Raw genomic sequence first — 53332 nt, 5'->3', positions numbered from 1 at the left:
CAGGCGGCGCACGATCGCGAGCCCGAGCCCGAGCCCCTTGTCACGCGCGCGCTCGGGATTGCCGAGCTGGACGAACTCCTGAAAGATCGCTTGCTGGGATTCGGCGGGAATGCCGGGACCGTTGTCGCGCACCTCCACCCGCAGCGTGTCGCCCCGGCTGCGGCATGCGACCAGGATGCTTCCATCCCGGGTGTGGCGAACGGCGTTGCCGACCAGGTTGCCGACGATGCGTTCGAACAGCATCGGATCGCTGCGCACGTGCGCGGGGATCGTGCGCAGCCGCAAGCGGATGCCGCGCCCGTGGGCGGCAGGCATCTGTTCGTCGCGGATGCGTTCGAGGATGGGAACGGGGTCGAAGCTGCGGATGGCTGGAACGAGCACGCCGGCGTCCAGGCGCGAGATGTCGAGCAGGCTGTCGAGCAATTGCTCCATCGCATCGGCCGAGGCCGCGATGCGGTCGACGATCTGCCGGCTGCGCGCATCGAGCGCCTGTTGCGACAGTTCCGAGATGAAGAGGCCGAGCGCGTGCATCGGCTGGCGCAGATCGTGGCTCGCGGCGGCGAGAAAGTGGGATTTCGACGCGTTGGCGTGCTCGGCCTCGGCCGTGCGGGCGCGCAGTTCGGCGGTGGCCTCGTCGATCTGGCGACGCATGTGGTCGTGCGCGTGTTCGAGGCGCTCGGCCATTTCGTTGACGCCCTGCGCCAGGCGCTGCAGGCTGCCACCGCCGCGCTGCTCCGCGCGCTCGTGCAGCTTGCCGTGGCCGATGCGCAGCACGACGTCCGCCACCGCGCGTATCGGCCCGCTGACGCCACGGCTCAGACGCGCGGCCAGCAGCAGGCTGCCGAACAGCACGACCAGCATCGAGCCGATGCCGGCCAGCAGCAGTTGCGCACGGCGTTGGCTGAGGCGTTCGAGCGAGAGGTCGAGCACCACGGCGCCCTGCGGATGCGGCGGGTCGATGCGCGCGGTGCCGCTCGAAACGAGCGGGAATCCGTCGTCGATCTCGATCGGCATCGGCCGGATCGGCTCGACGAGCCGCAGCATGGTGCCGTCGTGCAGCAGCGTGGCGCTCGAGGCGAGGGGCAGCATCGACGCGGGGCCTGGCAAGGGTGCCGGCGGCGGGCCGCCGGGCCTTCTGCTCGCGGCCAGAAGCTGGCCGTCGCGGTCGAGGATGCGTACCGCCAGAACGTCGTCTTCTCCGGTTGCGGATGACGCGACCTGGTGCAGCGCGCCGGTGTTGCCCGCGAATACCGCCTGCTCGCTCGCGGCCGCTAACTGGCGAGCGAACGCGCGGCCGCGCGCGCTGAGCGCTTCGTCGAGGTCCGAGAGCCGCAGGCCGGTGAACACCGTGGTCATGATCGCGGCGAGGACGAGCATGGGCAGCACTGCCGCCAGCATGACGCGCGCGCGGATACCCCAGCCCGAGATCATGGCGCGGCGCCTTCCTGGCGGCGCAGTTCGCGCGCCAGCGCATCGGCCGACGGCAGGCTGAGGCCCAGTGCGCGCGCGACCCTGTCATTGACGCCGACCTCGAAGCGCTTCGGGCCGCTCACCGGCGAAGGCGGGGAGCCTGCCAGCATGCCGCGCACCGCATCGGCCGCATCCTCGCCGATCTGGGCCGGGGTGGAGTAGAGGCCGAGCAGCGCTCCGGCGCGGACGTAGGCGTCGGAGAAGCCGAGTACCGGCGAGCGGCGGCGAAAGGTCGCGAGCAGGATGTTCTGCACCGTGTAGCGATTGAACACGACAGGGTCGGGTGTGGCGATGAGTACGCCCGGCCTCGAGAGGACGTGCTCCAGGGCCGGAAACAGTTCGTCGTCGTTGGCGAGATGTGCGTGCATGACCTCGAAGTTTGCGCTTTTTGCCGCGCGCTGCAGATTTTCCACCGTGGTCTTGCTGGCCGGGCTCGAGATCAGGGCGATGTTGCGCGTTGCGGGCAAGGCCAGGCCAAGCAGGGCGATGAGCCTGGGCGCCGGCTGGTCGAGCACGATCGCGGCGGCCGGCCCGCCACGCTGCGTGGGGAGCGTTTCGAGCGCGGCGGCGGGCAGCATGGCGTGCACCATCGGTGTCGAGGTGGGAAAGCCGGCGGCAAGCGACGCTGCCTCGCGCCCCAGGGTGACGATCGCGGCGGCCTGCCCGGCGCGCTGCAGGTTTTCGCGGGTGGCCGGAAGGATCTCGATCTCCACTTCCGGAATCGAATCCGCGAGCGCATCGCGCATCGCCGCCATGGCCTGCGCCTGCACGCCGTCGCCGCTGCGGCCGAGGATGAGCACCCGTGGTGCGGCGTTCGTGAGGACGGACACCGCGAGCAGCGTCCCGAGCACGAGGCCGCGCAGCAGGCCGCGGATGGCACGGCCCCCCGTCATCGGCCGTGCTCCGCGGCAGGCGCGGATCCATGGCGGCGCGTATGCGAAGTGGGAAGGAACCGGAGAGCGGAGCATGGCGGGAAACGGCAGATCATTGCGGACGGGCTGGCGTATGGGCGATTGTCTCCGCTTTCCCCCGGACGGGGTGAAAGCGGTGCCAGGCCACGTGCTATGCTTCACACGGCATAAGACATCGAGGCGGCACTCCGGGTGGAACGGCATGTAAGCAGGATACTCATCGTGGAAGACCATGCCCTCGTCCGCGAAGCCATGGCGCAAAGCCTGGCGCGGCTGCAGCCGGGGCTGGAATGCGTCGAGGCGAGCAGTGCCGACCAGGCGCTGGCCTGCCTCGATGCCGATGGCGACATCGATCTGGCGGTGATCGATCTCATGCTGCCCGACATGAATGGCTTTTCACTGCTGGCCGTGCTGGCGAAGCGCTTTCCCGAGGTGCCGGCGGTCGTGGTGTCCGCGATCGATGACGAGGTTTCGGTGCGGCGCGCGATCAAGGCGGGCGCGTCGGGCTATGTCTCGAAGTCCAGTTCCAGCGAGGTCTTGCTGCAGGCCGTGAGAGGCGTGCTCGACGGCGGGGTGCATCTGCCCGACGACAAGTCGGCCACGCAGCCGGCAAGACGCGCCAGGATGCCGGCGAGCGAGCGCTATGGGTTGACGGCCGCGCAGGGGCGCGTGCTCGAACTGCTCGCGGCGGGCAAGACCAACCGGGAGATCGCCGACCTGCTCGGCGTTTCGGAGGGGACGGTCAAGGTGCACATGACCGCGATCTTCCGTGCGCTCGACGTGTCGAGCCGGGCCCAGGCCCTGGTCGTCATGTCGCGCTGCGGCGTGCGCCTCTGAGCGCGTCCGGCCGTGCTTCGGCTGCGTGCCGCCGGGCCTCAGTGGGAGCGCCGCGCCGCGCTGGCCAGGCGCAGGGGCATCTCGGTCGCGGGCAGCGGTTCGACGTCGTCGAGGTGCTCGTCGTCGAGGCTCGTCTCGGCAAAATCGATCTCGAGCACCTGCAGCACCTGGCGCGCGACTGCGCGGCAGGCGTTCGCCAGTGGCGTCGGCAGTTGTTCCGGGATCTGCTTCTGCAGCAGCAGTTTCGATGACGACAGCGCATTGACCGGGCGCAGGATGCGGTGGCGGTGGGCGCCCATCAACTGCGCCACCGTGCGGTCGGCCGCGTCGCGCTGCCAGGCGTTGGTCGGCCATTGGGACGGGACTGCATAGGCGCGCGGAAACATTTCGAGGTCGCGCACCACGGTGCGGATGTCTTCGTGCGATTCGCGGAAGGGCAGCAGCACGATGTCCGACAGCGCATAGAGCTTGCGGTCCATCTCGGTGCGGTTGCCGCCGCCGTCGATGACGCCGATCCAGTTGTCGAGCGCGCGCAGTTTGTCGACGACCTTGGTCAGCGCGTCGCGCGTGCGGGCGTCGGCCGTGACGTAGCGCCGGCCGGCCGGCGACAGGGGCTCGCGCGAGGTGTCGGTGAGCACGCAGGCGGCGCGCTGGCCGAGCAACCCCAGGCCTTGGCACAGCATGTGCGACAGCGTGGTCTTGCCGGTGCCGCCCTTGTTGCCGATCACGCAGATGATTTCAGCCATGAATCCATCCATCCTTTGCTTGCGGCCACGGTCGACCGCATGACCGGGATTATCCCGGGGCGGCGTTCCGCGCAAGCGGTGGAAAAGCAAGGCTTCGACCCGCTATTTCCATCTATCGGCGCCTGCCGCCATGCGTGCCCATCCGATAGACATGAAGCCGTGTCCCGCGCCGGTCGGCGACCTCGACGATCCGTTCCGGTTCGGCGCCGGGCACCACGAAGCCGTTGCTGACGAGCAGGCTGCCCGGCTTCATCTCGGCGCAGGCCTTGGCCCAGACAGCGGCCATCGGGACCGGCGACAGGAAGGCATACACCACATCGTAGTCCGACCACGAGGGAGCGAAAAGGTCGCCGCGCCGCCATTCGATGTTGGGGAAGCGCACCGCGAGCAGGCGGCCGAGCAGCCAGGGGGCGGGCGCCAGCTCGATTCCGGTGAAGCGGCAGTCCGTGCGCATGCGGGCGAGCGGGCGCAGCAGCGAACCCGTGCCCGCGCCGATGTCGAGCACGCATGCCGGCGCGGCGGGCAGCAGGCGGCCGACGGCCGCGGCGGTGGCGCGATTGCTGAGGTAGAGCGGGACCTGGGTGCGGAAGCTGGTCCAGTAGACGAGCAGCAGCAGGACGAAGCCGGCGAGATACCAGCCCGGATGCAGGCCGAGCGCCCGGCTCAGGCCGTGGGCAAGCACTGCGAGGGGCAGGAAGCCGAGATGGATCGCGAGCCACCAGCGCTCGCTGCGCAGCACCAGGGCGCTGGCGGCGGCGAGGCCCGCCTGCGATGCGACCAGCGGCCACAGCCCGCCGAGCGCGCCGGAACTGGCGAGGGCGAAAGCCCCCGCCGTTCCCATGAGCTGGGCGAGCAGGGCTTTGAGGGCTGGCGGCATCGGGTGGCCTGGTGAGTGCGACCCCCCGGATATTAGCTGCCCGGCTGCCCTGGCGGCGACGAGGCTGCTGCGTTTTTCATGCCGCGACCTTGCGCGGCGGCATGCCGGCGGGCTCGCGTGGCGGGGGACTTGCAGGCGCGGCACGCCACTGCGCGAGCAGTTCGCCGCGCTGTTTGGCCGCCCATGCCATGTTCCTCGCCTTGACGTGGCCGAAGCCGCGGATGCGCTCGGGCAACGCCGCGATCTGGATGGCCAGCGGCAGGCGGTCGAAACTCAGGGTGCAGAGCAGTTCGTCGACATCGGTTTCGAATTGCGCGATCAGCGCCCGCTCGGCACGGCGCTCCGCCGTATAGCCGAAGGGGTCCCAGCGCGTGCCGCGCAATCCCTTGAACCGTGCCAGTTGGCGGAAGATCCGCAGCATTCCCGGGCCGAAGCTGCGCTTGGCGCGACGGCCGGTGACGGGGTCGGGGCGTGCCAGCAAGGGGACGGCGAGGTGGAAGCGGACCGTGTAGTCGCCTTCGAACGTCGACTCCAGTTGCCGCCAGAAGGCGGGGTCGGTGTAGAGGCGGGCGACTTCGTATTCGTCCTTATAGGCAAGCAGTCTGGCGTAGCTGCGTGCGACGGCTTCGGCCAGCCGGGTGCTGCCGGCACCGACGCGGTGCGTCTCGGCTTCGCGCACGCGCTGAACCAGGCTGCGGTAGCGGTCGGCGTAGGCTGCGTCCTGGTAGTCCGCCAGCATTGCGGCACGGCGCTCGACCAAGGCGTCGAGCCCGGGCGCCGGGACGCTGGCCGGTGTCCCGGCGGGGGCGAGGAAGCGTTCCACTGCCGCGAGGTCGTGCGCTGCCCGCCGTCCCCACAGGAAGGCGCGCTTGTTCATGTCGATCGCCGCGCCGTTGAGCTCGATGGCCTGCATCAAGGCGCTTTCGGAGACCGGAATCAGCCCGCGCTGCCAGGCAAAGCCGAGCAGCAGGGGATTGACCGCGATGCCTTCGCCGAGCAAGGCCTGCGCCAGGCGCTGCGCATCGATGAAGTCGCTGTCCGGCGAGGTGGCGCCGCGCACGGTGGCGATCATCCGCTCCTGCGGGAAGCGCCAATCCGGATCGTGCGCGAATGCGGCGGTGGGAGTCTCGGCCGTGTTGATGACGGCGCGGCTGCGGCCGGCCGCCATCTTGGCGAGGGCCTCGACGCTCGCGCTGACGATGAGATCGCCGCCGATCACCGCGTCGGCTTCGCCGGCCGCGATCCGGACCGCGTGCAGCGCATCGGGCCGATCGGCGATGCGGATGTGGCTGAAGACCGAGCCGCCCTTCTGGGCAAGCCCGGTCATGTCGAGCACGGTGACGCCCTTGCCGTCGAGGTGGGCCGCCATGCCGATGAGCGCACCGATGGTGACGACGCCGGTGCCGCCCACGCCGGTGACGAGGATGCCGAAGGGCGTGGCCGTCGACGGGACGTGCGGTGCGGGCGGGGGCGGGAGGCGGGATTCGTCGCCGGCGAGGGCCTGGCCCTTGCGCAGGCCGCCGCCTTCGATGGTGACGAAGCTGGGGCAGAAGCCCTTCAGACAGGCGTAGTCCTTGTTGCACGAGGACTGGTCGATGCGGCGCTTGCGGCCCAGATCGGTCTCGACCGGCAGGATCGACATGCAGTTGGATTGCTCGCCGCAGTCGCCGCAGCCTTCGCACACGGCTTCGTTGATGAACACGCGCCGTGCCGGGTCGGGGTAGGTGCCGCGCTTGCGGCGGCGGCGCTTCTCGGCGGCGCAGGTCTGGTCGTAGATCAGCGCCGTGACGCCGCCCGATGCGCGCAGCTCGCGCTGGACGGCATCGAGTTCGTCGCGGTGGCGGATCGGCACGTGGGGAAGGTCGGCCGGCCCGTAGGCGCGTTCGGTGCCGTCGGTGACGACGACGATGTTATGCACGCCTTCGGCCTGCAGCTGGCGCACGATGGTGGGCACGTCGAGCGGACCGTCATGGGGCTGGCCGCCCGTCATCGCGACGGCGTCGTTGTAGAGGATCTTGTAGGTGATGTTCACCCGCGCGGCGACCGACTGGCGAATCGCCATCAGGCCGGAATGGAAGTAGGTGCCGTCGCCGAGGTTGGCGAAGACGTGCCGCTCGTCGGTGAATGGAGCCTGTCCGACCCAGGGCACGCCTTCTCCCCCCATGTGGGTGAAGGTGGCCGTGCGGCGCTCGGGCATCCAGGTGACCATGTAGTGGCAGCCGATGCCGGCCAGCGCACGACTGCCTTCGGGAACGTGGGTCGAGGTGTTGTGCGGGCAGCCGGAGCAGAACGTGGGGATGCGGTCGGCGTCGAAGCTGCGCTGCGACAGGGCGCGCTCCTTGGCCTGGAGGAAGGCGACGCGGGCCTCGATGCGCTCCGAGGTGACGAAGCGGCCGATGCGCAGCGCGATGGCGCGCGCGATCATCGCCGGCGTCAGCTCGCCCGCGGCGGGCAGCAGCCAGTCGCCGTGGTCTATCGTGCCGTCTGCGCGTAGGACGTGCGCCCATTCCCCCTTTTCGTCGAACTTGCCGACGACGCGGGGGCGCACGTCCTCGCGCCAGTTGTAGAGCTCTTCCTTGAGCTGGTATTCGAGCAACTGGCGCTTTTCCTCCACCACCAGGATCTCGTCCAGCCCTTCGGCAAAGCTGCGCACGCCGTCGGCCTCGAGCGGCCACACCATGCCGACCTTGTAGACGCGGAGCCCGATCTGCGCGGCCAGCGCGGCGTCGATGCCGAGGTCGTCGAGTGCCTGGCGCACGTCCAGATAGCTCTTGCCGCTGGTGATGATGCCGAGCCGCGGGGCGGGGGAGTCGATGACGATCTGGTTGAGGTGGTTGGCGCGGGCATACGCGAGCGCGGCATAGAGCTTGTAGTGCAACAGGCGCTTCTCCTGCACCAGCGGCGGGTCGGGCCAGCGCAGGTTGAGGCCGTCGGCCGGCAGCGCGAAATCGGTCGGCATCGCCACCCGCACGCGTTGCGGATCGACGTCCACCGAAGCGGAGGTCTCGACCGTGTCGGCGAGCGCCTTGAACGCGACCCAGCATCCCGAGTAGCGCGATAGCGCGTAGCCATGCACGCCGAAGTCGATGTACTGCTGCACGCCCGCGGGCGCAAGCACCGGCATCATCATCGATTTGAAGAAGTGGTCGGTCTGGTGCGGCAGCGTCGAGGACTTTGCCGCGTGGTCGTCGCCCGCGACCACCAGCACGCCGCCGAAGCGCGCGCTGCCGGCGGCATTGGCGTGGCGGAACACGTCTCCGCAGCGATCCACGCCAGGCCCTTTCCCATACCACATCGCGAACACGCCGTCGTGGCGCGCGCCCGGTGACAACTGTACCTGCTGGCTACCCCACACCGCGGTTGCCGCGAGGTCCTCGTTGACGCCGGGCTGGAAGACGATGCCGCGTTCCTCGAGGTGCCGTCGCGCCTTCCACAGCGTCTGATCGAGGCCGCCCAGCGGCGAGCCGCGATAGCCCGAGACGAAGCCGGCGGTGTCGAGGCCGGCAGCCTCGTCGCGGGACTTCTGGATCATCAGCAGGCGGACCAGCGCCTGGTAGCCGGTGAGATAGACGCGGCCGCTTGCGGCGGTGTACTTGTCGTCCAGGCTGGGCGCCTTCGGGCGCGGATCGCGTTCGGCCATGGTACGGTCTCCTTCCACAAAAAAGGTCTTTTTGTGTCCCGTTGGCACGCCTTGTGGGCGCTCCGTGGATGATGCCGTCGGGTCAGCCTAGTCCCCTCCGCCGGAGGGCGGCAATCCTTGGATACCCTAATGGTGCGGAGGTTGCGGGCTGCGCACGGCCTTCGATGACTGGGTGGCGTTTTTCACCTGCTGGGACGAGGAGGGCACCATGGCTACGATCACGCACGAGCCGGTCGAGCAGGCGGTGGACGAACTCACGCGCCTGTCCGGCGACGAGGAAAGCCGGCGCGCCGCCTCCGTGCGCGAACGCGCGCTGATCAACGGACGCAGCGAGTTGAATGCGGCCGAGCGCAGGGGCAGACAGGCGGCCCACACCGAGGCGGCGCTGAAGATGATCGAAGCAAAGCGCTTCAACGATGCCACCGTCGCGGAGCTTTCCGGATTGAGCGAAGAGGAAGTGCGCCGGCTGCGCGCCCAGGACTGAGGGCGCAGCAGGCTCGGGGCGAACGGAGCCAAAGCGCTACGGCTGCGACAGATCGATCCTCACCACCGGCTCCAGCGGTGCACGTTGGCCTGCCATGCGGGGACATGGGGGAGGTCCAATGAAAAAGGCGGGGCAGCCAAAAGCATGCCCCGCCTCGGACCTTGCGCTGAAAAGCCTTCAGCCCGTCTCGCCAAGGAGGAAGCGCGCCCTACGGCCCGGCTACCCTGCGGGGGCTGAGGTTTGACGGTCGGTCAGAAGTCGTATCTAGCTCCTAAAGTAAGGTTACGTGGCTGGCCGTAGAAGCTGAAGCCAGTTTGCCCCAGGCCTGTGTAATATTTCTTGTCGAACAGATTGCTGATATTCAGCATTGCCGAAAGATGCTGATTGATTCTGTAGCGGGCCATCAAGTCAACCACCACATAATCATCCTGCCTGGTCTTGCTGGAAAGGGATGCATAGTCTGCAGAGGTCTTCGATATCCAACGCGCGCCGCCGCCTATTGTGAGCCCTTGAAAATTGCCTGAGAAACTGTAGGTATTCCACAGTTTCACGGTGTCCAGCGGATGCTCTGGCAACCGCCGAGCGCCAGCGGCATCCTCCGATTTCGTGTGGCTGTAGCTGCCGCTGACGTTCCAGCCCGGCAGCACTTCACCGGCAAGTTCAATGTCGATGCCCTCGGTTTTCACACCATCAACGGCACGGTAATAAGCTCTGCCTGAATCATCGCGGCCGGCGAACTCCGTGGCGTTGTCTGCTTTTGATTGATAAATCGCCACGTTGGCATTCAGGCGGCCATCATAGAACTCACCTTTCCAGCCGGCTTCATAGTTCGAGCCGACCTGCGGATCGATGATCTTGTGATTGATATCAACAACGGTGTTGGGCATGAAAATATCGGTATAGCTGATATAAACCGACTGTTCCGGTGTCAGGTCATACACCAGCCCGGCATAAGGGGTGACTTCGCCAGATTTTTGATAGCCGCTTTTGGAACCATTCCAGGCGCTGTAATATATGTAGTCGGAAACACGTGCACCCAGTAAGACGTGCAGTTTATCGACAGGGTTCAGGCGCAGGACTCCGTAATAGCCGCGTTGGATGTTATAAAAGTCCTGAATACTGGGTGTTGGTTTTTTGGTAAGTGATGGTGATAGTTCCTGTATGTCGGACAGGGTGCCAGTTGTATAGATGGCGCTGTAAGGTGATACCCAGTTGGACTTGTAGCGACTAAACTCATAGCCAACAATTGCCTGATGTTCCCTGCCGAACAACGAGAATGGGCCTTGCAGGTTGATGGCGGCGGATTTCTGGTTTATTGGGTTTGTTAATTTGCCGACTATGGCTATATCCATCTGACCTGTTTCTCTATCCATGGCTGAGCCTGTATAATTTTCCATAAATGTACTGCCACTAAATTTTCGATCCGCATCCATATAGTTTCCGCTCACGACCAGCTTCCAGTCGTTTGCCAGTGCCTGATCGATGTTGAAGAAGTAGTTGGTTGTTTCGAATTTCTCATTTTGATGCTTGGAGACAGCTGTGGTCGAGCGGGGGAAATTAGTTTGTCCTCCATCGGTGTAAATCGCTGGTACATCAGCCCCGCCATTTACTTCATATCTCTGATAGTCGATGCCGAGTCTAAGAGTCGTACTATTGGTGATATCCGCTTCTGCCACACCGTAGAGAACGTCCCGCTTCTGGCTGTAATAGTCAGTAAAGCTATTGTTATCCTGTTTGGCCCCAATCAGGCGCCCTCTCAGCCTGCCGCCTTCTACCAATGGGCCTGAGACATCCACCGAACCACGATAATCATCCCAACGGCCGATGCTGCCCGTCAGGCTGGCCTGGAATTCCTTGGTCGGCCGTTTGCGCACCATATTGACCATGCCGCTTGGATAGCCAGCGCCAGTCATCAGCCCCGTGGCGCCACGCACGATTTCCACCTTGTCGTAGATCGACATGTCGGCAAGGTTCTGCGACATGTTTTGCGTCTGGCTCTCCACATGAGTGGTTAGTCCGTCATATTGGAATTTGTTGATTTCACGACCGCGCGAATAGATATTGAAACGCTCTCCTACATCTCGGGATATGGTGACGCCCGGGGTTTGCTCCAGCACTTTGGTAATGTTGGTCAGCTCCTGATCGTCCATGCGCTGACGGGTGACAACGCTGATCGATTGCGGCGTTTCGCGGATCGACAGATTCATCTTGGTGGCGGTGCTGGTGACGCCGGTGGTGTAGCTGCCGGTGTTTTCGGTGATGGCGCTGCGCTCGGGGCGGGCGATTACGGAAACGGGCGCCAGAACCGCCTCGCCTGAAACGGGCAGGCGCCGCAGTGTCAGCGCGCCGCTGGCGGTGGGCGTCAGCCCCAGGCCGCTGCCTTGCAGGGCCGCGCGCGCGGCCTGCGCGGCGTTGTAGTGGCCTTGCACCGCGGGGGCGGTCAGGCCGCGCACCAGTTCGGCGTCGATGGAAAGCGCCAGCCCGCCTTCGCTGGCGATGCGCGCCAGGGTGCTGCCGAGCGGCTGGGCGGGCAGGCTCCATTGCCGGGGCGTTTGTACCTGGGCGCTTGGGTTCTGCTGGGCGTGTGCCGGGACGAACGAAAGGCCGAGCGCGAGGGCCAGCAGGGTGGGGCGCAGCGGGATGGACAGGCGGCGTGCCGGAGCGGGGCAAGGGGACATCGTGAAATCCTCAGGACGGTGGATGAAAAATCGACTGCTCCGAGGTATGTGTGACGATGCGCGCAAAGCGCCAAAGGTTTTCGCAGCTTTTTTGCGCCGTGGCTTTGCCGCCGTGCGGGCGACGGTGTGGCGCTCAGGCGGGCTGCGCTTCGATGCGCACCAGCCAGCCGCCGCCGTGGGTGGCGATGGTGATGGGCAGGGTCTGAGCCAGCGAGGCCAGCGCCTGATCGGTGTCGTCGAGGGAATAGGTGCCGAACACGCGCAGGTGGGCGGCGCCGGGCGCAAGGCGGATGAAGCCGTGGCGGTAGGGGCGGAGCTGTTCGATGACCTCGACCAGTGGGGCGTCGTGTACTTCGAGCAGGCCGCGTTCCCAAGCGCTGGCGGAGAGGGCGGGGGCGGCGGCCGGAGTGATGATGCCCGCCGCATCTATCCAGGCAGCCTGGCCCTGGGCAAGGGTTGCGGGAGAGCCCCGCGGGGTGCGGAGTTCGACGTGGTGGCGGAGCACGCTGACGAAACTGCGCCCGTCCTGCTGGTGCACCAGAAAGCGGGTGCCCAGCGCACGCACGCTGCCGTTGCGGGTATGGACGATGAATGGCCGCGCGGCGGCCTGGGGCGGGCCGCCCGCCACGTCGGCAATCAGCGCGCCCTGGCGCAGGTGGATGTGGCGCGCATCGGCGCGGTAGTCGATGTCGGCCGCGCTGCGGGCGTTGAGGGTCAGTACGCTGCCGTCTTCCAGGGTGTGCCGGCGGCGTTCGGCGGTGGCGGTGCGCAGGTCGGCGGTCAGGCTGGTCAGCGGGGTGTGGCGCTGGGCGAGCAGGGCGGTGCCCGCGCCGATTCCGGCGATGGCCAGGCCGCCCCGGAGCAGGCGGCGGCGCTGTTTGCCCTTTGTTTCGGCACTGTTCAGGGCGTGGGCGATGGTGTCCGCCTGGCCGGGGTTCCGGCGGTTGAACTGGCGCACGCCGCCGAAGGCGGTATCCAGGCTGCCGGTGAGCCGTGCCCAGTCTTCATGGTGGCGGGGGTCGGCGGCAAGCCAGCGCTGGAAAGCTTGCTGTTCTTCGGCGCTGACTTCGCCGGAGTGGAGGATGACGAGCCAGTCGATGGCGCTGTCGGCCGTGGCGGGCGGCGTCATGGCGCATCCGCCGCGGTCTTGCGCGGCCGGCCGGGCCGGGGCGGCCCCGGCGGAGCCTGGCCCGGGGTGGCCTGACTGGCCAGCATCAGGGCGCACTGGCGGAAGCCCTGCGCCATGTAGTGCCGCACGCTGGCGGTGGAGACACCGAGGCGCTGGGCGATTTCGGCGTAGCCGAGACCGTCGATCTGGCTGTACAGGAAGGCGCGCCGGGCGTTTTCGCTCAGGCCGTCCAGTGCCTGGGCGATGCCGTGCAGGCTTTGCAGCGCCATGAGCAGTTCTTCCGGCGATGGGGCTTCGGTCTCGGGCTGCCGGGCGAGATGGTCGAGGTAGGTTTGTTCGAGGTCGCGGCGCTGCCAGAGCTGGAAGAGCAGGCGCTTGGCCACGGTGGTGAGGAAGGCCCGTGGTTCGCGCAGGGTGTGCAGGTCGTGGCGGTGCATGATCTGCATGAAGGTGTCGGCGGCGAGATCCTCGGCATCCGCGGCGTTGGACAGCCTGCGCCGCAGGCGGGCTCTCAGCCACGGTTCATGCTGCAGGTAGAGCGCTTCCAGGGCGAAATACGTCGCGGCGGGAGGTTTCGCCATGGCGGGATGGGAGTGAGTGACGGGGCCAGCGTCGGATTTTAGGTGATAATGAGTTTTAGTATCAATAACGGCTGTAAGCCGCCAAGCAGATACGAGGGGGCCTGCGGCGGCCTCGATGGCCCTTCTTCCCGGTTTGCCGGCGGGCGCCAAAAAGTGTTTGACACCGATAAACCGGTCGCCTATAGTGCGTGGCTCTCGCGTGGAGGGATACCCAAGCGGTCAACGGGATCAGACTGTAAATCTGACGGCTCAGCCTTCGAAGGTTCGAATCCTTCTCCCTCCACCAGCAATACATGGCGTCGAGCGGCGGATTGATCGCGCTTGGCGTGGTGGTTGAAGTGAATCGGCTGCGAGTTTTCTGCAGTGGCGGCGCGGGTGTAGCTCAATGGTAGAGCAGAAGCCTTCCAAGCTTATGACGAGGGTTCGATTCCCTTCACCCGCTCCAGATGTGCTGTTTTCGGAGCCCTTGTAGCTCAGTGGTAGAGCACTCCCTTGGTAAGGGAGAGGCCACGTGTTCAATCCACGTCAAGGGCACCACTCATTTTCTGCCTGGCCTGGCGCGGCGGCCAATAGATCGGGGTTCCGGTCGGGATTGGGCGCCGCTCTGGTTTTTCTGGTTCTGATTTTAAGGATAGCGATATGGCTAAGGGTAAGTTTGAGCGGACGAAGCCGCACGTCAACGTTGGTACGATCGGTCACGTTGACCACGGCAAGACCACGCTGACGGCCGCGATTACGACGGTGCTGACGAAGAAGTTCGGTGGCGAGGCGAAGGCGTACGACCAGATCGACGCGGCGCCGGAAGAGAAGGCGCGCGGGATCACGATCAACACGGCGCACGTGGAGTACGAGACGGAGTCGCGCCACTACGCGCACGTTGACTGCCCGGGCCACGCGGACTATGTGAAGAACATGATTACCGGTGCGGCGCAGATGGACGGCGCGATCCTGGTGTGCTCGGCCGCTGACGGCCCGATGCCGCAGACGCGCGAGCACATCCTGCTGGCGCGCCAGGTGGGCGTGCCGTACATCATCGTCTTCCTGAACAAGTGCGACATGGTCGACGACGAAGAGCTGCTCGAGCTGGTCGAGATGGAAGTGCGCGAGCTGCTGTCGAAGTACGACTTCCCGGGCGACGACGTGCCGATCATCAAGGGTTCGGCGCTGAAGGCGCTGGAAGGCGATCAGTCCGACATCGGCGAGCCGGCGATCTTCCGCCTGGCCGAAGCGCTGGACAGCTACATTCCGACGCCGGAGCGTGCGATCGACCGTCCGTTCCTGCTGCCGATCGAAGACGTGTTCTCGATCTCGGGCCGCGGCACCGTGGTGACGGGCCGTGTCGAGCGCGGGGTCGTCAAGGTTGGCGAGGAAATCGAGATCGTCGGTATCAAGGCGACGGTCAAGACCATCTGCACGGGCGTGGAAATGTTCCGCAAGCTGCTGGACCAAGGTCAAGCGGGCGACAACGTGGGTGTGCTGCTGCGCGGCACCAAGCGTGAAGACGTCGAGCGTGGCCAGGTTCTGGCCAAGCCGGGTTCGATCACGCCGCACACGCACTTCACGGGTGAAGTGTATGTGCTGTCGAAGGAAGAGGGCGGTCGTCACACGCCGTTCTTCAACAACTACCGTCCGCAGTTCTATTTCCGTACCACGGACGTGACGGGCTCGATCGAGCTGCCGGAAGGCACGGAGATGGTGATGCCGGGCGACAACGTGTCGATCACGGTGAAGCTGATCGCGCCGATCGCGATGGAAGAAGGTCTGCGTTTCGCGATCCGCGAAGGTGGTCGTACCGTCGGTGCCGGCGTCGTTGCCAAGATCATCGAGTAAGACTCTGTACAGACGGAGCCCTTCGGGGGCTCCGTCCCCCGCTCTTTTCGCTCTTTAGGAAATGTCATGCAAAACCAGAAAATCCGTATCCGCCTGAAAGCTTTCGACTACCGCCTGATCGATCAGTCGGCGCTCGAAATCGTCGAAACCGCGAAGCGCACGGGCGCTGTCGTCCGTGGGCCGGTTCCGCTGCCGACCCGCATCGAACGTTTCGATCTGCTGCGTTCGCCGCACGTGAACAAGGCCTCGCGCGATCAGATGGAAATCCGCACGCATCAGCGTCTGATGGACATCATCGATCCGACCGACAAGACCGTCGATGCGCTGATGAAGCTGGATCTTCCGGCGGGTGTGGATGTCGAGATCAAGCTCCAGTAAGTAATCCCTGCTTGCGGAAGTTTGGAATAGGCCGGTATAATCCGGCCTTTGTGCCTTTTGGCGCATTAATTGTGACCCCCGGTCAATCGCAACCGGGATTCAGGAGAAAAATATGAGTCTAGGCCTTGTTGGACGCAAGGTCGGCATGACTCGCATTTTCGCCGAGGATGGCAGGTCCATCCCGGTGACGGTGCTTGACGTGTCGGATAATCGTGTGTCCCAGATCAAGACGTCTGAAGTCGACGGCTATGCCGCGGTTCAGGTTGCTTATGGCAAGCGTCGCGCCAGCCGGATCACCAAGCCGGTTGCGGGGCATCTGGCCAAGGCGGGTGTAGAGCCCTGCCGTGGCATGAAAGAATTCCGTGTCGCTGAAGATCAGTTGGCGGGCTTCAATGCCGGCGACGTGATCAGTGTCGACCTGTTCCAGGTGGGCCAGAAGGTCGATGTGACCGGTGTGACGATCGGTAAGGGTTTTTCCGGTCCGATCAAGCGTCACAACTTCTCGTCCAACCGTGCTTCCCACGGTAACTCCATCTCGCACAATTCGCCGGGCTCGATCGGTATGGCGCAGGATCCGGGTCGTGTCTTCCCGGGTAAGCGCATGGCCGGTCAGTACGGCAATGTTCAGCGTACGACTCAGGGTCTGGAAGTCGTTCGCGTGGATGTCGAGCGCCAGTTGTTGCTGGTGAAGGGTGCGGTGCCGGGCTCGAAGGGTGGCGACGTTGTCGTCTGCCCGGCGGTCAAGGCATAAGGAGCGCGGAATGGAACTGAAACTCTTGAATGATCAGGGTCAGACCGCGTCGACGCTGCAGGCGTCGGATGTGCTGTTCGGCCGTGACTACAACGAAGCGCTGGTGCACCAGGTCGTGACGGCCTATCTCGCCAATGCGCGTTCGGGCAATCGTAAGCAGAAAGGTCGTTCCGAGATCGCCAAGTCGACCCGCAAGCCTTTCCGCCAGAAGGGTACGGGCAACGCCCGCGCCGGTATGGCGTCGAGCCCGCTGTGGCGCGGGGGCGGCAAGATCTTCCCGAATACGCCGGACGAGAACTTCAGCCAGAAGGTCAACCGCAAGATGTACCGTGCGGGCGTAGCCGCGATCCTGTCGCAGTTGGCGCGTGAAGACCGCCTGGCTGTGGTTGACAGCTTCAGTGTCGAGGCGCCGAAGACGCGTCTGCTGTCGCAGAAACTGAAGGGTATGGGCCTGGATTCCGTCCTGGTCATTACCGACGAAATCGACGAGAACCTGTTCCTGTCTTCGCGCAACCTGCACCAGGTTCTGGTGCTGTCGGTCAGCGAAGCGGATCCGGTGTCGCTGGTGCGCTTCCCGAAGGTGCTGGTCACCAAGGGTGCGCTGGCGAAGATGGAGGAGGCGTGGCAATGAGCGCGATCAGTCAGGAACGTCTGCTGCAGGTGCTGCTCGCCCCGCAGATCTCCGAAAAGGCGACTTTCGTCGCCGACAAGAACGAGCAGGTGGTATTCAAGGTTGCTTCCGATGCCACCAAGCCTGAAGTGAAGGCGGCTGTCGAGGCGCTGTTCAAGGTCGAGGTCAAGTCGGTTCAGGTTCTGAACGTCAAGGGCAAGGCCAAGCGTTTCGGCAAGACCATGGGGCGCCGCAAAGACTGGAAGAAGGCTTTTGTTTGCTTGAAGCCTGGCCAGGAAATCAATTTTGCGGCCGGGGAGTAATAGATCATGGCAATCGTAAAACTCAAGCCTACCTCGGCCGGCCGCCGTGCCCAGGTCAAGGTGGTCAATCCTGATCTGCACAAGGGCCGCCCGCTTGCTTCCCTGGTGGAGAAGCAGAGCAAGAATGCCGGCCGCAACAACAATGGCCGCATCACCGTTCGCCACCAAGGCGGCGGTCACAAGCAGCACTACCGCTTCGTCGATTTCCGCCGCAACAAGGACGGTATCCCCGCGAAGGTCGAGCGCATCGAATATGACCCGAACCGTTCGGCTCATATCGCATTGCTGTGCTACGCAGATGGCGAGCGCCGCTACATCATCGCGCCGCGCGGCGTCGAGGTCGGCCAGCAACTGATCAGCGGTGTCGAAGCTCCGATCAAGCCGGGCAACGCCCTGCCGATCCGCAACATTCCGGTGGGTTCGACCATTCACTGCATCGAGATGACGCCGGGCAAGGGCGCCCAGATCGCCCGTGCCGCGGGTACGTCGGTCCAGCTGTTGGCGCGCGAAGGGTCCTACGCCCAGCTGCGTCTGCGTTCGGGTGAAATTCGTCGTGTGCACGTCGAGTGCCGCGCCACCATTGGCGAAGTTGGCAATGGAGAGCATGGCCTGCGCAAGATCGGCAAGGCTGGCGCCAATCGTTGGCGTGGCATCCGTCCCACCGTTCGCGGCGTGGCGATGAACCCGGTGGATCACCCGCATGGTGGCGGCGAAGGCCGTACCGGAGAGGCTCGCGAGCCGGTCAGCCCGTGGGGTACGCCTGCGAAGGGTTATCGCACCCGTAGCAACAAGCGCACCGACAGCATGATCGTGCAGCGTCGTCACAAGCGTTAAGGGGTAAAAGATGGCACGTTCTATCAAGAAAGGCCCGTTCATCGACGCGCACCTCCTGAAGAAGGTCGACGCGGTACGGACCAGCAACGACAAGCGCCCGATCAAGACTTGGTCGCGTCGCTCCACGATTCTGCCCGACTTCATCGGACTGACGATTGCCGTTCATAACGGCAAGCAGCACATTCCGGTGTTCGTGACCGAGAACATGGTTGGCCACAAGCTGGGTGAATTCGCGCTGACGCGTACCTTCAAGGGTCACGCAGCCAGCAAGAAGGCCAAGCGCTAAGAGGACGACATGGAAACGAAAGCAATTCTCCGTGGCGTACGCCTGTCGGCCCAGAAGGGCCGCTTGGTCGCCGACCTGGTGCGTGGCAAGTCTGTCGAGCAAGCGCTCAACATCCTGGCTTTCTCACCCAAGAAGGGTGCCAAGATCATCCGCAAGGTGGTCGAGTCCGCCATTGCCAATGCCGAGCACAACGATGGCGCCGACATCGACGTCCTGAAGGTCAAGACCATTCACGTGGAAGAAGGCATGACGCTGAAGCGCTTCACCGCGCGTGCGAAGGGTCGCGGCAACCGCATCCTCAAGCCCACCTGCCACGTCTACGTGACCGTCGGCGAGTAAGGAGTAATCATGGGTCAGAAAATCAATCCCACTGGCTTCCGCCTCGCCGTCACGCGTGACTGGGGTTCGCGCTGGTTCGCTTCCAGCCGCGACTATGCAGGCATGCTGCACGAGGACCTGAAGGTTCGTGAGTACCTGAAGAAGCGTCTGTCGCACGCGTCGGTTGGCCGCGTCATCATCGAGCGCCCGGCCAAGAACGCCCGCGTCACTTTGTACAGCGCCCGTCCGGGTGTCGTGATCGGCAAGAAAGGTGAAGACATCGAGGCACTGAAGCGCGATCTGCAGAAGATCGTCGGTGTGCCGGTCCACGTCAACATCGAGGAAGTGCGCAAGCCGGAAATCGACGCCAAGCTGATTGCCGACTCGATCGCGCAGCAGCTCGAGAAGCGCATCATGTTCCGTCGCGCAATGAAGCGTGCGATGCAGAACGCGATGCGTCTCGGCGCCCAGGGCATCAAGATCATGAGCTCGGGGCGTTTGAACGGGGCTGAAATCGCCCGTACCGAGTGGTATCGCGAAGGTCGCGTGCCGCTGCACACCCTGCGCGCCAACATCGACTACGGTGTCTCGGAAGCGAAGACCACCTACGGCATCATCGGCATCAAGGTGTGGGTGTTCAAGGGCGAGATGCTGGGCCGCAATGAACAGCCGGTCGCCGCCGAACCGGAAGCCGACAACCGCCGTGGCCGCCGTGGCGCCCCGCGTGACGGCGAAGGCCGTCCGGGTCGTCGTCCCGCCCGCCGTGGCGAAGGCCGGCAAGAAGAAAGCAGGGGTGAATGATGCTGCAGCCGACTAGAAGGAAGTATCGCAAGGAGCAGAAGGGCCGCAACACGGGTATCGCTACCCGTGGCGCGAAAGTGTCCTTCGGTGAATACGGTCTCAAGGCGGTTGGCCGCGGCCGTCTGACGGCGCGCCAGATCGAATCTGCGCGTCGTGCGATGACGCGCCACATCAAGCGCGGTGGCCGTATCTGGATTCGCATCTTCCCGGACAAGCCGATTTCGCGGAAGCCTGCCGAAGTCCGTATGGGTAACGGCAAGGGCAACCCGGAGTACTGGGTTGCCGAGATCCAGCCCGGTAAGGTGCTGTATGAAATGGATGGCGTGGACGAAGCGCTCGCCCGTGAAGCATTCCGGCTCGCCGCCGCCAAGCTTCCGATCGAGACTGTTTTCGTGACTCGCATGGTGGGGGCTTGAGCATGAAAGCGAGTGAACTCCGCGCCAAGAGCGCTGATGAGTTGAACACGGAGCTTGTCGATTTGCTGAAGGCGCAGTTCTCGCTGCGCATGCAGCATGCGACACAGCAGTTGGGCAATACGAGTCAGATTGGGAAGGTCCGTCGCGACATCGCACGCGTTCGTACCATCCTGCGCGAAAAGGCGGGTCAGCAATGAGCGAGCAAGTTCAGAAGGTTCGTCGCGCGCTGGTTGGGCGTGTGGTGAGCGACAAGATGCAGAAGACGGTGACGGTTCTCGTCGAAAGCCGGGTCAAGCACCCGCTCTACGGCAAGATCATCACGCGTTCCGCCAAGTATCACGCTCATGTCGAAGATGGTTCGGCAACGGCGGGAGATCTGGTCGAGATCGAGGAGTGCCGTCCGATCTCGCGCACCAAGACCTGGCGAGTTGCCAAGGTGCTCGAGAAGGCGCGTGTCATCTAAGTAGCGAGTAAGTAGCAGATAAAAAAACAGCTTGGCGCCTGGGTGTCAAGCTGTTATACTTTTGCCTCTTTGCTCCGGGGCTCGCTCGGGGCATCCTACCCTGACGGGTTCCAAGACTGTCCGCGAACGCGGGATAAGTTGGAGATATTTTCATGATTCAAATGCAGTCCAGACTGGACGTTGCCGATAACACCGGCGCGCGCTCGGTGATGTGCATCAAGGTCCTGGGTGGTTCGAAGCGCCGCTACGCCGGCGTTGGCGACATCATCAAAGTGACCGTCAAGGATGCAGCTCCGCGCGGTCGTGTGAAAAAGGGTGATGTCTATAACGCCGTGGTGGTCCGTACCGCCAAGGGTGTTCGTCGTCCTGACGGCTCGCTGGTCAAGTTCGACAACAACGCGGCCGTCCTCTTGAACAACAAGCTTGAGCCGATCGGCACCCGTATCTTCGGGCCGGTGACGCGCGAGCTGCGCTCCGAGCGGTTCATGAAGATCGTCTCGCTGGCGCCCGAAGTGCTCTGAGGAGTCGCTAGATGAACAAGATCCGCAAGGGTGATGAAGTGGTGGTGCTGACGGGCAAGGATCGCGGCCGTCGCGGCACCGTGCTGCGCCGCGTCGATGACGAGCGCGTCGTGGTCGAGGGTGTGAATCGGGTCAAGAAGCATGTGCGCCCGAATCCGCTGAAGGGTGAAGTGGGTGGCATCGTCGAGAAAGAGATGCCGATCCATGTTTCGAACGTCGCGCTGTTCAATCCCGCCACCCAGAAGGGTGATCGCATCGGGATCAAGACGCTTGAGGACGGCCGCAAGGTCCGTTTCTTCAAGTCGAACGGCGAGCTGGTGAACGCCTAAGGAGTGACGATGGCTCGCTTGCAACAGGTTTACAAGGATGAGGTGGCTCCGGCTCTGCAGAAGCAGTTCGGCTACAAGTCCGTGATGGAAGTGCCCCGCATCACCAAGATCACCCTGAACATGGGTGTCGGTGAGGCTGTCGGCGACAAGAAGATTCTCGAACACGCCATCGGCGACATGACCAAGATCGCCGGCCAGAAGCCGGTCGCCACCAAGGCGCGCAAGTCGATCGCTGGCTTCAAGATCCGCGATGGTTATCCGATCGGCTGCATGGTGACGCTGCGCGGTCCGCGCATGTTCGAATTCCTGGATCGCCTGGTGACGATCGCGCTGCCGCGCGTTCGCGACTTCCGCGGTATTGGGGCGAAGGGTTTCGACGGCCGTGGCAACTACAACCTCGGTGTCAAGGAACAGATCATCTTCCCGGAAATCGAGTACGACAAGATCGATGCTCTGCGCGGGATGAACATCAGCATCACGACGACGGCGAAGACGGACGAAGAGGCGCGTGCGCTTCTGGGTGCGTTCAAGTTCCCGTTCAAGAATTGAGGGTGATATGGCGAAACTCGCTCTGATCAATCGCGAAGCCAAGCGTGCGAAGCTGGTGGCAAAGTTTGCTGCCAAGCGCGCCGCACTGGTTGCGCAAATCGAAGACACCAAGTTGTCCGAAGAAGAACGCATGACGGCCCGTCTTGCGCTGCAGCAGCTGCCGCGCAATGCCAACCCGACGCGTCAGCGCAACCGTTGCGCCCTGACCGGTCGTCCGCGTGGTGTGTTCCGCAAGTTCGGTCTGTGCCGCAACAAGCTGCGCGAGATCGCTTTCCGCGGCGAAGTGCCTGGTATGACCAAGGCGAGCTGGTAAGGAGAATTCGAAGATGAGTATGTCCGATCCCATCGCCGACATGCTGACGCGCATCCGCAATGGCCAGCAGGCCCAGAAGGCATCGGTGTCGATGCCCTCGTCGAAGCTGAAGGTCGCGATCGCGAAAGTGCTGCAGGACGAAGGTTATATCGACGGCTTCGCCGTCAGTGACGAAGCTGGCAAGGCAAAGCTGGATGTGACGCTGAAGTACTACGCGGGCCGTCCGGTTATCGAGCGCATCGAGCGTGTGAGCCGCCCCGGGCTTCGTATCTACAAGGGTAGCGACGATCTGCCGCGCGTGATGAACGGCCTCGGTGTCGCGATCGTCTCCACGCCGCGTGGTGTGATGACCGACCGCAGTGCGCGTGCCAATCGCGTTGGCGGCGAAGTCATCTGCCTGGTCGCTTAAGGGGAGATGCCATGTCTCGTGTAGCTAAGAATCCGGTGGCGATTCCGAGTGGTGTCGAAGTTGTTATCTCCGATGCCGAAATCGCCGTCAAAGGGCCGCTGGGCACGCTGCGCCAGCCGCTTACGGGTCAGGTCAGCGTTGAGCGCGAAGGCGATGCAATCGTCTGCAAGGCACTCGATGGCGTCGTGAACTCGCGAGCGATGTCGGGTACCGTGCGCGCGCTGGTGAATAACATGGTGACTGGCGTGACCAAGGGCTTCGAGCGCAAGCTCACCCTGGTTGGCGTGGGCTACCGTGCGCAGGCTCAAGGCGACAAGCTCAATCTGTCGCTCGGTTTTTCGCATCCCGTCGTGCATCAGATGCCGGCAGGGGTGAAGGTCGAAACGCCGACGCAGACCGAGATCCTGATCAAGGGTGTCGACAAGCAGCAGGTTGGCCAGGTCGCGGCCGAGGTGAGGGCCTACCGCGCTCCCGAACCCTACAAGGGCAAGGGCGTCCGCTATGCGGATGAAGTGGTGGTGCTCAAGGAAACCAAGAAGAAGTAAGGCGGTTCGTCATGAACAAGAAAGAAACTCGTCTTCGCCGTGCGCGCAAAACTCGCGCCAAACTCGCGGAGCTCAAGGCGGTTCGCCTCGCGGTGTTCCGGTCCAACTGCCACATCTATGCCCAGGTCATTTCGGGCTGCGGCTCGAAGGTGCTCGCTGCCGCTTCGACGGTCGAGGCCGACGTTCGTGCCCAGGTGCCGAACGGCGGCAACAAGGCTGCCGCAGAACTCGTCGGCAAGCTGATTGCCGAGCGTGCAAAGGCTGCTGGCGTCGAGCAGGTCGCATTCGACCGCTCGGGCTTCCTGTATCACGGCCGCGTCAAGGCGCTGGCCGAGGCCGCCCGCGAAGGCGGCCTCAAGTTCTAAGCGAGGAATCGAATGGCTAAGCAGCAAACCAAACGTGCGCAAGCCTCCGACGAGCGCGATGACGGCCTGCGGGAGAAGATGGTCGCGATCAATCGCGTGACCAAGGTCGTCAAGGGCGGCCGGATTCTCGGTTTTGCAGCATTGACCGTGGTCGGTGACGGCGACGGTGCTATCGGGATGGGCAAGGGCAAGTCGCGTGAAGTGCCGGTTGCGGTTCAAAAGGCGATGGACGAAGCGCGCCGCAAGTTGCGCAAGGTCTCGCTCAAGAACGGCACCCTGCAGCACACCGTGATTGGCAAGCATGGCGCCGCTTCGGTGCTGATGCAGCCCGCTCCGGCTGGTACCGGCATCATCGCCGGCGGCCCGATGCGTGCCGTGTTCGAGGTGATGGGTGTCACCGACGTCATCTGCAAGTGCATTGGCTCCGCCAATCCTTACAACGTCGTGCGTGCCACCATCAACGGCCTGATGGCGATCAACACTCCGGCGGAAATTGCAGCCAAGCGCGGCAAGACCGTCGAAGAGATCCTGGGGTAAGTGATGTCGGACAAGAAAATCAAGGTGACGCTCGTCAAGAGCGTGATCGGCACCAAACAGTCGCACCGCGCAACGGTTCGCGGGCTGGGTCTGCGCCGCCTCAATCACACGGTTGAGCTGGCAGATACGCCCGAAGTGCGCGGCATGATCAACAAGGTGTCCTACCTGCTCAAGCGTGAGGGTTGATATGCGCCTGAATAACATCAAGCCGGGTGCCGGCTCCAAGAGCGCTGCCAGGCGCGTGGGTCGTGGCATGGGCAGTGGTCTGGGCAAGACCTGCGGCCGCGGCCACAAGGGCCAGAAGTCGCGTGCGGGCGGTTTCCACAAGACCGGTTTCGAGGGCGGTCAGATGCCCTTGCAGCGCCGCTTGCCGAAGCGTGGCTTCGTGTCGCTGACGCGTGCCCGCAACGTCGAGGTGCGCCTGTCCGAATTGTCGGTGGTTCCGATCGAAGAGATCGATCTGCTGACGCTGAAGCAGGCAGGCGTGGTTCCGAGCGATGCACTGTCCGCCAAGGTGGTGCTGTCGGGCGAAATCGGCCGCAAGGTCGTGCTTCGCGGCATCGGGGCCACCAAGGGTGCCAAGGCAGCGATCGAAGCTGCCGGCGGTTCCGTTTCGGCTGAGTAATAAAGGGACGGGCTGTGGCTAATCCTTCTGCCACGCTGGGCAATCCAGGGCGGTTCGGCGACCTCAAGCGTCGCCTGCTGTTCCTGCTTGGCGCTTTGATCGTTTATCGACTGGGTGCGCACATTCCCGTCCCGGGCATCGACCCGGACCAACTGGCTGAGCTGTTCCAGTCACAGGCGGGCGGTATCCTCGGCGTCTTCAACCTGTTTTCGGGTGGGGCGCTCTCGCGCTTCACGATCTTCGCGCTGGGTATCATGCCCTACATTTCGGCTTCGATCATCATGCAGTTGATGACCGTCGCGGTGCCGACTCTGGAGGCACTCAAGAAAGAAGGCGAGGCCGGGCGCAGGAAGATCACCCAGTACACGCGTTACGGCACGCTCGTGCTCGCTTTTGCGCAGTCGCTGGGTATGGCGATCGCGCTCGAGGGGCAGCCGGGGCTGGTGCTCGATCCGGGGCTGATGTTCCGTTTCGTGACCGTTGCAACACTTGTCACCGGAACCATGTTCCTGATGTGGCTGGGGGAGCAGATCACGGAGCGCGGAATCGGTAACGGTATCTCGATCATTATCTTCGCCGGTATCGTCGCGGGCTTGCCCAGTGCGATCGGCGGTTTGTTCGAGTTGGTGCGTACGGGGTCGATGCATCCCTTCACGGCGCTCTTCATCTGCGTTCTGGTGGTTCTCGTCACCGGCTTCGTGGTGTTCGTCGAGCGGGGGCAGCGGAAGATCCTGGTCAATTACGCCAAGCGTCAGGTCGGCAACAAGGTATATGGCGGGCAAAGTTCCCACCTGCCTCTGAAGCTGAACATGTCGGGGGTGATTCCGCCGATCTTCGCGTCGAGCATCATCCTCTTCCCGGCAACGTTGGGGCAGTGGTTCGGTTCGTCGGAAGGGATGTACTGGCTGCGTGATCTGTCGTCCACGCTGTCGCCTGGCCAGCCGATCTACGTGATGCTGTATGCGCTGGCGATCGTGTTCTTCTGCTTTTTCTATACCGCGTTGGTATTCAATGCGCGGGAGACGGCAGACAACCTGAAAAAGAGCGGTGCGTTCGTTCCGGGTATCCGGCCGGGTGATCAGACCGCGCGTTACATAGACAAGATTCTCATGCGGCTGACGCTGGCTGGCGCGGTGTATATCACCCTGGTCTGCCTGTTGCCTGAGTTCCTGATCCTGAAGTGGAACGTTCCGTTCTATTTTGGCGGCACCTCGCTGCTGATCATCGTGGTGGTCACGATGGACTTCATGGCCCAGGTTCAGGCAGCGGTGATGTCGCACCAGTACGAGAGTCTGCTGAAGAAGGCGAACTTCAAAGGGGCGGGTTTCCCGACCAAGTAAGACATGACGAAGGAAGATGTCATCGAGATGCAGGGCGAGGTCACGGAAAACCTCCCCAACGCAACGTTTCGCGTCAGGCTCGAGAATGGACACATGGTTCTCGGCCACATCTCCGGCAAGATGCGGATGCACTACATCCGCATCCTTCCGGGTGACAAGGTTACGGTGCAGCTCACCCCTTACGACCTGACAAAGGGCCGGATCGTCTTCCGGACCAAGTGAGAATAGAGAAACAGGAGCAGGAACATGCGAGTCCAGGCGTCAGTAAAGCGGCTTTGCCGCAATTGCAAGATCATCCGCCGCAAAGGTGTCGTGCGCGTCATCTGCACCGATCCGCGGCACAAGCAGCGCCAGGGTTGATTAAGTCGACTCTAGGTATTAAAATTTAATGTTTAGCGTTTTGGGGTAGACGGATGGCCCGTATTGCTGGGGTAAACATTCCCAATCACAAGCACGCCGAGATCGCGTTGACCGCAATCTTTGGGATCGGCCGTACGCGTGCTCAGAAGATTTGCGACGCTGCAGGCGTTGTTCGCTCGACCAAGATCAAGGATCTGACCGAGTCGGACATGGAAAAGCTTCGTGACGAAGTGGGTCGCTTCGTGGTCGAGGGCGACCTGCGCCGTGAAGTGACGATGAACATCAAGCGACTGATGGACCTTGGCTGCTATCGCGGCGTGCGCCATCGTCGTGGTCTGCCGCTGCGGGGGCAGCGCACGCGCACCAATGCGCGCACCCGCAAAGGTCCCCGCAAGGCGATCGCCGGCAAGAAGTAATAGGAACCGATAATGGCTAAGACTGGAACGAAGGTTCGTAAGAAGGTCAAGAAGAATGTGGCCGAGGGTATCGCCCACATTCACGCGAGCTTCAACAATACGATCATCACCATCACCGACCGTCAGGGTAATGCGCTGTCGTGGGCGACCTCGGGTGGCGCAGGCTTCAAGGGCTCGCGCAAGAGCACGCCGTTCGCTGCGCAGGTTGCCGCCGAGGCTGCCGGCAAGGTCGCACAAGAGTGCGGCATCAAGAATCTGGAAGTGCGCATCAAAGGGCCTGGCCCGGGGCGCGAGTCTTCCGTTCGCGCGCTGAACGCGCTGGGGATCAAGATTTCCAGCATCACGGACATCACCCCCATCCCGCACAACGGCTGCCGTCCGCCGAAAAAGCGCCGTATCTGACAAGGAGTTGATAAGTGGCTCGTAATCTCGATCCCAAGTGCCGTCAGTGCCGTCGCGAAGGCGAAAAGCTGTTTCTGAAGGCTGAAAAGTGTTTTACCGACAAGTGCGCCATCGAGCGCCGCGCTTATGCGCCTGGCCAGCACGGCCAGCGCTCTGGTCAGCGTCTGTCGGGTTATGGCGTGCAGCTGCGTGAAAAGCAGAAGATCCGTCGCCTCTACGGCGTACTGGAACGTCAGTTCCGCAAGGTCTACGCCGAAGCGGATCGCCGCCGCGGTCAGACTGGCGAAAACCTCCTGCAACTGCTCGAGGGTCGTCTGGACTCCGTCGCGTATCGCATGGGCTTTGGTGGTTCGCGCGCCGAAGCGCGCCAGGTCGTGCGCCACAATGGCGTGCTGGTCAACGGCAAGCGTGTGAATATCCCGTCGTATGTCGTGCGCCCGGGCGACGTGGTGGAGCTTTCCGAGCGTGCCCGTGCCCACCTTCGCGTCAAGGCCGCGCTGGATGCCGCTTCGTCGCGCGGTTTCCCCGAGTGGCTGGAAGTGGACGCAAAAGCCGGCAAGGGTGTGTTCAAGGCTTATCCGGTACGTGCCGAACTGCCCCCCACGATCAATGAAGGCCTGGTGGTGGAACTGTACTCCCGCTAATCGGGGGGTAGGTCCTCTTCTAGTTCCGAGGGAATGCTGATGCAAAGCAATGCACTGCTGAAACCGCGCATCATCGACGTCCAGAGCAGCTCGCCGGTTCAGGCGAGAGTGACGATGGAGCCGTTCGAGCGCGGCTTTGGCCATACGCTGGGGAATGCGCTGCGGCGCATCCTCCTGTCGTCACTGCCTGGTCACGCCGCGACCGAAGTGGCGATCGAAGGAGTTCTGCACGAATACTCCACGCTTGATGGTGTGCGCGAGGATATCGTCGATCTTCTGCTCAACCTCAAAGGCGTCGTGTTCAAGCTGCATAATCGCAGCGAGGTCACGCTCCGTCTGGCGAAATCGGGTGAGGGTGTCGTCAGGGCTGCGGATATCGAAGTCGGCCACGACGTCGAGATCATCAATCCCGATCACGTCATCGCGCACATTGCGCCCGGCGGCAAGATCGACATGCAGATCAAGGTCGAGGAAGGCCGTGGCTATGTGCCCGGCAACGTCCGTCCGGTAAACGCCGAGAGCAAGACGATCGGCCGCATCGTTTTGGATGCGTCGTTCGGGCCGGTGCGCCGCGTCAGCTACCTGGTCGAGAGCGCTCGTGTCGAACAGCGTACCGACCTGGACCGTCTGGTGGTCGATATCGAGACCAACGGCGCGGTCGATCCTGAACAGGCGATTCGCTACGCAGCACGTGTGCTGATGGATCAGCTGTCGGTGTTCGCGGAACTCGAAGGTACGCCGGTTTCGGCCCCGATCGAGAAGCAGATGACGATCGATCCGGTGCTGCTGCGCCCGGTCGATGACCTCGAGCTGACCGTGCGCTCGGCCAACTGCCTGAAGGCCGAGAACATCTACTACATCGGCGACCTGATCCAGCGGACCGAAACCGAGCTGCTGAAGACCCCGAACCTGGGCCGCAAGTCGCTGAACGAAATCAAGGAAGTGTTGGCCTCCCGCGGCCTGACCCTTGGCATGAAACTGGAAAACTGGCCACCGGCCGGGCTTGAAAAGCTCGGTTGAGACGCCGGGTAAGTGAGGAATTGAAATGCGTCACCGCAATGGTCTTCGCAAGTTGAATCGTACCAGCAGCCACCGCCAGGCGATGTTCCGCAACATGGCCAATTCGCTGCTGCGCCACGAAGTGATCAAGACGACTCTGCCGAAGGCAAAGGAACTGCGCCGCGTCGTTGAGCCGATGATCACCCTGGGCAAGAAGCCCAGCCTGTCTAACCGCCGTCTGGCTTTCAATCGCTTGCGCGACCGCGACATTGTCGTCAAGCTGTTCGACGAGCTGGGGCCGCGCTATGCTACCCGCAACGGCGGCTATCTGCGTATCCTGAAATGCGGCTTCCGCGATGGCGACAACGCGCCGATGGCGTTCGTCGAATTGCTCGACCGTCCGGAAGGTGATGCGGTGGAAGGCGAAGCGGCTTGATCGTGGCCGCCTAGTGAAAAAAGCCGGGCAAATGCCCGGTTTTTTTTCGTCCATGTTGATGACACGAGGAGAGCGGACTCATGGGAGTGACCTTGGTGACGGGCGGAGCGGGCTACATCGGTTCGCATACCTGCGTCGAACTGCTGGGTGCGGGGCACGATGTCGTCATCCTGGACGACTTGTCGAATGCGTCGCCGGAAGCGGTGCGGCGGATCGAGGAGCTGGCTGGGCGTCCGTTGCGGGCCTTCGTGCAGGGAGATGTGCGGGATGCGTCGCTGCTGGAGACGGTGTTCGGCACCTATCCGGTGGAGTCCGTCATCCACTTTGCGGCGAAAAAGGCGGTCGGAGAGTCCGTCGCGCAACCGCTTGCCTACTATGACAATAATCTCCAGGGCTTGATGCGCCTGCTCCAGGCGATGGATGCTGCGGCTTGCCGGCGGATCGTGTTCAGTTCCTCGGCGACCGTCTACGGCGATCCCGCGCGGGTTCCGATCGACGAGAGCTTTCCGACCACAGCGACGAATCCCTATGGCTGGACCAAGCTGATGGGGGAGCAGATACTGCGCGACCTGGCAGCGTCGGATGAGCGTTGGAACGTGGTGCTGCTGCGTTATTTCAATCCCGTTGGCGCCCATTCGAGCGGGCGGATTGGAGAAGATCCGGACGGGCTTCCCAACAACCTCATGCCTTACGTCAGCCAGGTTGCGGTAGGCCGGCTTTCGCGTCTGAAAGTCTTTGGCGGCGACTATCCGACGCCCGATGGCACCGGCGTGCGAGACTATATTCACGTCGTCGACCTCGCCCTGGGGCATCTGAAGGCGCTGGAGCGGATGGGGGCGTTGTCCGGGGTGACCACGCTCAATCTCGGAACAGGGCGGGGCTACAGCGTCCTCGAAATGGTGCGCGCCTTCGAGCAGGCCTCGGGGCGGCCGGTGCCGTTCGATATCGTGGAGCGCCGGTCGGGGGATGTCGCGGCGTGCTGGGCAGATCCCGCGCGGGCGGCGGAACTGCTGGGCTGGCGGGCAGAACGCGGTCTCGCGACGATGTGCGAGGATGCCTGGCGTTGGCAGAGCGCCAACCCGCGGGGCTACCGGAACTGACAGGCAGGGCAGCCAGCCAGGCTGTTCCGGTGGTGCGCTCGCCTCATCTTGCGCCTGCAGCGAGCGCCTTGAGCAGATAGCGGCCGGTGTGGCTGACAGGGCTTGCGGCGACGGACTCCGGGCTGCCGCAGGCCACCAGCATGCCGCCGCCCGCGCCCCCTTCCGGCCCCATGTCCACGATCCAGTCCGCAGTCTTGATGACATCGAGGTTGTGCTCGATGACGATGATCGTGTTGCCCTGGTCGCGCAGGCGGTGCAGTACTTTCAGCAGTAGTTCGATGTCCTGGAAGTGCAGGCCGGTGGTGGGCTCGTCGAGGATGTAGAGCGTGCGGCCGGTATCCCGCTTCGACAGTTCCAGGGCCAGCTTCACGCGTTGCGCCTCGCCGCCGGAGAGCGTCGTCGCGCTCTGGCCGAGGCGGATATAGCCCAAGCCGACATCCATCAGTGTTTCGAGCTTGCGCGCGACGGTGGGGACTGGCGTAAAAAAAACCAGCGCCTGCTCGACCGTCATTTCCAGCACTTCCTGGATGCTGCGCCCCTTGTAGCGGATTTCCAGTGTTTCCCGGTTGTAGCGCTTGCCGTGGCAGACGTCGCAGGGAACGTACATGTCGGGCAGGAAGTGCATCTCGACCTTGATCAGGCCGTCGCCCTGGCAGGCCTCGCAGCGCCCGCCGCGTACGTTGAACGAGAAGCGGCCGGGCCCGTAGCCGCGCGCGCGCGCTTCGGGAACGCCGGCGAACAGCTCGCGGATCGGCGTCAGCATGCCGGTATAGGTCGCAGGGTTCGAGCGCGGTGTGCGTCCGATCGGGGACTGGTCTACGCTGATGATCTTGTCGAATGCATCGAGGCCTTCTATCGCTTCGTGCGGCGCGGGTTCTGCGGCCGACTTGTAGAGCTGGCGCGATGCCGCGGAGGCAAGCGTGTCGTTGATCAGGGTCGACTTGCCCGAGCCGGAGACGCCGGTCACGCAGGTCAGGAGACCCACGGGCAGTGCGACGGTGACGTTCTTCAGATTGTTGCCGCTGGCGCCGACGATGCGCAGCATGCGGGTTTCGTCCGCTGCGGTACGGCATGCCGGGACGGCGATCGAGCGCCGGCCGGAGAGGTAGTCGCCGGTGACGGAGGCCGGGTTGGCGATGACTTCGGGCGGCGTGCCGTGGGCGACGATGTGGCCGCCATGCTCTCCGGCTCCGGGCCCCATATCCACCAGGTAGTCCGCGCTGCGGATCGCGTCTTCGTCATGTTCGACGACGATCACGGTATTGCCGAGGTCGCGCAGCTTGCCGAGCGTGGCTAGCAGCCGGTCGTTGTCGCGTTGGTGCAGGCCGATCGAGGGCTCGTCGAGGACGTACAGCACGCCGGTCAGGCCCGAGCCGATCTGGCTTGCCAGGCGGATCCGCTGCGCTTCGCCGCCGGACAGCGTGTCGGCCGAGCGATCCAGCGACAGATAGTCGAGGCCGACATTGATCAGGAAGCTCAGGCGGTCGGCGATTTCCTTGACGATCTTGTCCGCCACCTGGCCGCGGGCGCCGCCGAGGTTGAGCCCGGCGAAGAAGGCGCGGCACTCGCCTAGCGGCAGATGGCCGATCTCGTGCAGTGCGCGTCCGCCGATGAGGACGTGGCGAGCCTCGCTGCGCAGGCGGCTTCCCTTGCAGCTCGGGCAGGGCTGGGTGGCGCGGTACTTTGCCAGTTCCTCGCGCACGGCGAGCGAGTCGGTTTCCCTGAAGCGCCGTTCGAGGTTGGGAATGATGCCTTCGAAAGGGTGCTCCTTGATCACCATGCGGCCGTTGTCGGCCATGTAGCGAAAAGCGAGCTTCTCCTTGCCGGAGCCGTGCAGGACGATTTCGCGCACGTGTTCCGGAAGGGTCTCGTATGGCGCCTCGACATCGAAGCCGTAATGCGCGGCAAGGCTTGCCAGCATCTGGAAATAGAACTGGTTGCGGCGGTCCCAGCCGCGGATCGCCCCGGCGGCCAGCGACAGTTCCGGATGGGCTGCAACGCGTGCGGGGTCGAAGAAGTCCACCTGGCCGAGGCCATCGCATTTCGGACAGGCGCCGGCGGGGTTGTTGAACGAGAACAGCCGTGGTTCGAGTTCCGCCAGTGCGAAGCTGCACACCGGGCAGGCGAAGCGGGCGGAGAACAGATGCTGTTGGCCGCTATCCATCTCGACCGCGATCGCGCGTCCGTCGGCATGGGTCAGCGCGGTCTCGAAGGACTCGGCCAGGCGGCCCCGCAGGTCGTCGCGCACCTTCAGGCGATCGATGACGACCTCGACGTCGTGCCGTCGGCCCTTTTCGAGCGGCGGCATGGCATCGAGCTCCATCACTTCCCCATCGACGCGGACGCGCACGAACCCCTGGGCGCGCAGATCGGCGAAAAGGTCGGCCTGCTCTCCTTTGCGTCCCGTCACCACCGGGGCCAGGATCATCAGGCGTGTTTCCGCGGGCAGCGCCAGGACGTGATCCACCATCTGCGCCACGCTCTGTGCTTCGAGCGCATGTTCGGGGTGATCGGGGCAGTGGGGGGTTCCGGCGCGGGCGTACAGCAGGCGCAGGTAGTCGTGGATCTCGGTCGCTGTGCCCACGGTCGAGCGCGGATTGTGGCTGGTCGCCTTCTGCTCGATCGAGATCGCCGGAGACAGGCCCTCGATCAGGTCCACGTCGGGCTTCTCCATCAGTTGCAGGAACTGGCGGGCGTAGGCCGACAGCGACTCCACGTAGCGGCGCTGCCCTTCGGCGTAGAGCGTGTCGAACGCCAGCGAAGATTTGCCCGAGCCCGACAGGCCGGTGATCACCGTCAGCCGGTTGCGCGGCAGGTCGATGTTGATGTTCTTCAGATTGTGGGTTCTGGCACCGCGGATGCGGATTTCGTCCATGGCGGCTGGCTGGCGGTAGGGAACCTGAAACTATAAGAGAGAACGCCGGCACGGGCCAACGTAAACGTCAGGGCAGGGGTGGCAATGTTAGAATTCACCGCTTTACCGCAGCCGGCCTCAAGCGGCCCTTACGCATGTCCGTCACGTCGCGCGATCCGATGACCCCCGCCGAACGCCGCGCAGGCATGAGCCTGGCGGCAATCTTTGCTTTGCGCATGCTTGGTCTGTTCCTGATCCTGCCTGTGTTCGCGGTCCACGCGGAGGGCATCCCCGGCGGCGACAACCTGACCCTGGTCGGGCTGGCGATCGGCGCCTACGGGCTGACCCAGGCCTGCCTGCAGATTGCCTACGGTGCCGCATCCGACCGTTTCGGGCGCAAGCCTGTGATCGTCTTCGGCTTGGTGCTGTTCGTCGTCGGCAGTGTGGTCGCCGCGCTCGCGGACGGCATCCACTGGGTCATCGCCGGCCGCGTACTGCAGGGCGCGGGGGCGATCTCCGCCGCGGTTACCGCCCTGGCCGCCGATCTGACCCGGGACCAGCATCGCACCAAGGTCATGGCCATGATTGGCTCGTCGATCGGGCTGGTATTCGCGCTGTCGATGGTGGCGGCGCCCTTACTCTATGCGGCCATCGGCATGGCGGGCATCTTCTGGCTGACCGCGGCGCTGGCCTGTGCGGCCATCGGCGTCGTGCTGTGGGTGGTGCCGGAGGCGCCGCCGGTGCCGCGCGCCAATGGCGGCCGTTTCATCGACGTGCTGCGCGATGGCCAGCTCATGAGGCTGAACTTCGGCGTGTTCGCGCTGCATCTCATCCAGACCACGATGTGGGTCATGGTCCCGGCGGGACTGGTCGCCGGCGGCCTGCCGATGCCGGAGCACTGGAAGGTCTACCTGCCCGCGGTGTTGTTGTCCTTCGTCGTCATGGTGCCCGCCGTGATCGTCGCCGAGCGCCGAAACCTGATGAAGCCGGTGTTCAACGCCGCGGTATGCCTGCTGGCCGTGGTGCAGTTCGGCCTGTGGCTGTTCGGCGAAGGCCTGATTCCGCTGGCCTTGCTGCTGACCATGTTCTTCGTGGCCTTCAACGTGCTCGAAGCCACCCAGCCGTCGTGGATCTCGCGCATCGCTCCGGCATACGCCAAGGGCACGGCGCTCGGCGTCTACAACACCTTGCAGTCGCTCGGGCTGTTTCTCGGCGGCCTGCTCGGCGGCTGGCTCGGACAGCGTTTCGGGCCCGGCGCGGTCAGCCTGGTATGCGGCGCACTGGCGCTTGCCTGGCTGCTCGTGTCGTCCGGCGTGAACCCTCCTCCGGTACGTGCGGTGCCGGCGCCTGAGAAGGCATGAACCACTGCGCGGCATCCACCCCCGATGGCGACCCCATCCGGCGACTTCATTCGATCTAAAAGGAGAACGGGATGGCATCCCTGAACAAAGTGATCCTCATCGGCAACCTCGGCAGGGATCCCGAGACGCGATATGCGCCGAGCGGCGACGCGATCTGCAACCTGACGCTGGCGACGACCGAGACCTGGAAGGACAAGACTAGCGGCGAGCGCCGGGAAGCCACGGAATGGCACCGGGTCGTGTTCTTCGGCCGCGTCGCCGAGGTTGCCGCCCAGTACCTGCGCAAGGGTAGCCAGATCTACGTCGAAGGCCGTCTGCAGACGCGCAAGTGGCAGGACCAGAATGGCCAGGACCGCTATACCACCGAGATCCGCGGCGACGAGATGAAAATGCTCGGCCGCCGCGAGGGCGGTGGCGACACGCCGATGCGCCCGTCCGACAGCGGTTTCGACGCTCCGGCTTCCGCGCCGCGTCAGGCACCGGCCGCCGCCGCGCCGCGCCCCCAGTCGCAGCCGCCCGCATCGTCCTCGTCCGGCTTCGGCGATTTCGACGACGACATCCCGTTCTGAAAGATAGATGTAACGGCTTCGTACAGCGTGACCTGCGCCCCGGCTGCGGGCGTGGATCACCGCTAATATTGCATTCGGGCGTTCGAACCCGGAGCAGCAACGAGAGGAGGGGATTTCCATGAACGAGCTCATCAGCTACCCGGACGGCATTCACGCCCTGGAGTCCGGCTATGGCCGGCCGCTGCTGGCGGCGATCCATATCGTCGTCGATGAAGGGCGCGCCGCGATCATCGATACCGGCAGCAACAACTCCGTGCCCCGGGTGTTGAGCGCCCTGGCAGTACTGGGTATCGCGCCCGAAAACGTGGAGTGGGTCATGCTGACCCACATTCACCTCGATCACGCCGGTGGAGCGGGCAGCCTGATGTGCGCGCTGCCGCAGGCGAAGCTGCTGGTGCATCCGCGCGGCCTGCGGCACATGATCGATCCAGGCAGGCTGTGGGAGGGAACCTCGGCCGTCTATGGCGCCGAGCGCGCCTATGAACTTTACGGGCGGCTCGTGCCGGTTCCGCCCGAACGCATCGTGCCCGCCACCGAAGGGCTCGAGGTGCGCCTTGGCAAGCGCCTGTTCCGCCTGTTCGATACGCCCGGGCATGCGCGTCACCACATCTGTATCTGGGACGACCGCGCCCGCGTCTTTTTCACCGGCGACACTTTCGGCCTGTCGTACCGCGAACTCGATGTCGATGGCCGCGTCTTCGTGCTGCCGACGACGACGCCGACGCAGTTCGAGCCCGAAGCGATGCACGAATCGATCGATCGGATGCTCGCCATGCAGCCGCAGGCGATGTATCTGACCCATTACAGCCGCGTCACCGACGTATCGCGGCTGGGCGCCGACCTGCATCGCCTGATCGACGCAATGGTCGCCGTGGCCCGGGCTGCTCGCGGCGACGGTGTCGCGCGCCATGTCGAGATCCTCGCCGGCCTCGAGCAGGTGATCCGCGAAGAGGCGGGACGCCAGGGCTGGGCGCTGGACGAGGAGCAGACGCTGGAACTGCTGCGCATGGACCTCGAACTCAACGCGCAGGGCCTGGGAGTCTGGCTCGACAGCCAGCGCGCGGTCGAGCCACAGCCTGCCTGACGGGACGAGGGCGGAGTGGATCCGATGGCCGTTTCCTGTATCGGCGCACCCGCCGGCGCAGCACACGTGGAGGTCGATAGCGCGCGCCGCTTCGGCGGCATCGATCGTCTTTACGGCGCCGGCGCGGCACGCGCGCTGGCGGTTTCCCATGCCTGCGTGATCGGCATCGGCGGCGTCGGTTCGTGGATCGTCGAAGCGCTGGCGCGCAGCGGCGTGGGCCGGCTGACGCTGATCGACCTCGACCATGTCGCGGAATCCAACATCAACCGCCAGGCCCATGCGCTCGATGCGACCCTCGGCCAGGCGAAAGTGCTGGCCATGGCCGAACGTGTCGCTGCCTTCAGCCCGCACTGCCAGGTCGATACGATCGAGGACTTCCTGGTTCCGGAGAACGCCGAAACCTTGCTGGAAGGCTTCGATGTCGTCGTCGACGCGATCGACAACGTGCGTGCCAAGGTGGCGATCGCTGCGTGCTGCCGGGCGCGGCGCATGCCGCTGGTGATGGCGGGAGGGGCGGGCGGAAAGCTCGATCCCGCCCGCATCCGCATCGACGATCTGGCCCGTACCCTGCAGGATCCGCTGCTGTCCAAGGTTCGCGCCCGCTTGCGCAAGGAGCATGGCTTTACGCGTGATCCGAAAAAGAAATTCGGCATCGAGGCGGTATTCTCGATCGAGCCCTTGTCCTATCCGCCGGCATCGGCCTGTGATGTCCGCGAAGACGAGGGCGGAAGCGGGCCGGCCAGGCGGGACGGGCTGCAGGGACTGGCTTGCGCCGGCTATGGTTCGAGCATGGCGATGACCGCCAGCATCGGCCTGTTCTGCGCCTCGCGCGCCCTGGAGCATCTGTTGCGCGCAGGGCGGGAGCGCCTGCAGGGCTGAACGCCTCGCCCGTTCCGAATCACTGTGTCCCCGACTGGAGCTGAAGCATGAGTGATGCCGCATCCCAAGACTCCGCTGCGGTCGTCCTGTTCGGCCATGGCGCGCGGGACCCCGAATGGGCCGGCCCGATGCGCCGAATCCGGGCGTGCATGCTCGCCCAGCCCGGCGCTCCCCGGGTGGAACTGGCCTTTCTCGAATTCATGCAGCCAAGGCTGCCGGAGGCAATCGCCGCATTGGCGGCTACGGGCGTACGGCGCATCGCGGTCGTCCCGATCTTTCTCGCCCAGAACGGGCATCTCAAGCGCGACTTGCCGGCGCTGCTCGATGAAGCGCGCGCAGCGCATCCGGCCTGTGAGATCAGTCTTGCAGTCGCTGCGGGCGAGGCTGACACGGTGATCGCGGCGATGGCCGGCTATGCACGCGCCTGCGTGGGCTGAACGCTCCGGCCTGGCGTGACCCTGTGCACGCCAGGCGCGCGCGCGAAAAGCCTCCGCACGGGCAGGGGCGATAGAATCGGCGCAACCTCATTCGCCGCCGCACGGACATGAACATGAAGGACATACCACCTTACCAGGACCGGCGCCTCGACCGGCGGCTGCCACTGGGCTGCCCCGCCTTCATCGCGCTGCGCAGCGGTGAGCGCATCGATGCGGTCTGCGTCGAGATCGGGGTCGGAGGGATGACCTTGCATGCCGCCTACGTGCCGGAACGCAACGAAGTCATCGACGTCGCGGTGCTCGGGCCACAAGGCTCCCCTACGCCTGGCAGGCCGCCGCTTCTCGGCAAGCTCGAGGTCACGCGCTGCAACGCGCTCGGCGATGGGCTGTACGAAATCGGCGGCCGTATCCTGCGGGTGGTCGATTAGGCCGGGCTGCCATCTCCGGGCTCGCCGCCGCCTCGTCTAGCGTGCGTCTCTGCGCACGAGCATCCACAGCGCGAACACGGCTGTCGCGGCAAAGCTCATCAGAGACCAGTTGGCGATCGACAGGCCGAGGAAAGTCCAGTCCACGGCGGCGCAGTCGCCCGCCCCGCGGAAGATCATCGGCAGTGCCTCGCCCAGTGGAAAACTCTCCAGCATGAACTCCAGCCCTGGCCCGCATTCGGGAATTGCGGGCGGGTCGATCTGCATCCAGGTCTGGCGCGCGGCGATGCCGGCACCGGCAAGGGCGCCCAGGCCGATCAGCGCGGCGTAGATCCGGCTGCCCGTGCGCGCCGGGCCGTGCAGCCCGCCAACGAGGGCGATCAGCGCCACGGCAAGGAAGGCGTAGCGCTGCATGACGCACATCGGGCAGGGTTCGAGGCCTTTCGCATGCTGCAGATAAAGGCCAAAGCCGAGCAGGCCCATGGCGGTGGCGAACAGGGCGAGGTAAAGCAAGCGCGCCGGCAGGCGCTGCAAGGTCTGGATCAGGGGCATCGTGTTTCGCATTCCTGGGCGGGCGCCCATTGTAGGTGATGTTTCCTCGGAGCGTGCCGGGCGGGTTCAGGTTCCCAGCGCCGCCTGCAGCATGTCGAGAAAAGCCCGTGTCTTGGCCGGCATCAGCCTGCGCCCGGGGAATACCGCCCAGGCCGTGTTCGAAGGCAAACACCAGTCTGCCAGCACACGGCGCAATTCTCCGCGGCGCACGTAGGGCGCGGCGAAATAGTCGGGCACGGCGGTGATGCCCGCGCCCCCGCGGGCGAACTGGATCAGCAGTTCGGGGGAGTTCGCCGTGATGCTTCCCGGCGGTGTGCCCTGCCAGCGGGCATCTCCCCGCATCAGCGTCCAGCCCACCGCCTCGCCGGTACGTGCCAGCAGACGCAGCGCGCGGTGCGTGTTCAGCACCTCGGGACGGTCGGGCTCGCCATGTTCGGCGAGGTAGTCCGGCGAAGCATAGAGCCCGCTGGGGAAGACCGCGAGGCGGCGCGCAGCGAGCAGGGCGTCGTCGGGCAGTTCGCCGATGCGGATGGCGATGTCGAAGTTCTCGCCCAGCAGATCTACGCGGCGCGGCGACAGATCCAGCTCCAGTGATACGGCCGGATGCATCGCCGAGAAGGCCGAGAGCATGTCGGTCAGCAGCAGGCCGGCGAAGTCGCTCGGCATCGATACCCGCAAACGGCCGCTGGGGCGGGCCTGGCGGCTCTCGGCCAGCGCTTTCACCGCTTCGATCTCGTTGACCACCTGGCGCGCATGTTCCAGCAGGGCCTCGCCGAATTCGGTCAGCGTCAGGCGCCGCGTGGTGCGCAGCATCAGCCGCTCGCCCAGCTTGTCTTCCAGTTGCGAAATGCGCCGCGAAACCGTGGATTTCGGCAGGCCGAGCCGGTCGGCCGCGGCGGTGAAGCTTCCGCTTTCCGCCACGCGGGCAAAGATCAACAGATCGTTGGGGTCGTACTGTTCCATGGCAGGGACAATGTTGTGCGTTTCGCTGGATTAATGATTAAAGCTGACGTGATTAGACTCTCGTCACCGTCTTCGAACAAGACCACGGCTTCGACAGATTCCAGCAATCCCCCAAATCCACGGAGAGCACTCATGAACATTCTGCAGATCAACGGCAGCGCCCGCAGCGAAGGCGCCAATTCCACCCGTGTCGCCAACGGCATCGTCGCCCGCCTGCTGGCGGCCGAGCCCCAGGCCCGCGTCGTGCTGCGCGATCTGGCACGCAACCCCGCCCCGGTGATCGATGAGGCTGCGCTGGGCGCCTTGTTCACGCCGGTCGAGCAACGCACGCCGGAGCAGGCCGCCCGTGTCGCCCAGAGCGACGCGCTGATCGCCGAAGTGCAGGCCGCCGACGTCATCGTGCTGGGCGTGCCGATGTACAACTTCGGCATTTCGTCCCAGCTCAAGAACTGGATCGACGCCATCGCCCGTGCCGGCGTGACTTTCCGCTACACCGAGAATGGTCCCGAAGGCCTGCTGAAAGGCAAGAAGGCGCTCGTTGCCTTCGCCCGCGGTGGACGCTACCGTGGTACGCCGGCCGACACGCAGACCCCCTATCTCCAGGCCGTGCTCGGCTTCGTCGGCATCACCGACGTCCGTTTCGTCTATGCCGAAGGCTTGAACATGGGTGAAGAGGCGGTGCAGCAGGGCTTTGCCCAGGCCGAGGCCGACATCGAGGCCGTTCTCGGCTGAACGCCGCGGGCAGGGGAGATCCGCCCCGGCCTCGTCCCGCCCGCGTGCATTTCCGGCGCATTTTTCAGGAGTACCGCCATGTCCGTCCGCTCCGCCGAAACCGTTTCCCGTCCGCGCAGTGTCGAGCGCCTGGTCGCCGGCCTGGCGACCTCCGATGGTGCGGGGGTCAAGCTCAACCGTGTGCTGACCCAGCCGCTGCAGCGCCGGCTCGACCCCTTTCTGATGCTCGATGCCTTTGGCAGCGACAAGGCCGACGACTACATCGCCGGTTTTCCCGATCATCCGCACCGGGGCTTCGAGACCGTCACCTACATGATTGCCGGGCGCATGCTGCATCGCGACAGCGCCGGCCATCAGGGCCTGCTGGAGAACGGCGGCGTGCAGTGGATGACTGCCGGCAGCGGCGTGATCCATTCCGAAATCCCGCAGCAGGAAGAAGGCGTGATGGAGGGTTTCCAGCTGTGGCTCAACCTGCCGGCGCGGGACAAGCTGTGCACGCCCTGGTATCGCGACTTCGCGAGCGCCGAACTGCCACGCTTTTCCACCGCGGCCGGCGCGCGCGTGACCGTGATCGCGGGCGAGAGCCATGGTGTCACCGGTGCGGTGACACGCGAGGCCACCGCACCGCTGTATCTCGACCTGCACCTGCCGGCGGGGGCGGGCTTCGGCCAGCCGCTACCCGCCGCGCACAACGCCTTCCTGTACGTCTATCGCGGCGAACTGAAGGTGGCTGGCACGACGGTGCCCGCCGGGCGCATGGCGATCCTCGCCAACGGCGAGGACCGTGACGGAGTCGCCGTCGAGGCCGGGCCGGACACGCGTGCGCTGCTGATCGCCGGCCGACCGTTGGGCGAGCCGATTGCGCAATATGGGCCTTTCGTGATGAACACCGAGCAGGAAATCTATCAGGCACTGGCCGACTATCGTGCCGGCACACTCGCCGCCGCCTGAGCGGAAGGGCGCGCGACTCAGCCTGCGAGCGCCTTCAGTGCGGCCACCTGGGCTGTGATCGGGGCGGGAATCGGCCGTTCGCCGGCCAGCATGGCGCGGATCTGCGCTGCGTTTTCCGCCACCGACGGGGCATCCGGCAGGGTGCCGAGCGGCGGTGCGCCGCCTTCCTCACCCGGCACGCCGATCGCTGCCCGCCCTTCCATGTATACCTTCATCTCGGGGCAACGCCGCGGGTTGGCGTAGATTTCGCCTTCGGTGCCGCGCAACAGCATGGCGCGGCCGGTATCAGCACGCAGGAAGGCGTCCATGCGTTCGAGGTATTCGGGGTGGGTGACCGCCACCACGCGTACGCTGCGCCCGCGACAGGGGTCGAGCAGCTTGGCGACGATGTGGCCGCTGGCGCGCACGCCCATGCGCGTGCGCAGCGACAGCAGGGCATCGAGACCGGGCAGCAGCTTGTCGGCGCCGATGCAGCCCAGGCGGCCGGCGGCCAGTTGCCGTGCCGCTTCCCCGGCGCTCGCCGCAGGCTGCAGGCCGAGCGCGGCAAGCAGCTCGAAGGGGCTCACGCGGGTGTCGAAATCGTGCCGTCCCTGGATCAGCACCGGCACGCCTTCGCGCGCCAGCAGCATCGCCACCAGCGGCATCAGGTTGGATTGGCGGCGCGCGCCGTTGTAGGTGGGCAGCACCACGCAGCGTGGGCCGTCGGGCACCGCCACTTGCGCGGTGCGCGCATCCATCGCCTGCTTGAAACCGATGAGTTCGTCGAGCGATTCGCTCTTGATGCGGAAGGCGATCAGGATCGCGCCGAGCTCGATGTCGGGCACCTTGCCGTCGAGCATGTCGCCGAACAGGCCGGCGGCGGCAGCGCTATCCAGAGAACGCGCGCCCTTGGCGCCCCGTCCGATTTCCTTGATGATTGGGCCGTAGTTCATGGCGGCGATTATGGGCATGTTTGCATTGCCCCACCAGTCCGCCGCGCATGCCGACAGGCAAGCCCCGCACAAGGAGACAACAGACGATGGACGTCGGATTCATCGGGCTCGGCCTCATGGGTCGTCCCATGGCATTGAACCTGATCGCGGCCGGCCACGCCGTGCATGTGTGGAGCCGCAGGCGCGAATCAATGCAGCCGCTGCTGGCGGCCGGCGCCGGCGACTGCGCCAGTGCGGCGGAGGTCGCGCGCCGCGCTGCGGTCACCATCAGCATGGTCGCCGATGCGCCGGACGTCGAGCAGGTCACGCTCGGCGCCGACGGCGTGGCGGCGGGCGCGGCTGCCGGACACATCCATGTCGACATGAGCACCATCGCACCGGCTGCCGCGCAGGCGATCGCCGCCCGCCTGGCCGAATGCGGCGTGACGTTGGTCGACGCCCCCGTGTCCGGCGGCGAGCCGGGGGCCGTCGCTGCCACGCTGACCATCATGGCCGGTGGCGATGCGGCTGCTTTCGAACGTGTGCTGCCCTTGTTCCGGGCCATGGGCAAATCCGTCACCCGCATCGGCGGCAGCGGTGCGGGCCAGGTGGCCAAGGCCTGCAACCAGATCCTGACCGGCGTCGGCGTGGCGGCGGTGGCCGAGGCATTCAACTTCGCGCGCAAGAGCGGCGTCGATGCTGCCAGGGTGCGCGAGGCCCTGCTCGGCGGATTCGCCTATTCGCGCATTCTCGAGAATCATGGCCAGCGCATGCTCGAGCGCAACTTCAAGCCGGGCTTCAAGGCCTGGATGCACCACAAGGACATGCGCATCGTCATGGGGGAGGCGCACCGCCTCGGCCTGGCCTTGCCGTCGGCGGCGGCGACCGCGCAAATGTTCAACGCCATGGTCGGCAGCGGCCTGGGCGAGGATGATTCGGTCGCGATGCTGAAGGTGCTCGAGAACATGAGCGGTGGCCCGGATGCGTGAGGAGGCAGCCATGAAAGTCGGTTTCATCGGGTTGGGCGTGATGGGTGAGCCGATGGCCCGCCACCTGCGCGTGGCGGGCCATGATCTGGCCGTGTGGGCGCGCCGTCCGGGATCGGCCGGGGCACTGGCCGCCGAGGGTGTGCCCGTGTGCGCGACGCCTGCCGAACTGGCGGCGCGCAGCGAAGTGGTGATCACCATCGTCACCGGCAGCGCGGACGTGGATGCGCTGGCTTTCGGCGAGCAGGGGCTGGCCGAGGGCTTCGCGCCCGGCGCGGTCCACGTCGACATGAGCACGATCGCGCCGGCCATGGCCCGTTCGCTGGCCGAGCGCCATGCCGCGCATGGCATCGGCTTCGTCGACGCGCCGGTGTCCGGCGGAGGCCAGGGCGCGCGCGACGCGGCGCTGGCGATCATGGCCGGTGCCGAGGCGCCGGTGCTGGCCCGCGTGCGCCCGCTGCTCGAAGCCATGGGCAAGCGCATCGTGCATATCGGTCCGCCCGGTGCCGGGCAGGTGGCCAAGGCCTGCAACCAGATGATCATGGTGTCGGCGATCCAGGCCTGCGCCGAGGCCTTCCGCCTGGCCAACGCGCATGGCGTGGACGCGGCGGCGGTGCGGGCCGCGCTGATGGGCGGTTCGGCCGGATCGCGTGTGCTGGAGGTGATGGGGGCGAAGATGGTCGAGCGCGATTTCACCGCGGGAGTGGAGGCGCGCCTGCATCACAAGGATTTTGCCATCCTGATGGACGAGGCCGCGAGGCTCGGCGCGCCGCTGCCGGTCGCCGCCCAAGTCTGGCAGCAGCTCAATGCCTTGATGGGGGCGGGCTGGGGGCGAGAGGACAGTTCGAGCCTGCTGCGGGTGCTCGAATCCTAGGTGCGGGGCTTGCCGTACCAGCGGAAGCGCTCGATGACTTCTGCCATTTCTCGTTCGGACAGCAGTACTGGCGTGCCGATCTGCAGCGTACGCCAGTACTGTTCGCAGAGGGTTTCGAGCTCGATCGCCAGTGCCAGCGCATGGGCCAGGTCGCGGCCGAACACCACCATGCCGTGGTTGGCCAGCAGGCAGGCGTTGCGGCCCTGCAAGGCTGCCAGCGCGGCGTCCGACAAGGCCTGGCTGCCGAAGGTGGCGTAGCGCGCACAGGGCACCGTGCTGCCGCCGAAGCGCGCGATCATGTAGTGGAAAGGCGGAATGCCGAGGCGCTGGCAGGCGAGCGCAGTGGCAAAGGGCGCATGGGCGTGGAGGACGGCGCCGGCTTCGGCAAAGGCGGAGTAGATGTCGCGGTGCAACTGCCATTCCGACGACGGCGCGGCCGGCCCGCGCCAGCCGCCGTCGGCTGCGACGACGGCCATGTCCTCCGGACGGCAGTGTTCGGCGGCGAGCCCGCTGGGCGTGATCAGCATGCCCGCCGCCGCGGGCAGGCGCACGCTGGCATTGCCCGCGGTGCCGACGTTCAGCCGTGCCGCACCCATCGCATGCATCGTGCCGAGCAGCGCTATGCGTAGTTCGGGATGATCGGCGGGGTGCGCCGGCGGGTGGACGGACTTCGGGTTCATCGTGCGGCCTCGGGATAGCGTCCGGCCAGTGCGGCGGGCTCGACCACGCCGCGTTCGGTGATGATGCCGGTGATCAGCGTCGCCGGCGTGACGTCGAAGGCGGGGTTGGCGGTGCGGGTGCCGGGCGGGGCCTGGCGCAGTTCGGCAATGGCGCCGGCGGCATCGATGCCGCGCAGCATGCAGATCTCTTCCGCGCCGCGGTCTTCGATCGGGATGGACGGCCCGTCCGGGCAGGCGAAATCCAGTGTCGAGTGCGGCGCAGCAATGTAGAAAGGCACGCCGGCGGCCTGCGCGGCGAGCGCCTTGAGCCAGGTGCCGACCTTGTTCGCGGTGTCGCCGTTGGCGGCGATGCGGTCGGCGCCGGTGATGACCATGTCGACTTCGCCGCGCATCAGCAGCAGGCCGGCGGCGTTGTCGGCGATCAGCACATGCGGCACGCCGGCGGCAGCCAGCTCCCAGGCCGTCAGCAGGCCCTGGTTGCGCGGCCGGGTTTCGCTGACGAACACTTCCACGGCGATGCCGGCCGCCTGCGCGGCATAGACTGGCGCCAGCGCCGTGCCGGCGCCGCAGGTTGCCAGCCAGCCGGCGTTGCAGTGGGTCATCAGGCGCACCGGGCCGGGCCGGCGGGCGGCGACGGCCTCGATGAGCGCCAGGCCGTGGCGGCCGATCGCGTCGCAGGTCGCGGCGTCGTCGACGCGGATTGCCTCCGCTTCGGCCCAGGCGGCGTTCACGCGGGCCGCAGGCGGCAGCGGGCGCAGTGCCTTGTCCATGCGCGCCAGCGCCCAGTGCAGATTGACTGCAGTTGGCCGGGTGGCGCCCAGCATCTGCAATGCCCGGTCGAGCGCGGCGTCGCCGCTTTCGCGCAGCAGCGCCAGGGCGATGCCGTGGGCCGCCGTGGCGCCAATCAGCGGCGCGCCGCGCACCTGCATGGCGCGGATGGCGTGCACGGCCTCGGCGAGTGTGGCCAGGCGCAGGGTACGGGTATGGAACGGCAATGCCGTCTGGTCGAGGATGAGGAGCGCGTCGCCGTCGCGGTGCAGCGTGGGCGTCGGTTGTTCGAACATGTGGATGACTTCCGGGTGTCCCGTTCAGATTGCATTGAGCTTTTCGCAGGCGGCGGCCAGCGTGGCTTCGTTCTTGGCGAAGCAGAAGCGCACGACCTTGTCGTCGTGGCCGTCGGCGAAGAAGGCCGACACGGGAATGGCGGCGACGCCTGCGTCACGCGTCAGATATTCGCAGAACGCGGCATCGCCGAGGTCTGAGATCGCTTCGTAGCGTGCGAGCTGGAAATAGGTGCCGTGCGAGGGCAGCAGTTCGAAGCGCGAGCCGGCCAATCCGGCGCGGAAAAAGTCACGCTTGGCCTGGTAGAAGGCGGCCAGTTCGGCGTGGCGCGAGGTGTCGGCCAGGTAGTCGGCGAGCGCCAGCTGTACCGGCGTGTTGACGGTGAAGACGTTGAACTGATGGACCTTGCGGAATTCCGCCATCAGCGCGCGCGGCGCAGCCACGTAGCCGACCTTCCAGCCGGTGATGTGATAGGTTTTGCCGAAGCTGGACACGATGAAGCTGCGGGCAGCCAGTTCGGGGTGGGCGGCGCAGCTGGCGTGTGTGGCGCCGTCGAAGACGATGTGCTCATAGACTTCGTCGGCGACGATGATGATGCCGGTATCGCGCACGAGCGCCGCCAGGCGGTCGAGGTCGGCGCGGTGCCAGACGGTCGCTGTCGGATTGTGCGGCGTGTTGATCATGATCATGCGCGTGCGGGGGGTGATCGCCGCGGCTAGCGCCCGCCAGTCCGGGCGGTAGCCGGGCGCTGCCAGCCGCAGCCGGACGGCCTTGCCGCCGGCCAGTTCGATGGCCGGTACATAGGCGTCGTAGACCGGCTCGAACACGATCACTTCGTCGCCCGGATGCACGCAGGCCGCCACCGCGGTGAACAGCGCCTGGGTGGCGCCGGCGGTGACGGTGATTTCCGTGTCGACGTCGTAGTGCGCGCCGTACAGCGCATCGAGCTTGGCGGCGATGCGTTCCCTCAGCGGCAGGCAGCCCGCCATCGGTGCGTACTGGTTGTGGCCGGCACGCATCCAGTGGGCGGCGCGCTCGAACAGGACGTCCTCGGCATTGAAGTCCGGGAAGCCCTGCGACAGATTGATCGCTCCGCACTCCTGCGCCAGGCGTGACATGACGGTGAAGATCGTGGTGCCGACCGTGGGCAGGCGCGAGGAGAGGGGGGCGGGGAAGTGCGGCATGGCTGGCGTGGATGCGGGCTGGATCGCCATTGTCGCAAAGAGTGTGCCGCGATGGCAGCCGTCCGCCAGGGTGGCCGGGCCCCGGCAAGGCGGGGCCCGGCCACATGCTAGAATCCGGCGCATCTTCCACCTGTCCGGCGACTTCCTTTCGCCTCGCTCATCGTGCGCAATCTGTTGATCCTGATTCTCGTCGTGGCCGGCATCTGGTGGATCCAGCGGGTGATGGCGCGGATCAAGGAAAAGTCCGCCCGCAGCAGGGGCAAGGGTAAGGGCGGCAAGGCGGCTGACACGCCTGAGCGCATGCTGGAATGCGCGCATTGCGGGGTCAACGTGCCCGAGTCCGATGGCGTGCGTGACGGCGAGCGCTTCTACTGCAGCGCTGCACATCGGCTTGCCGGGCCGCGCGCGGATTGAAATGAGCGCCGCCGCGTCGATCGCCAGCGAGCGCTCGCGCCGCGCTTCGCTGCGCTTCTTCAACCTGTTCCGGCTCGTGCTGGCAGGCCTGTTCGTCGTTGCCGGGCGCGAACTCGGCCTGGGCGACGAGGCGCCGGTGGTGTTCCGCTTCGTCGCCTTTGCCTATCTGGCAGGCGCGCTCGGGCTCGGCTTCCAGGAGGTGGCCGGGTACCTGGGCGAGTCCCGGGTGACCGCGCTGCAGGTCGTCATCGACGTGGCCGCGCTGTCGCTGATGATGTGGGCGAGCGGCGGCTACAGCAGCGGCATCCCGGTTCTGATCATGGTGATGCTGGCCGGGGCCGGCCTGGTCGCCGAGGGGCGCATGGTGCTGTTCTTCGCTGCGCTGGCGACCATCGCCGTGCTGATCGAGAACGTCTGGCGGCTGGCGGTGGGGGGCTTGCCGGTCGATTTCCTGCAGGTCGGCATCTTCTGCACCGGCTTCTTCGGCATTGCGCTCGTCGCCCGCTTGCTGGCCTCGCGGGCGCAGGCGAATGCGTCGCTGGCGGCGGAGCGGGGCGAGGCGCTGGCCAAGCAGCAGGCGGTCAACGAGCGCATCATCCGGGACATGCAGGATGGCGTCATCGTCGCCAGCGGCAATGGCTTCGTGCTGCAGTCCAATCCACAGGCCGCGGTGCTGCTGGGCATGGATGGCTGCGGTTCTGGCCTGCTCGAGGGCCTGCGCCTGGCCGACATCGATCCCGCCTTCGACGAGGTCCTGTACCAGCACGGCATCGACGATCGCCTGCTGCGCATCGGTCCGGGTGGCCGGTTGCTGCGTTGCCGCGTGGTGTGCGGCGAGCCCGGCAGCGCGGCGGCGGGCGACACGCTGATCTACCTGACCGATTTCGAGGACATCCAGCGCAACCTGCAGCAGGTCAAGCTGGCTGCGCTCGGCCGGCTGACGGCCAGCATGGCGCACGAGATCCGCAATCCGCTGTCCGCCGTGTCCCAGGCGGCGGAACTGCTGCGCGAGGAGAAGCGCGGCGAGATGCAGGCCCGGTTGGCGCGCATCATCAACGACAATGCCCAGCGCATCGAACGCATGATCCGCGACGTGCTGGCGCTGGGGCGGCGCGAACAGGCCTTGCCCGAGGCGCTGCCGCTGGCGCAATTCGTGGCCGAGGTGATCGATGCGCGCGTGTTCAGCGATCCGGTCGAGCGCGATCTGTACGCCGTCGACATCGACCCGTCGCTGAGTTTCGCCATCGATCGCGCCCACCTGCACCAGATCCTGGATAATCTGCTGGCCAATGCGCGGCGCTATTGCTCGGGCAGACCATCGGCGGTGGCGCTGAATGCGGTGCCGCTGGCCGGCGAGCGCATTGCCCTGCACGTGCGCGACGATGGCCCCGGACTGGACGAGGCCACGCGTCTCCACCTGTTCGAACCCTTCTTCACGACGCATGCCAAGGGCACCGGCCTGGGGCTCTACATCGCGCGCGAGCTGGCCGAAGCCAACGATGCCACGCTCGAACTCGCGATGGCCGGTCCGGGCGCGGATTTCATCCTCAGCGGGCGCCAGAAACCATGACTCTCCAAGAACGCCGCAATCGCCCCGAGTCCGTCGATGTCCTCGTGGTGGACGATGAGGACGACATCCGCGAATTGCTCGAACTGTCGCTGCTGCGCATGGGGCTCGGCTGCGATACCGCCGGCTCGGTCGCCGAGGCGCGCGCCTGCCTGGAGAGCCAGCGCTACCGCCTGTGCCTGACCGACATGCGCCTGCCCGACGGCGATGGCTTCGAACTGGTCGAATACATCCAGAAGCACCTGCCCGGTTTGCCGGTGGCGGTGATCACGGCCTTCGGCAGCATCGATACCGCGATCCGGGCGCTCAAGCTGGGCGCCTTCGATTTCGTCACCAAGCCGATCGAGCTCAAGGTGCTGCGTGGACTCGTCAGCCACGCGCTCAAGCTCGAGCCGCGTTCCGTCGCGGCCGCACCTGGCGGGCGCAGGCTGATCGGCGATTCTCCCGCCTTCCAGCAGTTGCGTGCCCAGGCCGAGAAGCTGGCGCGCAACCAGGCGCCGGTTTTCATTCATGGGGAGTCGGGCACCGGCAAGGAAGTCATCGCGCGCCTCATCCATGCACTCGGCGCGCGCGGCAGCGGCCCTTTCGTACCGATCAATTGCGGTGCGATCTCGCCGGAATTGATGGAGAGCGAATTCTTCGGCCACCGCAAGGGCAGCTTCACCGGGGCGGCGAGCGACAAGGAAGGCTTGTTCCAGGCTGCCAACGGCGGCACCCTGTTCCTCGACGAGATCGGCGAACTTCCGCTGGCGATGCAGGTGAAGCTGCTGCGCGCCATTCAGGAGCGTGCCGTGCGGCCGGTCGGCGCGCACGCCGAGGAAGCGCTGGATGTCCGCATCCTGTCGGCTTCGCACCAGGACTTGTCGAGGCTAGTGGCCGAAGGGCGTTTCCGCCAGGATCTGTTCTTCCGCATCAATGTGATCACCCTGCGTGTGCCGCCGCTGCGTGAGCGCTATGAGGATATTCCTGCCCTGGCGGAGCATATCCTCGTGCGGCTCGCGGAGCGCGAGGGCGCCGCGCCGCGCCGCCTGGCGCCGGCCGCGCTCGCCGTGCTGCAGCGCCATGCCTTCCCGGGCAACGTGCGCGAACTGGAAAACCTGCTCGAGCGTGCATGCGCCTTGTGCGAGGGGTGTGAGATCGGGGCCGAGGACATCGATCTGCAGCCCGTCGAGTTCGCCCTGCCGGCGGCGCATGCCCCAGGCGGCGCGTCAGCGCCATCCGAGCCTGCCGCCGATGAATACGACCCCGAGACCGACAACGAGCTTGAACGCCTGCGCGTGCTGAAGGCCCTGGAGCAGACGCGCTGGAATCGCAGCGCGGCCGCCCGCAACCTTGGCATGACGCTGCGCCAGTTGCGTTACCGGCTGCAGAAATGGGGCATGGAGTAGCCTGCCTGGCATGCGCGCATGGCCATTGTCTGCACATCAGTGGAGGTGGTCCGGGGTGGGGCGCCGGTATTGCGGACCGGACGCAGTGCTCGTGATCCATGGCCAAGCGTGCAATCCCGCACACACGGCTGCCGGGTTTCCGCTCCGGGTCGATTTTGTCGAGTTACAGTCCGGCAAGAGATTCTTGTCCGCATCGGCACACGAGATCGAGGTGGCGCTGGCGTGCTCTCCCGCGGGCGGATATCCGGGTTATGGTTGTGGTTATGGCGCGGCCTCGCTAGACGGGCATGGCCCGGGTGAGCCGGATCCGGCCCTTCGATGATGTTCTTGTCGGGCAGCGCTGCAGGTTACAATGCTGTGCTGCAACAAAAATATGGAACGCTGCTCACCCTGTGCATGCCAGGATGTCTGCAAGTGTGTGCATTTGTTCCTCGGACCATATTAAACAGCTTCTTAGCATTCCACCGTAGCTTGTCGTCGTATCATGACGGGCTACGAATCCTGAGAGGAATTGGAACATGATCCAAAAGTCTTCAAGAATGTGCAGCATGCTGTGGCGCGCAATGGCTGTGCTGGCGGCCGGAGCGCTGCTTTCCGCGTGCGCAAGCTCCTATCCGCCGGCGCCTGCTTCGGCGGCCGACTCCGAGTACAACTACGTGATCGGGCCGGGTGACAACGTCAATATCGTCGTCTGGCGCAATCCGGAGTTGTCGATGTCGGTGCCGGTCCGGCCGGACGGCAAGATCACCACACCGCTGGTCGAGGACCTGCCGGCCATGGGCAAGGACGCGACGACGCTGGCACGCGATATCGAGCAGGCACTCGGCAAGTTCATCCGCGAGCCGGTGGTGACGGTCATCGTCACCGGCTTCGTGGGGCCGTACAGCGAGCAGATCCGCGTGGTCGGTGAAGCGTCGGAACCGAAGATTCTTCCCTATCACCAGAAGATGACGCTGCTCGATGTCATGATCGCGGTGGGTGGCATGACGGAGTTCGCCGACGGCAATGGTGCGACCATCCTGCGCACCGCGGAGGGCAACAAGCAGTACAGCGTCCGCATCCGTGACCTGGTCAAGCGCGGTGACGTTTCGGCAAATGTCGAGATGCGCCCCGGTGATGTCCTGATCATTCCGCAAAGCTGGTTCTGATTCGCCAGCCCGCCAACCTCCGGGACTCGTTCGGGCGCGTCTGCGCACGACGATGAGTTCCGTGTCGATTGAAGAAGCCTGATGGAAGAACTCGTAACACAGATCGTAGGCTACCTGCGCGGCATGTGGCGTTTCCGCTGGTGGGGGCTCGCATTTGCCTGGATCGTCGGGCTCGCCGCCGGTGTCGTCATCTACCTGATGCCCGACCGCTACGAGTCGACGGCACGTATCCACGTCGATACGCAGTCGGTCCTGAGGCCGTTGATGTCCGGTCTGGCCGTGCAGCCCAACATCGATCAGCAGATTGCGATGCTGAGCCGTACGCTGATCAGCCGGCCCAATGTCGAGAAGCTGATCACGATGGCCGATCTCGATCTCGATGTGCGTACGCCCGAGCAGCGCGAGGCGCTCATCGGGAGCCTTACGAAGGGTCTGCAGATACGTTCTGCGGAGCGTACGAACCTGTTCACGCTGGCCTATGCGGATACGCGGCCGGAGCGTGCGCAGCGTGTCGTGCAATCCCTGGTGTCGCTGTTCGTCGAATCCGGCCTGGGCAGCAAGCGGCAGGACTCCGATGCCGCCCGGCGCTTCATCGAAGAGCAGATCCGCAATTACGAGCAGAAGCTGGTCGAGGCCGAAAACCGTGTCAAGGAGTTCCGCTTGCGCAACATGGGGCTGCTCGGTGATGGTGGCCGGGATTACGTTACGCAGATCGCACAGGTGACGGCCCAGCTCCAGCAGGCCCAGCTCGAACTGCGCGAAGCGGAAAATGCACGTGATGCCATGCAGCGCCAGCTTGTCGGCGAGGAGCCCGTACTGCTGCCGCAGACGCCGCCCAATTCGGCGGTATCCATTCCCGAGATCGATGGCCGTATCGATACGCTCAAGCGCAATCTCGATGCCTTGCTGCAGGGGTATACCGAGCAGCATCCGGATGTCGTCGGTACAAGGCGTGTGATCGAGGAGCTCGAAGCGCAGAAGCGCCAGCAGATCGAAGAAATGCGCGCCATGGGGGGCGGCTCCCAGTTCGGGGCGCTGAATTCCAACCCGGTCTTCCAGCAGATGAAGCTCGCGCTCGCAGAGTCGGAATCGCGTGTCGCGTCCATGCGCGCCCGTGCCGGTGAATACCAGGCCCGTCTGGAGTCTCTGAAGGAAATCGCCAAGCAGGTGCCCGAAATCGAGGCGGAGATGGCACAACTCAACCGCGACTACGATGTCCATAAGGCGAACTACGATAGTCTCGTCGCCCGGCGCGAGTCGGCCACGATGTCGGTCGAGATGGATGCGCAGGGCGGGGTCGCGGATTTCCGCGTGATCGACCCGCCCACGCTGCCCACCGCGCCATCGGCGCCCAACCGCATTCTGCTGCTGCCCCTCGCCGCGTTGGCGGGCTTGGCGGCCGGTTTCGCGCTGACCTTCCTGATCAGCCAGTTGCGTCCTGCATTTGCGGACGGGCGCAGCCTGCGTGAAGTCACCGGCCTTCCGGTCCTGGGAACGGTATCGATGCTGCAGACGGATGAGCGCAAGAGCAAGCGGCGGCGTGGCTTGCTGGCCTTCGGTAGCGGAGTGGTGGCGTATGCCGCGAGTTTCGCCGCTGCTGTCGTCGTGCTCAAACTGATCCAGGGCTGAAGGGGAACGATACGATGAGCCTTATCGAAAAAGCTGCACAGCGCCTCGACCAGTTGAAGCAGGCGTCGGGTGAGCCCGCGGATGAGCCGGTAGTACAACCTGGTGCCGCCACACCTGCCGCCGAGCCGGTGGGGCTGGCTGCAAACCAGTCGTCCGAAGTGCCCAAGGCGGGTGGCCACACCTTCAGCCGTGTCGTGTCGCGTGTCGCACAGATCGACCTGCAGCGGCTGGATGCGCTGGGCATGGTCACGCCGGACCGGCCCCGCAGTTCGACGGCCGAGGAGTACCGGGTCATCAAGCGCCCCTTGCTGCGCAATGCCACGGCGACCGGTGCGGCCAAGGTGGACGACGGCAACCTGATCATGGTGACCAGCGCCTTGCCGGGCGAGGGCAAGACCTTCAATGCGGTCAATCTTGCCATCAGCATGG

General features: G+C 65.2%; 64 protein-coding genes and 3 tRNA genes (2 of these 67 only partly in view). 52 read left to right on the top strand and 15 right to left on the bottom strand.

Features of this window, described 5'->3' with window-relative positions:
* Both C666_RS00555 and C666_RS00550 read right to left on the bottom strand, forming a co-directional pair.
* Positions 1-1431, bottom strand: the 5' portion of a protein-coding gene (locus tag C666_RS00555) for a hybrid sensor histidine kinase/response regulator (protein ID WP_004332410.1). It extends 510 nt beyond the left edge of the window; only the first 1431 of its 1941 coding nucleotides appear in the window; it begins with the start codon at positions 1429-1431; its stop codon lies off the left edge, out of view.
* On the bottom strand, positions 1428-2363 hold the full coding sequence (locus tag C666_RS00550; RefSeq protein WP_004332408.1) for an ABC transporter substrate-binding protein: 936 nt from the start codon (positions 2361-2363) through the stop codon (positions 1428-1430). The genes C666_RS00555 and C666_RS00550 overlap by 4 nt, the downstream gene beginning before the upstream one ends.
* A gap of 270 nt (positions 2364-2633) precedes the next feature.
* On the opposite strand from C666_RS00550, the gene C666_RS00545 reads away from it, so the two are divergent.
* Positions 2634-3218: a response regulator transcription factor gene (locus C666_RS00545; protein ID WP_051019850.1), complete on the top strand. Its 585-nt coding sequence runs from the start codon at positions 2634-2636 to the stop codon at positions 3216-3218.
* Between the two features lie 38 nt (positions 3219-3256).
* On the opposite strand, the gene C666_RS00540 is transcribed toward C666_RS00545, so the two are convergent.
* The 3 genes from C666_RS00540 to C666_RS00530 all read right to left on the bottom strand — a co-directional run bounded on the left by C666_RS00540 (position 3257) and on the right by C666_RS00530 (position 8481).
* On the bottom strand, positions 3257-3964 hold the full coding sequence (locus tag C666_RS00540; RefSeq protein ID WP_004332404.1) for a P-loop NTPase family protein: 708 nt from the start codon (positions 3962-3964) through the stop codon (positions 3257-3259).
* A 112-nt stretch (positions 3965-4076) separates the two neighbouring features.
* Positions 4077-4841, bottom strand: a complete 765-nt coding sequence (locus C666_RS00535) for a class I SAM-dependent methyltransferase (RefSeq protein ID WP_004332402.1) — start codon at positions 4839-4841, stop codon at positions 4077-4079.
* Positions 4842-4917: 76 nt separating this feature from the next.
* Positions 4918-8481 carry an indolepyruvate ferredoxin oxidoreductase family protein gene (locus C666_RS00530; RefSeq protein ID WP_004332400.1) on the bottom strand — a complete coding sequence of 1188 codons (3564 nt, stop codon included), beginning with the start codon at positions 8479-8481 and terminating at the stop codon, positions 4918-4920.
* A gap of 208 nt (positions 8482-8689) precedes the next feature.
* Between C666_RS00530 and C666_RS00525 the strand changes: the two genes are divergently transcribed.
* On the top strand, positions 8690-8965 hold the full coding sequence (locus tag C666_RS00525) for a hypothetical protein (protein WP_004332398.1): 276 nt from the start codon (positions 8690-8692) through the stop codon (positions 8963-8965).
* Between the two features lie 251 nt (positions 8966-9216).
* Here C666_RS00525 and C666_RS00520 read toward each other — a convergent pair whose 3' ends face one another.
* From C666_RS00520 to C666_RS00510, 3 genes are all read right to left on the bottom strand, one after another.
* A complete protein-coding gene (locus C666_RS00520; RefSeq protein WP_004332396.1) occupies positions 9217-11643 on the bottom strand; it encodes a TonB-dependent siderophore receptor in 2427 nt (808 codons plus the stop codon).
* A 133-nt stretch (positions 11644-11776) separates the two neighbouring features.
* On the bottom strand, positions 11777-12772 hold the full coding sequence (locus C666_RS00515; protein WP_004332394.1) for a FecR family protein: 996 nt from the start codon (positions 12770-12772) through the stop codon (positions 11777-11779).
* Positions 12769-13353, bottom strand: a complete 585-nt coding sequence (locus C666_RS00510; RefSeq protein ID WP_004332392.1) for a sigma-70 family RNA polymerase sigma factor — start codon at positions 13351-13353, stop codon at positions 12769-12771. The genes C666_RS00515 and C666_RS00510 overlap by 4 nt, the downstream gene beginning before the upstream one ends.
* Before the next feature lie 201 nt (positions 13354-13554).
* Here C666_RS00510 and C666_RS00505 point away from each other — a divergent pair.
* The 34 genes from C666_RS00505 (at position 13555) to galE (ending at position 30253) form a co-directional block, all read left to right on the top strand.
* Positions 13555-13639: transfer RNA gene (locus tag C666_RS00505), tRNA-Tyr, on the top strand.
* A gap of 85 nt (positions 13640-13724) precedes the next feature.
* Positions 13725-13798, top strand: a tRNA-Gly gene (locus tag C666_RS00500).
* 17 nt (positions 13799-13815) lie between these two features.
* A tRNA-Thr gene (locus C666_RS00495) sits at positions 13816-13890 on the top strand.
* Positions 13891-13992: 102 nt separating this feature from the next.
* Positions 13993-15183 carry an elongation factor Tu gene (tuf, locus tag C666_RS00490; RefSeq protein WP_004332390.1) on the top strand — a complete coding sequence of 397 codons (1191 nt, stop codon included), beginning with the start codon at positions 13993-13995 and terminating at the stop codon, positions 15181-15183.
* 66 nt (positions 15184-15249) lie between these two features.
* Complete coding sequence (gene rpsJ / locus C666_RS00485; protein WP_004332388.1) at positions 15250-15561, top strand: 30S ribosomal protein S10; 312 nt, start codon at positions 15250-15252, stop codon at positions 15559-15561.
* 112 nt (positions 15562-15673) lie between these two features.
* Positions 15674-16312 (top strand): 50S ribosomal protein L3, encoded by a 639-nt coding sequence (rplC, locus tag C666_RS00480; RefSeq protein ID WP_004332386.1) that lies wholly within the window; start codon positions 15674-15676, stop codon positions 16310-16312.
* 10 nt (positions 16313-16322) lie between these two features.
* Positions 16323-16943, top strand: coding sequence for a 50S ribosomal protein L4 (rplD, locus tag C666_RS00475; RefSeq protein WP_004332384.1), 621 nt, complete (start codon positions 16323-16325; stop codon positions 16941-16943).
* Entirely contained in the window at positions 16940-17245 is a 306-nt protein-coding gene (rplW, locus tag C666_RS00470) for a 50S ribosomal protein L23 (RefSeq protein ID WP_004332382.1), read from the top strand. Before rplD ends, rplW begins: the two co-directional genes overlap by 4 nt.
* A gap of 6 nt (positions 17246-17251) precedes the next feature.
* Positions 17252-18079 (top strand): 50S ribosomal protein L2, encoded by an 828-nt coding sequence (gene rplB, locus C666_RS00465; protein WP_004332381.1) that lies wholly within the window; start codon positions 17252-17254, stop codon positions 18077-18079.
* Positions 18080-18089: 10 nt separating this feature from the next.
* Complete coding sequence (gene rpsS, locus C666_RS00460; RefSeq protein ID WP_004332378.1) at positions 18090-18365, top strand: 30S ribosomal protein S19; 276 nt, start codon at positions 18090-18092, stop codon at positions 18363-18365.
* A 9-nt stretch (positions 18366-18374) separates the two neighbouring features.
* A complete protein-coding gene (gene rplV / locus C666_RS00455; RefSeq protein ID WP_004332376.1) occupies positions 18375-18704 on the top strand; it encodes a 50S ribosomal protein L22 in 330 nt (109 codons plus the stop codon).
* Positions 18705-18713: 9 nt separating this feature from the next.
* Entirely contained in the window at positions 18714-19484 is a 771-nt protein-coding gene (rpsC, locus tag C666_RS00450; protein WP_004332374.1) for a 30S ribosomal protein S3, read from the top strand.
* On the top strand, positions 19484-19900 hold the full coding sequence (gene rplP / locus C666_RS00445) for a 50S ribosomal protein L16 (RefSeq protein WP_004332373.1): 417 nt from the start codon (positions 19484-19486) through the stop codon (positions 19898-19900). Before rpsC ends, rplP begins: the two co-directional genes overlap by 1 nt.
* A gap of 2 nt (positions 19901-19902) precedes the next feature.
* Complete coding sequence (gene rpmC / locus C666_RS00440; RefSeq protein ID WP_004332371.1) at positions 19903-20097, top strand: 50S ribosomal protein L29; 195 nt, start codon at positions 19903-19905, stop codon at positions 20095-20097.
* Positions 20094-20363, top strand: a complete 270-nt coding sequence (gene rpsQ / locus C666_RS00435; protein ID WP_004332369.1) for a 30S ribosomal protein S17 — start codon at positions 20094-20096, stop codon at positions 20361-20363. Before rpmC ends, rpsQ begins: the two co-directional genes overlap by 4 nt.
* A 152-nt stretch (positions 20364-20515) precedes the next feature.
* A complete protein-coding gene (gene rplN / locus C666_RS00430; protein ID WP_004332368.1) occupies positions 20516-20884 on the top strand; it encodes a 50S ribosomal protein L14 in 369 nt (122 codons plus the stop codon).
* An 11-nt stretch (positions 20885-20895) separates the two neighbouring features.
* Positions 20896-21213 carry a 50S ribosomal protein L24 gene (gene rplX, locus C666_RS00425; protein ID WP_004258231.1) on the top strand — a complete coding sequence of 106 codons (318 nt, stop codon included), beginning with the start codon at positions 20896-20898 and terminating at the stop codon, positions 21211-21213.
* A gap of 9 nt (positions 21214-21222) precedes the next feature.
* The gene (rplE, locus tag C666_RS00420; protein ID WP_004258233.1) at positions 21223-21762 is read left to right on the top strand and encodes a 50S ribosomal protein L5; all 540 of its coding nucleotides are present in this window, start codon (positions 21223-21225) and stop codon (positions 21760-21762) included.
* A gap of 7 nt (positions 21763-21769) precedes the next feature.
* Positions 21770-22075 (top strand): 30S ribosomal protein S14, encoded by a 306-nt coding sequence (gene rpsN / locus C666_RS00415; RefSeq protein WP_004332367.1) that lies wholly within the window; start codon positions 21770-21772, stop codon positions 22073-22075.
* A gap of 13 nt (positions 22076-22088) precedes the next feature.
* Positions 22089-22484 (top strand): 30S ribosomal protein S8, encoded by a 396-nt coding sequence (rpsH, locus tag C666_RS00410; protein ID WP_004332366.1) that lies wholly within the window; start codon positions 22089-22091, stop codon positions 22482-22484.
* Positions 22485-22495: 11 nt separating this feature from the next.
* Positions 22496-23029 carry a 50S ribosomal protein L6 gene (gene rplF / locus C666_RS00405; RefSeq protein WP_004332365.1) on the top strand — a complete coding sequence of 178 codons (534 nt, stop codon included), beginning with the start codon at positions 22496-22498 and terminating at the stop codon, positions 23027-23029.
* 11 nt (positions 23030-23040) lie between these two features.
* Positions 23041-23394: a 50S ribosomal protein L18 gene (gene rplR, locus C666_RS00400; RefSeq protein WP_004332364.1), complete on the top strand. Its 354-nt coding sequence runs from the start codon at positions 23041-23043 to the stop codon at positions 23392-23394.
* Positions 23395-23406: 12 nt separating this feature from the next.
* Positions 23407-23931, top strand: coding sequence for a 30S ribosomal protein S5 (gene rpsE, locus C666_RS00395; RefSeq protein WP_004332363.1), 525 nt, complete (start codon positions 23407-23409; stop codon positions 23929-23931).
* Positions 23932-23934: 3 nt separating this feature from the next.
* Positions 23935-24117, top strand: coding sequence for a 50S ribosomal protein L30 (gene rpmD, locus C666_RS00390; protein WP_004332362.1), 183 nt, complete (start codon positions 23935-23937; stop codon positions 24115-24117).
* 1 nt (position 24118) lies between these two features.
* Positions 24119-24556, top strand: a complete 438-nt coding sequence (gene rplO, locus C666_RS00385; protein WP_004332361.1) for a 50S ribosomal protein L15 — start codon at positions 24119-24121, stop codon at positions 24554-24556.
* A gap of 14 nt (positions 24557-24570) precedes the next feature.
* Complete coding sequence (gene secY, locus C666_RS00380) at positions 24571-25896, top strand: preprotein translocase subunit SecY (RefSeq protein ID WP_004332359.1); 1326 nt, start codon at positions 24571-24573, stop codon at positions 25894-25896.
* Positions 25897-25899: 3 nt separating this feature from the next.
* The gene (gene infA, locus C666_RS00375; RefSeq protein WP_004298457.1) at positions 25900-26118 is read left to right on the top strand and encodes a translation initiation factor IF-1; all 219 of its coding nucleotides are present in this window, start codon (positions 25900-25902) and stop codon (positions 26116-26118) included.
* 24 nt (positions 26119-26142) lie between these two features.
* Positions 26143-26256: a 50S ribosomal protein L36 gene (gene rpmJ, locus C666_RS19440; RefSeq protein ID WP_004258276.1), complete on the top strand. Its 114-nt coding sequence runs from the start codon at positions 26143-26145 to the stop codon at positions 26254-26256.
* A gap of 53 nt (positions 26257-26309) precedes the next feature.
* Positions 26310-26672: a 30S ribosomal protein S13 gene (gene rpsM, locus C666_RS00370; protein ID WP_004332356.1), complete on the top strand. Its 363-nt coding sequence runs from the start codon at positions 26310-26312 to the stop codon at positions 26670-26672.
* Between the two features lie 12 nt (positions 26673-26684).
* Positions 26685-27074 carry a 30S ribosomal protein S11 gene (gene rpsK / locus C666_RS00365; protein WP_004332354.1) on the top strand — a complete coding sequence of 130 codons (390 nt, stop codon included), beginning with the start codon at positions 26685-26687 and terminating at the stop codon, positions 27072-27074.
* 14 nt (positions 27075-27088) lie between these two features.
* Complete coding sequence (rpsD, locus tag C666_RS00360; protein ID WP_004332353.1) at positions 27089-27718, top strand: 30S ribosomal protein S4; 630 nt, start codon at positions 27089-27091, stop codon at positions 27716-27718.
* A 39-nt stretch (positions 27719-27757) separates the two neighbouring features.
* On the top strand, positions 27758-28738 hold the full coding sequence (locus C666_RS00355; RefSeq protein WP_004332352.1) for a DNA-directed RNA polymerase subunit alpha: 981 nt from the start codon (positions 27758-27760) through the stop codon (positions 28736-28738).
* Positions 28739-28763: 25 nt separating this feature from the next.
* Positions 28764-29153, top strand: coding sequence for a 50S ribosomal protein L17 (gene rplQ / locus C666_RS00350; protein ID WP_004332350.1), 390 nt, complete (start codon positions 28764-28766; stop codon positions 29151-29153).
* Between the two features lie 80 nt (positions 29154-29233).
* On the top strand, positions 29234-30253 hold the full coding sequence (gene galE / locus C666_RS00345) for a UDP-glucose 4-epimerase GalE (protein WP_004332348.1): 1020 nt from the start codon (positions 29234-29236) through the stop codon (positions 30251-30253).
* A gap of 43 nt (positions 30254-30296) precedes the next feature.
* Here the strand turns inward: galE and uvrA are convergent, their stop codons facing one another.
* On the bottom strand, positions 30297-33128 hold the full coding sequence (uvrA, locus tag C666_RS00340; RefSeq protein ID WP_004332346.1) for an excinuclease ABC subunit UvrA: 2832 nt from the start codon (positions 33126-33128) through the stop codon (positions 30297-30299).
* A 134-nt stretch (positions 33129-33262) separates the two neighbouring features.
* On the opposite strand from uvrA, the gene C666_RS00335 reads away from it, so the two are divergent.
* The 6 genes from C666_RS00335 (at position 33263) to C666_RS00310 (ending at position 37865) form a co-directional block, all read left to right on the top strand.
* Positions 33263-34468, top strand: coding sequence for an MFS transporter (locus C666_RS00335; protein ID WP_004332344.1), 1206 nt, complete (start codon positions 33263-33265; stop codon positions 34466-34468).
* A gap of 71 nt (positions 34469-34539) precedes the next feature.
* On the top strand, positions 34540-35037 hold the full coding sequence (gene ssb, locus C666_RS00330) for a single-stranded DNA-binding protein (RefSeq protein WP_004332342.1): 498 nt from the start codon (positions 34540-34542) through the stop codon (positions 35035-35037).
* A gap of 118 nt (positions 35038-35155) precedes the next feature.
* A complete protein-coding gene (locus C666_RS00325; protein ID WP_004332340.1) occupies positions 35156-36121 on the top strand; it encodes an MBL fold metallo-hydrolase in 966 nt (321 codons plus the stop codon).
* A gap of 24 nt (positions 36122-36145) precedes the next feature.
* Positions 36146-37000, top strand: coding sequence for a tRNA threonylcarbamoyladenosine dehydratase (locus C666_RS00320; RefSeq protein WP_004332338.1), 855 nt, complete (start codon positions 36146-36148; stop codon positions 36998-37000).
* A gap of 47 nt (positions 37001-37047) precedes the next feature.
* Positions 37048-37437 carry a sirohydrochlorin chelatase gene (locus C666_RS00315; protein WP_004332336.1) on the top strand — a complete coding sequence of 130 codons (390 nt, stop codon included), beginning with the start codon at positions 37048-37050 and terminating at the stop codon, positions 37435-37437.
* 113 nt (positions 37438-37550) lie between these two features.
* Entirely contained in the window at positions 37551-37865 is a 315-nt protein-coding gene (locus C666_RS00310) for a hypothetical protein (protein WP_004332334.1), read from the top strand.
* A 36-nt stretch (positions 37866-37901) separates the two neighbouring features.
* Here C666_RS00310 and C666_RS00305 read toward each other — a convergent pair whose 3' ends face one another.
* Both C666_RS00305 and C666_RS00300 read right to left on the bottom strand, forming a co-directional pair.
* The gene (locus tag C666_RS00305; protein WP_004332333.1) at positions 37902-38414 is read right to left on the bottom strand and encodes a disulfide bond formation protein B; all 513 of its coding nucleotides are present in this window, start codon (positions 38412-38414) and stop codon (positions 37902-37904) included.
* 66 nt (positions 38415-38480) lie between these two features.
* Positions 38481-39377, bottom strand: coding sequence for a LysR family transcriptional regulator (locus tag C666_RS00300; RefSeq protein ID WP_004332332.1), 897 nt, complete (start codon positions 39375-39377; stop codon positions 38481-38483).
* A 132-nt stretch (positions 39378-39509) separates the two neighbouring features.
* Between C666_RS00300 and C666_RS00295 the strand changes: the two genes are divergently transcribed.
* Complete coding sequence (locus C666_RS00295) at positions 39510-40109, top strand: FMN-dependent NADH-azoreductase (RefSeq protein WP_004332331.1); 600 nt, start codon at positions 39510-39512, stop codon at positions 40107-40109.
* Between the two features lie 78 nt (positions 40110-40187).
* A complete protein-coding gene (locus C666_RS00290) occupies positions 40188-41060 on the top strand; it encodes a pirin family protein (protein WP_004332330.1) in 873 nt (290 codons plus the stop codon).
* A 17-nt stretch (positions 41061-41077) separates the two neighbouring features.
* Here the strand turns inward: C666_RS00290 and ybiB are convergent, their stop codons facing one another.
* Positions 41078-41992, bottom strand: a complete 915-nt coding sequence (ybiB, locus tag C666_RS00285; protein ID WP_004332329.1) for a DNA-binding protein YbiB — start codon at positions 41990-41992, stop codon at positions 41078-41080.
* A gap of 86 nt (positions 41993-42078) precedes the next feature.
* Here ybiB and C666_RS00280 point away from each other — a divergent pair, with 86 nt between their 5' ends.
* Positions 42079-42960: an NAD(P)-dependent oxidoreductase gene (locus tag C666_RS00280; protein WP_004332328.1), complete on the top strand. Its 882-nt coding sequence runs from the start codon at positions 42079-42081 to the stop codon at positions 42958-42960.
* Positions 42961-42970: 10 nt separating this feature from the next.
* Positions 42971-43831, top strand: coding sequence for an NAD(P)-dependent oxidoreductase (locus C666_RS00275; RefSeq protein WP_004332327.1), 861 nt, complete (start codon positions 42971-42973; stop codon positions 43829-43831).
* Here the strand turns inward: C666_RS00275 and C666_RS00270 are convergent.
* From C666_RS00270 to C666_RS00260, 3 genes are read right to left on the bottom strand one after another with little or no spacing between them, the layout of a single operon-like run.
* Positions 43828-44511 (bottom strand): class II aldolase/adducin family protein, encoded by a 684-nt coding sequence (locus tag C666_RS00270; protein ID WP_004332326.1) that lies wholly within the window; start codon positions 44509-44511, stop codon positions 43828-43830. The genes C666_RS00275 and C666_RS00270 overlap by 4 nt on opposite strands.
* Positions 44508-45575: an S-methyl-5-thioribose-1-phosphate isomerase gene (gene mtnA, locus C666_RS00265; protein WP_004332325.1), complete on the bottom strand. Its 1068-nt coding sequence runs from the start codon at positions 45573-45575 to the stop codon at positions 44508-44510. Before mtnA ends, C666_RS00270 begins: the two co-directional genes overlap by 4 nt.
* Before the next feature lie 24 nt (positions 45576-45599).
* Complete coding sequence (locus tag C666_RS00260; RefSeq protein ID WP_004332324.1) at positions 45600-46757, bottom strand: pyridoxal phosphate-dependent aminotransferase; 1158 nt, start codon at positions 46755-46757, stop codon at positions 45600-45602.
* A gap of 162 nt (positions 46758-46919) precedes the next feature.
* Here C666_RS00260 and C666_RS00255 point away from each other — a divergent pair, with 162 nt between their 5' ends.
* The 6 genes from C666_RS00255 to C666_RS00230 all read left to right on the top strand — a co-directional run.
* Entirely contained in the window at positions 46920-47171 is a 252-nt protein-coding gene (locus tag C666_RS00255) for a PP0621 family protein (protein ID WP_004332323.1), read from the top strand.
* A 1-nt stretch (position 47172) separates the two neighbouring features.
* Positions 47173-48741, top strand: a complete 1569-nt coding sequence (locus C666_RS00250) for a sensor histidine kinase (protein WP_004332322.1) — start codon at positions 47173-47175, stop codon at positions 48739-48741.
* Positions 48738-50126, top strand: a complete 1389-nt coding sequence (locus C666_RS00245) for a sigma-54-dependent transcriptional regulator (RefSeq protein ID WP_004332321.1) — start codon at positions 48738-48740, stop codon at positions 50124-50126. Before C666_RS00250 ends, C666_RS00245 begins: the two co-directional genes overlap by 4 nt.
* A gap of 539 nt (positions 50127-50665) precedes the next feature.
* Positions 50666-51274, top strand: coding sequence for an XrtA/PEP-CTERM system exopolysaccharide export protein (locus C666_RS00240; protein WP_004332320.1), 609 nt, complete (start codon positions 50666-50668; stop codon positions 51272-51274).
* 81 nt (positions 51275-51355) lie between these two features.
* Entirely contained in the window at positions 51356-52903 is a 1548-nt protein-coding gene (locus C666_RS00235; protein ID WP_004332319.1) for an XrtA system polysaccharide chain length determinant, read from the top strand.
* Positions 52904-52917: 14 nt separating this feature from the next.
* A protein-coding gene (locus C666_RS00230) for an XrtA-associated tyrosine autokinase (RefSeq protein WP_028792190.1) crosses the window boundary here: on the top strand, positions 52918-53332 show its 5' portion. 521 nt of this gene lie beyond the right edge of the window; only the first 415 of its 936 coding nucleotides appear in the window; the start codon lies at positions 52918-52920; the stop codon falls past the right edge of the window.

It is taken from the genome of Thauera linaloolentis 47Lol = DSM 12138 (genome assembly GCF_000310205.1).
Classification (GTDB): Bacteria; Pseudomonadota; Gammaproteobacteria; order Burkholderiales; family Rhodocyclaceae; genus Thauera; species Thauera linaloolentis.
Note: the sequence above shows the minus strand (reverse complement) of the source record. Positions and strands in the feature narration are given on the sequence as shown.

Bases quoted from the DNA above. Each gene is read 5' to 3' on its own strand.
- C666_RS00550 (WP_004332408.1), bottom strand. From the start codon at position 2,363: ATGACGGGGGGCCGTGCCATCCGCGGCCTGCTGCGCGGCCTCGTGCTC.
- C666_RS00545 (WP_051019850.1), top strand. From the start codon at position 2,634: ATGGCGCAAAGCCTGGCGCGGCTGCAGCCGGGGCTGGAATGCGTCGAG.
- C666_RS00540 (WP_004332404.1), bottom strand. From the start codon at position 3,964: ATGGCTGAAATCATCTGCGTGATCGGCAACAAGGGCGGCACCGGCAAG.
- C666_RS00535 (WP_004332402.1), bottom strand. From the start codon at position 4,841: ATGCCGCCAGCCCTCAAAGCCCTGCTCGCCCAGCTCATGGGAACGGCG.
- C666_RS00530 (WP_004332400.1), bottom strand. From the start codon at position 8,481: ATGGCCGAACGCGATCCGCGCCCGAAGGCGCCCAGCCTGGACGACAAG.
- C666_RS00525 (WP_004332398.1), top strand. From the start codon at position 8,690: ATGGCTACGATCACGCACGAGCCGGTCGAGCAGGCGGTGGACGAACTC.
- C666_RS00520 (WP_004332396.1), bottom strand. From the start codon at position 11,643: ATGTCCCCTTGCCCCGCTCCGGCACGCCGCCTGTCCATCCCGCTGCGC.
- C666_RS00515 (WP_004332394.1), bottom strand. From the start codon at position 12,772: ATGACGCCGCCCGCCACGGCCGACAGCGCCATCGACTGGCTCGTCATC.
- C666_RS00510 (WP_004332392.1), bottom strand. From the start codon at position 13,353: ATGGCGAAACCTCCCGCCGCGACGTATTTCGCCCTGGAAGCGCTCTAC.
- tuf (WP_004332390.1), top strand. From the start codon at position 13,993: ATGGCTAAGGGTAAGTTTGAGCGGACGAAGCCGCACGTCAACGTTGGT.
- rpsJ (WP_004332388.1), top strand. From the start codon at position 15,250: ATGCAAAACCAGAAAATCCGTATCCGCCTGAAAGCTTTCGACTACCGC.
- rplC (WP_004332386.1), top strand. From the start codon at position 15,674: ATGAGTCTAGGCCTTGTTGGACGCAAGGTCGGCATGACTCGCATTTTC.
- rplD (WP_004332384.1), top strand. From the start codon at position 16,323: ATGGAACTGAAACTCTTGAATGATCAGGGTCAGACCGCGTCGACGCTG.
- rplW (WP_004332382.1), top strand. From the start codon at position 16,940: ATGAGCGCGATCAGTCAGGAACGTCTGCTGCAGGTGCTGCTCGCCCCG.
- rplB (WP_004332381.1), top strand. From the start codon at position 17,252: ATGGCAATCGTAAAACTCAAGCCTACCTCGGCCGGCCGCCGTGCCCAG.
- rpsS (WP_004332378.1), top strand. From the start codon at position 18,090: ATGGCACGTTCTATCAAGAAAGGCCCGTTCATCGACGCGCACCTCCTG.
- rplV (WP_004332376.1), top strand. From the start codon at position 18,375: ATGGAAACGAAAGCAATTCTCCGTGGCGTACGCCTGTCGGCCCAGAAG.
- rpsC (WP_004332374.1), top strand. From the start codon at position 18,714: ATGGGTCAGAAAATCAATCCCACTGGCTTCCGCCTCGCCGTCACGCGT.
- rplP (WP_004332373.1), top strand. From the start codon at position 19,484: ATGCTGCAGCCGACTAGAAGGAAGTATCGCAAGGAGCAGAAGGGCCGC.
- rpmC (WP_004332371.1), top strand. From the start codon at position 19,903: ATGAAAGCGAGTGAACTCCGCGCCAAGAGCGCTGATGAGTTGAACACG.
- rpsQ (WP_004332369.1), top strand. From the start codon at position 20,094: ATGAGCGAGCAAGTTCAGAAGGTTCGTCGCGCGCTGGTTGGGCGTGTG.
- rplN (WP_004332368.1), top strand. From the start codon at position 20,516: ATGATTCAAATGCAGTCCAGACTGGACGTTGCCGATAACACCGGCGCG.
- rplX (WP_004258231.1), top strand. From the start codon at position 20,896: ATGAACAAGATCCGCAAGGGTGATGAAGTGGTGGTGCTGACGGGCAAG.
- rplE (WP_004258233.1), top strand. From the start codon at position 21,223: ATGGCTCGCTTGCAACAGGTTTACAAGGATGAGGTGGCTCCGGCTCTG.
- rpsN (WP_004332367.1), top strand. From the start codon at position 21,770: ATGGCGAAACTCGCTCTGATCAATCGCGAAGCCAAGCGTGCGAAGCTG.
- rpsH (WP_004332366.1), top strand. From the start codon at position 22,089: ATGAGTATGTCCGATCCCATCGCCGACATGCTGACGCGCATCCGCAAT.
- rplF (WP_004332365.1), top strand. From the start codon at position 22,496: ATGTCTCGTGTAGCTAAGAATCCGGTGGCGATTCCGAGTGGTGTCGAA.
- rplR (WP_004332364.1), top strand. From the start codon at position 23,041: ATGAACAAGAAAGAAACTCGTCTTCGCCGTGCGCGCAAAACTCGCGCC.
- rpsE (WP_004332363.1), top strand. From the start codon at position 23,407: ATGGCTAAGCAGCAAACCAAACGTGCGCAAGCCTCCGACGAGCGCGAT.
- rpmD (WP_004332362.1), top strand. From the start codon at position 23,935: ATGTCGGACAAGAAAATCAAGGTGACGCTCGTCAAGAGCGTGATCGGC.
- rplO (WP_004332361.1), top strand. From the start codon at position 24,119: ATGCGCCTGAATAACATCAAGCCGGGTGCCGGCTCCAAGAGCGCTGCC.
- infA (WP_004298457.1), top strand. From the start codon at position 25,900: ATGACGAAGGAAGATGTCATCGAGATGCAGGGCGAGGTCACGGAAAAC.
- rpmJ (WP_004258276.1), top strand. From the start codon at position 26,143: ATGCGAGTCCAGGCGTCAGTAAAGCGGCTTTGCCGCAATTGCAAGATC.
- rpsM (WP_004332356.1), top strand. From the start codon at position 26,310: ATGGCCCGTATTGCTGGGGTAAACATTCCCAATCACAAGCACGCCGAG.
- rpsK (WP_004332354.1), top strand. From the start codon at position 26,685: ATGGCTAAGACTGGAACGAAGGTTCGTAAGAAGGTCAAGAAGAATGTG.
- C666_RS00355 (WP_004332352.1), top strand. From the start codon at position 27,758: ATGCAAAGCAATGCACTGCTGAAACCGCGCATCATCGACGTCCAGAGC.
- rplQ (WP_004332350.1), top strand. From the start codon at position 28,764: ATGCGTCACCGCAATGGTCTTCGCAAGTTGAATCGTACCAGCAGCCAC.
- galE (WP_004332348.1), top strand. From the start codon at position 29,234: ATGGGAGTGACCTTGGTGACGGGCGGAGCGGGCTACATCGGTTCGCAT.
- uvrA (WP_004332346.1), bottom strand. From the start codon at position 33,128: ATGGACGAAATCCGCATCCGCGGTGCCAGAACCCACAATCTGAAGAAC.
- C666_RS00335 (WP_004332344.1), top strand. From the start codon at position 33,263: ATGTCCGTCACGTCGCGCGATCCGATGACCCCCGCCGAACGCCGCGCA.
- ssb (WP_004332342.1), top strand. From the start codon at position 34,540: ATGGCATCCCTGAACAAAGTGATCCTCATCGGCAACCTCGGCAGGGAT.
- C666_RS00325 (WP_004332340.1), top strand. From the start codon at position 35,156: ATGAACGAGCTCATCAGCTACCCGGACGGCATTCACGCCCTGGAGTCC.
- C666_RS00320 (WP_004332338.1), top strand. From the start codon at position 36,146: ATGGCCGTTTCCTGTATCGGCGCACCCGCCGGCGCAGCACACGTGGAG.
- C666_RS00315 (WP_004332336.1), top strand. From the start codon at position 37,048: ATGAGTGATGCCGCATCCCAAGACTCCGCTGCGGTCGTCCTGTTCGGC.
- C666_RS00310 (WP_004332334.1), top strand. From the start codon at position 37,551: ATGAAGGACATACCACCTTACCAGGACCGGCGCCTCGACCGGCGGCTG.
- C666_RS00305 (WP_004332333.1), bottom strand. From the start codon at position 38,414: ATGCCCCTGATCCAGACCTTGCAGCGCCTGCCGGCGCGCTTGCTTTAC.
- C666_RS00300 (WP_004332332.1), bottom strand. From the start codon at position 39,377: ATGGAACAGTACGACCCCAACGATCTGTTGATCTTTGCCCGCGTGGCG.
- C666_RS00295 (WP_004332331.1), top strand. From the start codon at position 39,510: ATGAACATTCTGCAGATCAACGGCAGCGCCCGCAGCGAAGGCGCCAAT.
- C666_RS00290 (WP_004332330.1), top strand. From the start codon at position 40,188: ATGTCCGTCCGCTCCGCCGAAACCGTTTCCCGTCCGCGCAGTGTCGAG.
- ybiB (WP_004332329.1), bottom strand. From the start codon at position 41,992: ATGAACTACGGCCCAATCATCAAGGAAATCGGACGGGGCGCCAAGGGC.
- C666_RS00280 (WP_004332328.1), top strand. From the start codon at position 42,079: ATGGACGTCGGATTCATCGGGCTCGGCCTCATGGGTCGTCCCATGGCA.
- C666_RS00275 (WP_004332327.1), top strand. From the start codon at position 42,971: ATGAAAGTCGGTTTCATCGGGTTGGGCGTGATGGGTGAGCCGATGGCC.
- C666_RS00270 (WP_004332326.1), bottom strand. From the start codon at position 44,511: ATGAACCCGAAGTCCGTCCACCCGCCGGCGCACCCCGCCGATCATCCC.
- mtnA (WP_004332325.1), bottom strand. From the start codon at position 45,575: ATGTTCGAACAACCGACGCCCACGCTGCACCGCGACGGCGACGCGCTC.
- C666_RS00260 (WP_004332324.1), bottom strand. From the start codon at position 46,757: ATGCCGCACTTCCCCGCCCCCCTCTCCTCGCGCCTGCCCACGGTCGGC.
- C666_RS00250 (WP_004332322.1), top strand. From the start codon at position 47,173: ATGAGCGCCGCCGCGTCGATCGCCAGCGAGCGCTCGCGCCGCGCTTCG.
- C666_RS00245 (WP_004332321.1), top strand. From the start codon at position 48,738: ATGACTCTCCAAGAACGCCGCAATCGCCCCGAGTCCGTCGATGTCCTC.
- C666_RS00240 (WP_004332320.1), top strand. From the start codon at position 50,666: ATGTGCAGCATGCTGTGGCGCGCAATGGCTGTGCTGGCGGCCGGAGCG.
- C666_RS00235 (WP_004332319.1), top strand. From the start codon at position 51,356: ATGGAAGAACTCGTAACACAGATCGTAGGCTACCTGCGCGGCATGTGG.